General features: G+C 45.6%; 47 protein-coding genes (2 of these 47 running past the window's edge). 31 read left to right on the top strand and 16 right to left on the bottom strand.

Annotation, left to right across the window (positions count from 1 at the left end; translation table 11 throughout):
• Nucleotides 1-2,391: the end of an InlB B-repeat-containing protein gene (locus MKY87_RS15145; protein WP_340965281.1), read on the top strand. The gene continues 4,209 nt to the left of window position 1, outside the view; 2,391 of the gene's 6,600 nt are visible here — the last part of the coding sequence; the start codon falls outside the window, past its left edge; it ends in the stop codon at nt 2,389-2,391.
• A gap of 217 nt (nt 2,392-2,608) precedes the next feature.
• Here MKY87_RS15145 and MKY87_RS15140 read toward each other — a convergent pair whose 3' ends face one another.
• Nucleotides 2,609-2,962, bottom strand: coding sequence for a winged helix-turn-helix transcriptional regulator (locus tag MKY87_RS15140; RefSeq protein WP_339787705.1), 354 nt, complete (start codon nt 2,960-2,962; stop codon nt 2,609-2,611).
• Between the two features lie 147 nt (nt 2,963-3,109).
• On the opposite strand from MKY87_RS15140, the gene MKY87_RS15135 reads away from it, so the two are divergent.
• On the top strand, nt 3,110-3,724 hold the full coding sequence (locus MKY87_RS15135) for a flavin reductase family protein (protein WP_445669422.1): 615 nt from the start codon (nt 3,110-3,112) through the stop codon (nt 3,722-3,724).
• A 139-nt stretch (nt 3,725-3,863) separates the two neighbouring features.
• Here the strand turns inward: MKY87_RS15135 and MKY87_RS15130 are convergent, their stop codons facing one another.
• Nucleotides 3,864-5,732: an AbfB domain-containing protein gene (locus tag MKY87_RS15130; protein WP_340965279.1), complete on the bottom strand. Its 1,869-nt coding sequence runs from the start codon at nt 5,730-5,732 to the stop codon at nt 3,864-3,866.
• Between the two features lie 245 nt (nt 5,733-5,977).
• On the opposite strand from MKY87_RS15130, the gene MKY87_RS15125 reads away from it, so the two are divergent.
• Both MKY87_RS15125 and MKY87_RS15120 read left to right on the top strand, forming a co-directional pair.
• Nucleotides 5,978-7,390 carry a DKNYY domain-containing protein gene (locus MKY87_RS15125; RefSeq protein WP_340965278.1) on the top strand — a complete coding sequence of 471 codons (1,413 nt, stop codon included), beginning with the start codon at nt 5,978-5,980 and terminating at the stop codon, nt 7,388-7,390.
• A gap of 250 nt (nt 7,391-7,640) precedes the next feature.
• Nucleotides 7,641-7,880: a hypothetical protein gene (locus MKY87_RS15120; RefSeq protein ID WP_062836614.1), complete on the top strand. Its 240-nt coding sequence runs from the start codon at nt 7,641-7,643 to the stop codon at nt 7,878-7,880.
• A 265-nt stretch (nt 7,881-8,145) separates the two neighbouring features.
• Here MKY87_RS15120 and MKY87_RS15115 read toward each other — a convergent pair whose 3' ends face one another.
• Nucleotides 8,146-9,591, bottom strand: a complete 1,446-nt coding sequence (locus tag MKY87_RS15115) for a DEAD/DEAH box helicase (RefSeq protein WP_340965276.1) — start codon at nt 9,589-9,591, stop codon at nt 8,146-8,148.
• A 290-nt stretch (nt 9,592-9,881) separates the two neighbouring features.
• On the opposite strand from MKY87_RS15115, the gene MKY87_RS15110 reads away from it, so the two are divergent.
• Nucleotides 9,882-10,439 (top strand): DUF4352 domain-containing protein, encoded by a 558-nt coding sequence (locus MKY87_RS15110; protein WP_340965275.1) that lies wholly within the window; start codon nt 9,882-9,884, stop codon nt 10,437-10,439.
• Between the two features lie 91 nt (nt 10,440-10,530).
• On the opposite strand, the gene MKY87_RS15105 is transcribed toward MKY87_RS15110, so the two are convergent.
• Nucleotides 10,531-12,828: a 5'-nucleotidase C-terminal domain-containing protein gene (locus MKY87_RS15105; protein WP_340965274.1), complete on the bottom strand. Its 2,298-nt coding sequence runs from the start codon at nt 12,826-12,828 to the stop codon at nt 10,531-10,533.
• A gap of 484 nt (nt 12,829-13,312) precedes the next feature.
• Between MKY87_RS15105 and MKY87_RS15100 the strand changes: the two genes are divergently transcribed.
• Complete coding sequence (locus MKY87_RS15100) at nt 13,313-14,275, top strand: endo-1,4-beta-xylanase (RefSeq protein WP_339787726.1); 963 nt, start codon at nt 13,313-13,315, stop codon at nt 14,273-14,275.
• Between the two features lie 137 nt (nt 14,276-14,412).
• On the opposite strand, the gene MKY87_RS15095 is transcribed toward MKY87_RS15100, so the two are convergent.
• The 3 genes from MKY87_RS15095 to MKY87_RS15085 all read right to left on the bottom strand — a co-directional run bounded on the left by MKY87_RS15095 (nt 14,413) and on the right by MKY87_RS15085 (nt 19,053).
• Nucleotides 14,413-15,573, bottom strand: a complete 1,161-nt coding sequence (locus MKY87_RS15095) for an MFS transporter (RefSeq protein ID WP_340965273.1) — start codon at nt 15,571-15,573, stop codon at nt 14,413-14,415.
• A 310-nt stretch (nt 15,574-15,883) separates the two neighbouring features.
• Nucleotides 15,884-17,224 (bottom strand): glycoside hydrolase family 30 protein, encoded by a 1,341-nt coding sequence (locus MKY87_RS15090; RefSeq protein WP_340965272.1) that lies wholly within the window; start codon nt 17,222-17,224, stop codon nt 15,884-15,886.
• 311 nt (nt 17,225-17,535) lie between these two features.
• A complete protein-coding gene (locus tag MKY87_RS15085) occupies nt 17,536-19,053 on the bottom strand; it encodes a leucine-rich repeat domain-containing protein (protein WP_340965271.1) in 1,518 nt (505 codons plus the stop codon).
• 500 nt (nt 19,054-19,553) lie between these two features.
• On the opposite strand from MKY87_RS15085, the gene MKY87_RS15080 reads away from it, so the two are divergent.
• The 7 genes from MKY87_RS15080 to MKY87_RS15050 all read left to right on the top strand — a co-directional run bounded on the left by MKY87_RS15080 (nt 19,554) and on the right by MKY87_RS15050 (nt 25,639).
• A complete protein-coding gene (locus MKY87_RS15080) occupies nt 19,554-20,444 on the top strand; it encodes a diacylglycerol/lipid kinase family protein (protein WP_340033072.1) in 891 nt (296 codons plus the stop codon).
• Between the two features lie 147 nt (nt 20,445-20,591).
• A complete protein-coding gene (locus MKY87_RS15075; RefSeq protein ID WP_017691548.1) occupies nt 20,592-21,509 on the top strand; it encodes an aldo/keto reductase in 918 nt (305 codons plus the stop codon).
• A gap of 272 nt (nt 21,510-21,781) precedes the next feature.
• Nucleotides 21,782-23,164 carry a transcriptional regulator gene (locus MKY87_RS15070; RefSeq protein WP_091035485.1) on the top strand — a complete coding sequence of 461 codons (1,383 nt, stop codon included), beginning with the start codon at nt 21,782-21,784 and terminating at the stop codon, nt 23,162-23,164.
• Between the two features lie 257 nt (nt 23,165-23,421).
• On the top strand, nt 23,422-23,592 hold the full coding sequence (locus MKY87_RS15065) for an aspartyl-phosphate phosphatase Spo0E family protein (protein WP_091035488.1): 171 nt from the start codon (nt 23,422-23,424) through the stop codon (nt 23,590-23,592).
• Between the two features lie 99 nt (nt 23,593-23,691).
• Complete coding sequence (locus MKY87_RS15060; protein ID WP_036611682.1) at nt 23,692-24,072, top strand: GntR family transcriptional regulator; 381 nt, start codon at nt 23,692-23,694, stop codon at nt 24,070-24,072.
• Nucleotides 24,069-24,944: an ABC transporter ATP-binding protein gene (locus MKY87_RS15055; protein WP_340965269.1), complete on the top strand. Its 876-nt coding sequence runs from the start codon at nt 24,069-24,071 to the stop codon at nt 24,942-24,944. The genes MKY87_RS15060 and MKY87_RS15055 overlap by 4 nt, the downstream gene beginning before the upstream one ends.
• Nucleotides 24,941-25,639 carry a hypothetical protein gene (locus MKY87_RS15050; RefSeq protein WP_091035496.1) on the top strand — a complete coding sequence of 233 codons (699 nt, stop codon included), beginning with the start codon at nt 24,941-24,943 and terminating at the stop codon, nt 25,637-25,639. Before MKY87_RS15055 ends, MKY87_RS15050 begins: the two co-directional genes overlap by 4 nt.
• A 163-nt stretch (nt 25,640-25,802) precedes the next feature.
• On the opposite strand, the gene MKY87_RS15045 is transcribed toward MKY87_RS15050, so the two are convergent.
• The 3 genes from MKY87_RS15045 to MKY87_RS15035 all read right to left on the bottom strand — a co-directional run bounded on the left by MKY87_RS15045 (nt 25,803) and on the right by MKY87_RS15035 (nt 28,276).
• Complete coding sequence (locus tag MKY87_RS15045; protein WP_339787741.1) at nt 25,803-26,321, bottom strand: hypothetical protein; 519 nt, start codon at nt 26,319-26,321, stop codon at nt 25,803-25,805.
• Between the two features lie 50 nt (nt 26,322-26,371).
• Nucleotides 26,372-27,145, bottom strand: a complete 774-nt coding sequence (locus MKY87_RS15040) for an isocitrate lyase/PEP mutase family protein (protein ID WP_338589412.1) — start codon at nt 27,143-27,145, stop codon at nt 26,372-26,374.
• Between the two features lie 78 nt (nt 27,146-27,223).
• Nucleotides 27,224-28,276, bottom strand: a complete 1,053-nt coding sequence (locus MKY87_RS15035; protein WP_074092792.1) for a bifunctional transcriptional activator/DNA repair enzyme AdaA — start codon at nt 28,274-28,276, stop codon at nt 27,224-27,226.
• A gap of 306 nt (nt 28,277-28,582) precedes the next feature.
• On the opposite strand from MKY87_RS15035, the gene MKY87_RS15030 reads away from it, so the two are divergent.
• A complete protein-coding gene (locus MKY87_RS15030) occupies nt 28,583-28,960 on the top strand; it encodes a LysM peptidoglycan-binding domain-containing protein (RefSeq protein WP_339787748.1) in 378 nt (125 codons plus the stop codon).
• A 177-nt stretch (nt 28,961-29,137) separates the two neighbouring features.
• The gene (locus MKY87_RS15025) at nt 29,138-29,716 is read left to right on the top strand and encodes a hypothetical protein (RefSeq protein ID WP_338589406.1); all 579 of its coding nucleotides are present in this window, start codon (nt 29,138-29,140) and stop codon (nt 29,714-29,716) included.
• A gap of 352 nt (nt 29,717-30,068) precedes the next feature.
• Here the strand turns inward: MKY87_RS15025 and MKY87_RS15020 are convergent, their stop codons facing one another.
• On the bottom strand, nt 30,069-30,986 hold the full coding sequence (locus tag MKY87_RS15020; RefSeq protein WP_076213755.1) for a phosphatidate cytidylyltransferase: 918 nt from the start codon (nt 30,984-30,986) through the stop codon (nt 30,069-30,071).
• A 96-nt stretch (nt 30,987-31,082) separates the two neighbouring features.
• On the opposite strand from MKY87_RS15020, the gene MKY87_RS15015 reads away from it, so the two are divergent.
• Nucleotides 31,083-31,637 carry a hypothetical protein gene (locus tag MKY87_RS15015; protein ID WP_340965268.1) on the top strand — a complete coding sequence of 185 codons (555 nt, stop codon included), beginning with the start codon at nt 31,083-31,085 and terminating at the stop codon, nt 31,635-31,637.
• Between the two features lie 90 nt (nt 31,638-31,727).
• On the opposite strand, the gene MKY87_RS15010 is transcribed toward MKY87_RS15015, so the two are convergent.
• Nucleotides 31,728-32,189 (bottom strand): VOC family protein, encoded by a 462-nt coding sequence (locus MKY87_RS15010; protein WP_340965266.1) that lies wholly within the window; start codon nt 32,187-32,189, stop codon nt 31,728-31,730.
• Nucleotides 32,190-32,350: 161 nt separating this feature from the next.
• On the opposite strand from MKY87_RS15010, the gene MKY87_RS15005 reads away from it, so the two are divergent.
• The 3 genes from MKY87_RS15005 (at nt 32,351) to MKY87_RS14995 (ending at nt 35,791) form a co-directional block, all read left to right on the top strand.
• Nucleotides 32,351-32,785 carry an Lrp/AsnC family transcriptional regulator gene (locus MKY87_RS15005; protein WP_340965265.1) on the top strand — a complete coding sequence of 145 codons (435 nt, stop codon included), beginning with the start codon at nt 32,351-32,353 and terminating at the stop codon, nt 32,783-32,785.
• A 521-nt stretch (nt 32,786-33,306) separates the two neighbouring features.
• Complete coding sequence (locus tag MKY87_RS15000) at nt 33,307-34,602, top strand: GntP family permease (RefSeq protein WP_340965264.1); 1,296 nt, start codon at nt 33,307-33,309, stop codon at nt 34,600-34,602.
• A gap of 22 nt (nt 34,603-34,624) precedes the next feature.
• Nucleotides 34,625-35,791: a glycerate kinase gene (locus MKY87_RS14995; protein WP_340965262.1), complete on the top strand. Its 1,167-nt coding sequence runs from the start codon at nt 34,625-34,627 to the stop codon at nt 35,789-35,791.
• Nucleotides 35,792-35,927: 136 nt separating this feature from the next.
• Here the strand turns inward: MKY87_RS14995 and MKY87_RS14990 are convergent, their stop codons facing one another.
• On the bottom strand, nt 35,928-36,974 hold the full coding sequence (locus MKY87_RS14990; RefSeq protein WP_340965261.1) for a CdaR family transcriptional regulator: 1,047 nt from the start codon (nt 36,972-36,974) through the stop codon (nt 35,928-35,930).
• Nucleotides 36,975-37,118: 144 nt separating this feature from the next.
• Nucleotides 37,119-37,472: a winged helix-turn-helix transcriptional regulator gene (locus MKY87_RS14985; RefSeq protein WP_133386322.1), complete on the bottom strand. Its 354-nt coding sequence runs from the start codon at nt 37,470-37,472 to the stop codon at nt 37,119-37,121.
• Nucleotides 37,473-37,712: 240 nt separating this feature from the next.
• Between MKY87_RS14985 and MKY87_RS14980 the strand changes: the two genes are divergently transcribed.
• The 3 genes from MKY87_RS14980 to MKY87_RS14970 all read left to right on the top strand — a co-directional run bounded on the left by MKY87_RS14980 (nt 37,713) and on the right by MKY87_RS14970 (nt 46,410).
• Nucleotides 37,713-38,456 carry an SDR family oxidoreductase gene (locus MKY87_RS14980; protein WP_340965259.1) on the top strand — a complete coding sequence of 248 codons (744 nt, stop codon included), beginning with the start codon at nt 37,713-37,715 and terminating at the stop codon, nt 38,454-38,456.
• A gap of 227 nt (nt 38,457-38,683) precedes the next feature.
• The gene (locus MKY87_RS14975) at nt 38,684-42,718 is read left to right on the top strand and encodes an S-layer homology domain-containing protein (protein ID WP_340965257.1); all 4,035 of its coding nucleotides are present in this window, start codon (nt 38,684-38,686) and stop codon (nt 42,716-42,718) included.
• A 377-nt stretch (nt 42,719-43,095) separates the two neighbouring features.
• Entirely contained in the window at nt 43,096-46,410 is a 3,315-nt protein-coding gene (locus MKY87_RS14970) for an S-layer homology domain-containing protein (protein WP_340965255.1), read from the top strand.
• Nucleotides 46,411-46,653: 243 nt separating this feature from the next.
• On the opposite strand, the gene MKY87_RS14965 is transcribed toward MKY87_RS14970, so the two are convergent.
• Nucleotides 46,654-47,226, bottom strand: coding sequence for a GbsR/MarR family transcriptional regulator (locus tag MKY87_RS14965; protein ID WP_340965254.1), 573 nt, complete (start codon nt 47,224-47,226; stop codon nt 46,654-46,656).
• A 198-nt stretch (nt 47,227-47,424) separates the two neighbouring features.
• Between MKY87_RS14965 and MKY87_RS14960 the strand changes: the two genes are divergently transcribed.
• The 7 genes from MKY87_RS14960 (at nt 47,425) to MKY87_RS14930 (ending at nt 54,918) form a co-directional block, all read left to right on the top strand.
• Nucleotides 47,425-48,300 carry a carbohydrate ABC transporter permease gene (locus tag MKY87_RS14960; RefSeq protein WP_036671737.1) on the top strand — a complete coding sequence of 292 codons (876 nt, stop codon included), beginning with the start codon at nt 47,425-47,427 and terminating at the stop codon, nt 48,298-48,300.
• Nucleotides 48,301-48,359: 59 nt separating this feature from the next.
• Complete coding sequence (locus MKY87_RS14955; protein WP_223199815.1) at nt 48,360-49,205, top strand: carbohydrate ABC transporter permease; 846 nt, start codon at nt 48,360-48,362, stop codon at nt 49,203-49,205.
• Nucleotides 49,206-49,446: 241 nt separating this feature from the next.
• Nucleotides 49,447-50,820, top strand: coding sequence for an ABC transporter substrate-binding protein (locus MKY87_RS14950; RefSeq protein ID WP_340965253.1), 1,374 nt, complete (start codon nt 49,447-49,449; stop codon nt 50,818-50,820).
• Between the two features lie 160 nt (nt 50,821-50,980).
• Nucleotides 50,981-51,751: an HAD family hydrolase gene (locus tag MKY87_RS14945; protein WP_340965251.1), complete on the top strand. Its 771-nt coding sequence runs from the start codon at nt 50,981-50,983 to the stop codon at nt 51,749-51,751.
• Nucleotides 51,748-52,086: a DMT family transporter gene (locus MKY87_RS14940; protein WP_051447260.1), complete on the top strand. Its 339-nt coding sequence runs from the start codon at nt 51,748-51,750 to the stop codon at nt 52,084-52,086. Before MKY87_RS14945 ends, MKY87_RS14940 begins: the two co-directional genes overlap by 4 nt.
• The gene (locus MKY87_RS14935; protein ID WP_340965250.1) at nt 52,086-53,180 is read left to right on the top strand and encodes a metallophosphoesterase family protein; all 1,095 of its coding nucleotides are present in this window, start codon (nt 52,086-52,088) and stop codon (nt 53,178-53,180) included. Before MKY87_RS14940 ends, MKY87_RS14935 begins: the two co-directional genes overlap by 1 nt.
• Nucleotides 53,181-53,460: 280 nt before the next feature.
• A complete protein-coding gene (locus tag MKY87_RS14930) occupies nt 53,461-54,918 on the top strand; it encodes a carboxylesterase/lipase family protein (protein WP_340965248.1) in 1,458 nt (485 codons plus the stop codon).
• Between the two features lie 172 nt (nt 54,919-55,090).
• On the opposite strand, the gene MKY87_RS14925 is transcribed toward MKY87_RS14930, so the two are convergent.
• Entirely contained in the window at nt 55,091-56,242 is a 1,152-nt protein-coding gene (locus tag MKY87_RS14925) for a VanZ family protein (RefSeq protein ID WP_340965247.1), read from the bottom strand.
• 235 nt (nt 56,243-56,477) lie between these two features.
• Between MKY87_RS14925 and MKY87_RS14920 the strand changes: the two genes are divergently transcribed.
• Together MKY87_RS14920 and MKY87_RS14915 are read left to right on the top strand one after the other, a co-directional pair.
• Nucleotides 56,478-56,819 (top strand): zinc ribbon domain-containing protein YjdM, encoded by a 342-nt coding sequence (locus tag MKY87_RS14920; protein ID WP_017691576.1) that lies wholly within the window; start codon nt 56,478-56,480, stop codon nt 56,817-56,819.
• 154 nt (nt 56,820-56,973) lie between these two features.
• Nucleotides 56,974-57,671 carry the 5' portion of a class I SAM-dependent methyltransferase gene (locus tag MKY87_RS14915; protein ID WP_339787789.1) on the top strand. The gene runs 115 nt beyond the window's last position, so the window shows 698 of its 813 coding nt (coding positions 1-698); its start codon is at nt 56,974-56,976; the stop codon falls past the right edge of the window.

The raw sequence follows: 57,671 nt of genomic DNA, 5'->3' as shown, positions 1-57,671 counted from the left end.
TATACGTTTGCCGGTTGGTCACCGAATGTCCCAAGTACGATGCCAACGGATAACGCGACTTATACCGCAAACTGGACAGTCAGGGATGATACGCCTTACAAAGTCGTATACTTGCAGCAAAATATAGGGCATCCAACCTACACGGTTGCAGATGTAGAAACGCATCGGGGTATAACCAATACGAGGGTAACTCTGCCTAAAGAATCACTCAGGTCTTACGAAGGATTCACTGTAGATACAGCTCTTCCGGGAACGGTGTTAGATGCCGATATTGCCAGCGACGGTACAACGGTTCTACGGGTGTACTATACGCGTAATACGTATAAGTTGACCATAGATTACAATGACTTGAATACACCTGCAAAGGAGATCGATGTACAATACGGATCAACGACTTCATTACATTTCGGTGATCCAACTTGGGCAGGTCATGAATTCAAGGGGTGGTCAGCTGTCCCAGCGGTAACCATGCCTGCACAAGATATCGAGTATATCGCTCAGTGGGACATAGACCAGCATACTGTCAAATTTAACAGTAATGGTGGAGTGGAAGAAGTTCCTGATCAAACGTTAGCTTATGGAAAAACTGTCATCGCACCAGTCACACCAACGAAGAAAGATCATGCGTTCGGAGGTTGGTACAGCGACAGTGATCTTACGCAACCTTACAATTTCGCAATGTCGGTGACGAGTAATATTACGTTGTATGCGAAGTGGATGCGTGGGTATACGATGAGCATCAACAGTAATGGTGGGACAGAGATATCCGATCAGGCGGTCTACGAAGGAACAAAACCTGCGGCACCTCAACCACCAACGCGGGAGGGATATGTGTTCGGAGGTTGGTTTAGCGACAAAGATTTGACAAAGGCATATAATTTCACAACCGAAATCGTGAATGGTGATATCACCTTGTATGTGAAATGGGTAGTTGCTCAAAAAATACAGTATAGAGTTCGCTTCTATGATGAACAAAAGACTGAGCCAATCGATCAGCTGGTAACTGAAGGTGGTGTGGCAGTGGCACCTGAGCCACTACCGAAACCAAATCATACGTTCTTGTACTGGAGAGATAAAGAGAAGCGGAACCAAGCATTTGACTTCACAACACCAATAATGAGGAATTATGAGATACACACGGCATGGATACTGAATAGCTATGAGGTAAGCTTCATAAGCGACGGCAAGAAGTTGAGTAGTCAGTCCGTGTACCATCAACAATCTGCTAAGGAGCCTTCAAGTCCAACGCGCGAAGGTTATGTGTTTAAAGGCTGGTATAGTGACAGCGATCTGACGATACTCTACGATTTCAGGGCTCAGGTGACGAGTGAAATTTCGTTGTATGCGAAGTGGGCGCCTAAGTTCACCGTGAGATTTGATAGTAAAGGCGGCTCAGCAGTAAATGCCGGGACAGTGGAGTATAATGCTAAAATTGCGGCGCCTGCATCTCCGATGCGAACCGGTTATGAATTCGGCAATTGGTATAGTGATGAAGATTTGACCAGTGTCTATAATTTTGAGACACCGGTAACGACAAATCTCACGTTGTATGCGAAATGGACACCCGTCTTTACAATAATCTTCGACCATAAGGATGGTTCAGCGGTGACAGATCAGCAGCCGGTGCTGGAAGGGGAAGTGGTTTCTGAACCTGCCGCACCACATCGAGAAGGTTATACCTTCATCGGTTGGTATAGCGATGAAGATTTGACCAATGCTTATCATTTTGAGACACCGGTGACGACGAACATCACATTGTATGCAAAATGGAAGGTCTTATATACGGTAACTTTACGTATAGCAACTGAAGTGGTTAAAAAGTCAGTGGCAGAGGGCGATGTGGTTACTAGACCTGACGCCGTTCCTCCAGATAAAAATGGATGGGTACTCTACTGGTGGTACGTAAAGGGTAAGCCTTGGGCAGATGCTTACAATTTCGAGACGCCAGTGACAGGAAACTTTGAGTTAGACGCATATTTTGGACGTCCCTATACGGTGAACTTCGAGTCTAATGGTGGTTCAGCGGTTGCTTCTCAGACCCTCCTTGGAGGTATGGATAAAGTCCAAGTACCTGAACCTCCAGTGAAACCAGGATTTGTGTTCGAAGGTTGGTATAGAGATACACGTCATACCAGTGCCTATGATTTTGAGACAAATATGTCAAATTTAGGAATTGTTTCTTATACTTACACGTTGTATGGAAAGTGGCTGCCTCTCGACAATAATGAGATCAACAATAGTGACGGGAATTTCCTAACAGATGATAAGACGGTGGCGGAAGACAGTGTTGTTTCGCTAGCTTTTAAATCAGTAATGGATTCCTATATATATGATGGTTGGTATGCAGACCAAAAGAGAACGATTCCCATTAACTTTATGACACACCAGTGATGTCAAAGCGCACGATATATGAGTTTTGGTAGCACAGAACGTGAAACAAGACTGTCTTATATGGCACTAAAAAAGCAGGTGAAAAAAACAATTTGTTTTTCTTCACCTGCTTTTTTTATTAATAACTCAACCTTCGGTTGCGAAGTTTAGTAGGTGGAAATCCTGCTTGGGAAGCATTGTTCTGGATGAAGCCCTTCGCACTTATCAACCCAATTCACTATAATTCATGCAACGGTTGTGTATCAGGTACGTTATGCACACCCCATTTGCAGATTTCCTCCAGAATGGGCATTAGACTCTTGCCTCGGGGGGTTAAGGAATACTCCACTTTGGGCGGAGTCTGATCATACTCCACTCGTTTTATCACACCTTCATGTTCCAAATCGTTCAGTTGAGAGGTTAATACCTTGTACGTGATCCCGGGGACACGCCGTTTGAGTTCGCCGTAGCGTGTGACCCCATGGAAGGCAAGTTGATACATGATTTTCATCTTCCACTTTCCGCCGATAATGGATAGGGTGTAGTCGAATGGGGTGAGTGTTTCCGCTGGTTTTTTACTCGGATTATCCATCACGAATAAGCTCCTTTATGCAGGTACGCACTTCAAAGTGCGTACTTTTTTTGTGGTGAACAAGTGTATATTCTTATACCAACTATATGTTTCCCATGGGGCTTTGTAAACCGAAGGAGCTTCTGTTGGAATGGGGAAAAGGAGCGAGTGTCATTGGAAAAAAACAATGTATTTGAGTTTGCAACAGGTGATATCACCATCGATGAAATGTATAAATTGATGATTGGGTCCGTGGTACCACGGCCTATTGCCTGGGTTTCTACGCGAAGTATGGAGGGTGTGCTTAACCTCGCTCCATTTAGTTTTTTTACCGTTGCTTCACGCAATCCGGCTACGCTGCTCCTATCCATTGGGCCTGGTGTAGGTGAGAGAGAAGGAACAGTGAAGGATACACTCGTCAATATGCGAGAGACGGGAGAGTTTGTGATCAATGTAGTTCCCGCTGTACTTGCAGCGTCCATGCAGCGTTCGTCAGCAGATGTAGCATCGCGCGAAAATGAATTTCAACTGGCGGGGGTTACACCCAAGGCAGGCATACGTGTAGATGTACCTTCCGTGCTCGAATCTCCGATTGCTTTTGAACTTACACTGGATCGTATTATCGAGGTGGGTACAGATCATGTGGTTCTTGGAAAAGTAGAGCACGTGCGGGTGAATGCAGAGGCATATGCCGGTCATTATAAAATAGCGATAGAGAGCTGGCAGCCACTAGCCAGTCTGGCTGGTGATTACGCTCTAATTAAACCTGCTTTTTCAGTCTGAGATGAGGTTTCGTAATCTATATCTGAAATGGTGAAGCAGAGAAAGAACCGCTTTTCAGTTTTGAATCCTGAAAAAACGGTTCTTCCCCAAGATATGAATGTAGATGTAGGCGGTTAATCCTCATCTCCAATTCATTTGTTTAGAAATTGGTTCGCCCAAACGTGGCATCACTCTTCACCGTTGAGCTGCTGGATGCGTTGATGGCATCGAGTTGTAATACGTAATCATAATGCCGGATGTAATATCCGGGCTGACTGTACGATTGAAGGGATACTTTGGTGCTATCAGCCCAACCAGGACCGCTTAGGAACGTAGCATCTCCTTTGTAGGCAGCGGTGTCGGCATAAGCTTCAAGTACAATTTTGTTGCTGGCATTACGCTTCAGAAAGTAACCCGGGAAGTTGATGGACTCCAGTGATATTCCCGTGGAGCTGGCAAGACCCGGTACGACGCGGAATTGTGAGTCCTGGGCAGGAGAGACGTTGGCATCCACGCGAGCCGTGTAATTGGCATGACGGATGTATCGATCCGGATAGTTGTGCGAACTGAACCGGCTGTAACCTGTGGCTTCAGGTGTTGAAGGACCCAACATTTTGACCTCGTGCAGAGTTGGGGTGTACCAGTTCCCCGGATTATTCCACAAGACGGCGTTCACCATATTGATCCGTACATAACGGGCGGTGAAATGCACGGCATCCGTGGTGAAACCATAGGTCAGATTGTTGGTGCGATCCAAGGTGGAGTAATTAACACCATCGTTGCTAATCTCAATTTTGTATTTGTAGTACCCTTCAGAACCTTTATACATAAACCAGGAGGTGTCGATCTCGGTGATCGTCTTTGGTGTGCCGAAGTCCACCTGCCACCATGCAGGCCAGCTATTGGAGGAAGCCACCCATGAAGTCTGGTAGTTGCCATCATTAACGTTGGATGCAGACGATCCGGAGGCTGTGGAGATAGCGGTAGCTGTTTTGCCTTGGGCATGGTTGACGAGAGCAGGCGGTGTTACCGCACCCGTTACTGCATCGATATTCCATGTTGTAAACCACTCCAGTGATGCTGTTCCGTTCGAATCATTCAAGGTTAGCGGCAACCAGATATGTTTGTGCTCTCCGAGGTTCATCGGATTCCAGCGATCCCCCATGTAGATGTAAGATGTGGTGTTGCTGCCTGTAATCGTGGCAATATCATGTATCTGCGAACCGAAGGCAGATGGATTGCCATATGGCGTAAGCGCAGTCCATGGGCCCGTCATGGAAGTTGCTGTAGCATAAGCACCCTGATTCGGATACCAGCCAGCGGCTTGGGAGGTGAAGAGGTAGTAGCGGTTTCCTTTTTTCACAACAGCAGGTGCTTCACGGTAGGCGTTCTCGAACAGCCAGCCCTCGAAGGATTGTATTCCGGTATAACTTGCATTCATTTTAAAAATAGCCATCGTATCATTGGCACCGCCATTTTTGCGTGAAGCAGTAACCAGATAACCTGTGCCATCTGTATCAACAAAGACAGTCATGTCACGGGATTCATAATTCAGCGGGCGGAAGCTGCCTTCATACGTGAATTTGCCATTAGGGGTATTGCTTGTTGCGACCGCGACACGCCCGAGGTTGTAGTCCGTACCGTTCTCATAGTGTGCCCAGAGCACATACTGGTTAGTGGAGGCGTTATAGATGACTTTGGGGCGTTCAATTTTGCTGGAGGCCAGCTCGGTTGCAGAATCTTTCGTCAGGATGGCGTTGCTGAAAGTCCAGTTCTTCAGATCAGTGGAGGTGTAGACGTTCACGCTGTCGAACCTGCCGCCCACCGCATGTTCACCGTACAGATAATACGTCGAGCCTACCTGAAGAATGTTGCCACTGTTCGTATGGATGGGGTTGCCTGCGGTGTCGAGCCAATCGGTGCCATTGGTTATCGTGACACTTGCTGCGCTTGTTCGTTCAGGATGAAGTCCAAATAGGGTGAACGTGAGTGCAAAGACCAGAAACCAGACCGCTTTCCTGTTACCCATTACATACACCTCCCGAAAGATATCAACTAAAATATAACGCTTTCATTTATATTTTAATTCGACCAGACTCTTTTTCAAGTGAACAATCCATCCATTGCTGAACAAACCTTCATTTCATCGTGGCTGAGCGGTGAGAGCGGAGGAAATGTTCCTAAATATCAAGTGCGATGATGTAGAGAGGATCAGGAACACACGTTAAAATAAGGATAGACTGAATTCACATCATGGTTGGAGGGTGAACTGTCATGAACAAGTTTATTGTAGATGAAGACCTTCAAGTAAAATTGCATAATGACGAGGATGGAACGAACACTCCGATTAAGGGAGGCATTATCGCTCAGGATTTTGAAGTCATCTCTACGTATACAAAGGGATGGTTGACCTTCGCTTATCTGCGTGATCGTCAGGGAATATGGTGGTTCAATGCCCGCAAGAATAAGGCGAGTTTGTTCAGTCGGGATACGGAAGCTTTTCGTGTGATCGATGAAGATTACTGCTGCGACTCTCAGTACGTCTATCTGGAAGATCAGGCCGTGCCTGACTCCGATCCGAACAGCTTCCGGCTATTGCCGGATACGCCCTACTTTGCTCAGGACCAACGTTATTTATATGTAAAGAGCAGTACGCATTTTCATCTATTTGAGGATATCGATACGAATGCTGTGATTGCTCATCACGACTATTGCACCGACAAGGACCATTTGTTCCATATGTCCAGTTCTCTTCGCTATGCGAATGGGGAAAAGGATGAGGTGAGGGCGTGGCTGCAAGAACATCATCCCGACGTACCTGGCTGGTGGCATGCGCATTATGCTTACAGTGCAGAGGAAGCTACGCAGTTAACAGGCAATTGGTACGAGACTCAGTCGTCCATTTTTTATAGAACAGAATGGGGTGGTACCCCTCATCGAGAAGCGAAAGGTGTATTTAACCTTGTCCGTGGAGTGGACAGGTCTACCTTTGAACCGCTGGATGAGCAGTTTGCACGGGACGGGGAACGGGTTTATTTTCAGTGGCGTACTGTAAAGGGAGCAGACCCGGATACTTTTCAGCCATTAGGTGGACCTTTTGGACGTGACCGCAATCATGTGTATTACAACGGATATCGTGTGGACGAGGCAGATGCCCGGGAGTTTGAAGTGTTTGCCGGGACAGAGCATCTCGGACTTTCCAAGGATCAGCATCATGTGTATCGTGCCGAGGTTGTTCGGACAAGTCAGCCCTTCGGTCATCCTGACGATGTGCTTCAGATGATCAAGGGGGCGGATGCAGCAACGTTTGAGTTAATAACACCTTCCCGGAGCTGGGCAGTGGATGCTGATCGTGTGTATCTGTGGGGTAAACCGAATAAACATATCGATCGTGCCAGCTTTACACATCTCTTCGATGCCGATCCCCAGAGTTGGGCAATGGATCAGAATGGTCTGTATAATGCCAATGGCAAACGCACAGTAAAGGGTGTTAACGGTAGTACATTTGTCATGCTGAATCCATATTGGGGCAAAGATGAGCATGTGGTGTTCAGTTTTTTGACGGGGAGTGTATATAAGTCGGGAGATGCATCGACGTTTCAGGTTACGGATGATATCGGGGGCGCGGAAGATGCGTTATTTCGGTATACGGTGGAAGGCGGCACAGTGCGGAAAAAGAAGAGGTGAAAACCCCAGTCTTTATAGAAAATATTTATTTGATTTATCTTGTTGATAAACCGGCACGTTATAATAATCCCAAAATCGCATCACGTCAAGAGATAATGTGAGAATGAACGATTTAGCGAGTGTTCCCCCCTCATGCTTGCTAAATAGGAATGTATATACCGGTATACAGGGTGAAATCGCTTTTTCCAATTTATCTGGTGTTACGTAAAATATTCTTAACATTAATAAGAAATAAGGAAAGGAGATCTGCATGAACAGCGTGGATAAAATCAGATTTTTACTCTTAAACGGCGAAGCACCAGAGGCAACTTGTTACGGGTATATGGAGCTGAATCGGGATGGACATATGATCGCACTCTACAATAATTGCGGCGAGGAAATCGACATGTTTGGTGGACATGAATTTATTAGGGTACGGGCGCTTGGCAAATTCGATGATGAAGACCGCGATAATTTTTACTCCTTGTTAGAAAGTGATGGTGTAGGATAACCCTCATAGCAGACAGGTGGAGATTTGGTGTTAAGACCTACGTGGAACGCAATGGATATTCTCTGGAGGTAGAAGATGAACAAACGGGTTCGAGAGGAAGGTGGAATGAAGAGAGGGGCGATGTTGGCATGCCTAACAAGCAGACCTGTCATAACATCATGTTATCAGGTCTGCTTGTCTTTTTTTTAAAGCTATAGGCGGCCATAGCGATAGATATAGGAAATTAAATCGAATCTACCCCTATGATTCTACGCTAGTTCTCAATCTATTTGTGACCTTTGCGAACCTTGAGTTGCATCTTTTTGATCGTTGTATTCTGCATGAGCTCCAGTACGAGTGGGCCTTTGCCATTCAGAATCTCTACATCCGTCACATTATCCAGAATCGTAATGATCCCGATGTCGTCTGCGGTTACCCCTTCAAGCTTGGCGATGGTACCTACAAAGTCAACGGCACGAAGTTTCTTCTTCTTGCCTCCGTTAAAGTTCAGCTTCATGATCTGTTGGTTCAACTGTTCGCGCTTGTCCTTTTTGCGTTCAGGTACAATCTTCAATCGCTTCTCAAAATCTTCTCTGCGGCGATCTACAGCATCTTCGGAAGGTGCCTTCACGACAGGGATTTCGAATCCAATATAGGATTCAATCTCGGCGAGACGTCTGCCATCTTTCGGTGTAATCAACGTAATGGCTTTACCTGTTTTGCCTGCGCGCCCCGTACGGCCTGTACGGTGAACATATCCCTCTTTTTCCAAAGGAATATCGTAGTTGATGACATGAGTAATATTTGTGATATCAATACCACGTGCGGCTACATCCGTCGCGATCAGATAACGGAATTGTCCCCGTCTGAATGCGTTCATCACTTCGATCCGCTCATCCTGCTCCATACCACCATGGATACGATCTGCTGGGTAGTCAAGGTCAGCCATAACCCGAAACAGTTTATCCACATTCTCCTGCGTACGGCAGAACACAATGCAGCTATCGGGATTTTCCACAATGAACAAGTCCTGAAGCAGCGCGGTTTTGTTCACTTCTGGCACGTGAATCACAGCATGTTCAATCGTGGCTGTTGTGAGACCGCTCGCTTTGATCTCGATCTCGACCGGTTTGTTCATGTATTTGCGTGACAGCTTAGCTACATCTTCAGGGAATGTAGCGGAGAACAACATCGTTACTCGCTCCTGCGGCAGTTTCTGAATAATCGCTTGTACTGTCTCAATAAAGCCCATATTCAGCATCTCATCCGCCTCGTCAATAACGAGATAGGCGATCCGTTCGAGTGGCAGCGTGCCGCGTTCGATATGATCCAGCACCCGACCTGGTGTACCTACAGCGACATGTGTTCTTTGTTTTAACTCGGCTTTTTGGATGTGAAAAGGGGACTGTCCGTATAGTGCGGTTGCTTTAATACGCTTAAAGCGGCCGATATTCGTAATATCTTCGTTAACCTGCAAAGCCAGTTCCCGGGTTGGTGTAAGAATCAAAGCCTGTGGCTTATTCTCATTCCAATCCACCAGCTCGCAGAGCGGAATGCCGTAGGCGGCTGTTTTACCACTGCCTGTCTGTGATTTAACCACAAGATCCTGGTTCTCCAGTGCTACAGGAATAACTTTAGTTTGAACCTCGGTTGGTGTCTCATAGCCCAGACTGTCCAGTGCTTTTACGATCTCTTCACCAAGTCCATAATCTTTAAATTGTTGCTCGCTCATCGTTTACCTCTTTTGCGTTAGTTTTGAATACTCTACATACAAGCATTGCACCGTACATTTATCGTATACCTCTTCATTATACTCTATATGCAGGCAGGCTAACGGAGTAAATGCTTCAAGTGTGTAAATTGTTTTCCTGATTGATGTGTGGTGTACACTACTACGGGAGAGGGTCGGCTGTGGAGGGTTATACAAAGAAATTTATTATAGGTATAAATAACCACCAAAATATTCCGATATATGTTAATATAACACTTGGGTCAAATTACCTAAGTATTAGGGGGAGAAATATGAAAAAGTTTTTTAAGATCGGATGTCTAGGTTTTATTGGGTTGATTGTTTTGGGTGTTATTGGAAGTATGCTTTCTTCCAATGATAAAACAGCTGATACTGCAGTGAGTAAACCGGCTTCCACAGCACAGAAAGAAACAAAAGAGAAGGTTAAGCTTGCTGGAATTGGTGACGAATTAAAAGTAGGAGATGTAGTTTTTAAAGTTAACAAGGTATCGACAAAGAATGAAATAAAAGAAGGACAAATCCTATCTTATAAGCCAAGTTCTGATGGAAGTGTTTTTTTAGTTGTGAATGCGACATTAAAGAACGAAGGAAAACAGATGATTACTACCGATTCTTCGTTTTTCCAATTGAAAAAAGGCGAAGTTACATATGCACCGACTACAATGATTTCCGTTTCCAACAAAATTTTTATGTATGATGGCATCAATCCAGGATTATCGCAAACAGGAAATGTTGTTTTTGAAATTCCCGAAGATTTGAATGATTTTGAGCTTAGTGTACAGACTGGATTTTGGGGTACAGAACAAGGTCAAATTAAAATCAATTATTAGTGCAGTTATAAGATTAGAAGGTTGTAATAAAAAGGCCAAGTTCTTTATAGAGCTTGGCCTTTTTCAATAACTATACAGAGATATGGTGTTATTAATTAAGGAGAATACTCACATATTTCCCGTATACAAATGCTACACGTCCATCCAGCTTCACTTTTACCCAGCTATACTTGTCTGTGCTAATCACTTCAAGTACGGTGCCTTTCGGTACGGAAGCAATGACCTTGGCTTTGGATGAAGCGCCAGCGCGTACGTTCAGGTAAGCCGCAGTAACCTTGGCTTGCTTGCCTTTGTTGACGTTACCCGGTTTACCGGTGTTTGGTGTTGAAGGTTTGCCAGGTTTCGACGTGCCTGGAGTTGGAGTTGGTTTTGGTTTTGGTACAGTTGGTGTCGTAGGTTTCTCAGGTGTAGTTTCTTCCTCACCATTACCTACTGTTTTGCGAGTTTTGTTCAGCTGTTGATAGAACGCTCCCTTGGTTTTCACGCCTGCGAATTGCGCTGCACTCACACCTGCTTTGGCAGATAAAACATCAATCTCTTCTTGAGTCACCGCATCCAAAATGTTAATGGAGGCAATGTTGGTGTACTTGCCATCTTCTGTTGTTGGCACAGACATAATGCCATCGTTAATTAACTCGACCACATCTGCACGTTCTGGTGCAGTCAGGTCTACGCCAGTGATTTTCCAGTTGTGCTGAATCTTCGGTTCGTAGACACCTTTCATGACATCTTTCAGATAGGCGATGGACAGGTTGCGAATCGTACCCTGAATCTCACCAAATGCCGAAGCATCCTTGGAGGACCATAGCTGCTTGAACTTACGTCCTTCCATCGCGCCGCCTTTGGCAATCAGGGCTTCCATCCGGTAGGCATTCATACCGAGCTTCAGCGTATCGTCTTCTTTGACAACGGATCCATTGCTGTACTTAAGATTCGTAATCCGACTGCCATATGGCTTGGTCAGGTCAATCTCATACGTTACGCCGCCGAAGAAATCATCGGTGCTGTATTTGGAAGCACGTCGTTTCGGATCAAAGCTGACGGTCACATCACCCGGGCGTGTGGAGTTGAAGTACCCCGCAGACCACTCCATATAATCCATCAGATCGCGTCCGGTCACTTCATATACAGTTACTTCACCGAAGGTGTATTGGTAGTTGAACGCAATATCCTTTTTCTTGATCGGGCCTACATCCAGCTTGGCCTTGTCGTTATCAATCTGGTGCGCGACCACATCGGCATCACTGTAATGCAACATCACTTCGGTGAAAAAGTCAGACAAAGGTGTTTCCTGGATCTGCACCGCAGGGATACCCTTAATCTCATCAGCAGGGACCAGATTCGTTCCTTTCAGTTCAGCCACTTCAATATTGGCATCGGCACGAGCGAACTCGTGGAATGGGTGCAAAGTCTCTTCCAGCGCAGGATCGGAGACTTCATATGTTCCGTCTGCTGCTTTTACAGCGAGTGCTTGAGCTTCCTTGCTTTTCAGCACAACTTTGTCGCCGTCTTTTTCAAATGTCAGATCGATTCGTGAAATATGTGAGCCATATTTATTCGGTTCGGAGATCAATACACCGTTAACCGTTTGGGATTCAATCAAGGTATGCATGTGTCCGGCAAAAATGGCAGCCAGCTCCGGGTTGGCGTTGGCGATATCTGTCACTCCGGTGCCTGGGTTTCCGTTCTCGTTATCCAATCCCATATGCATGAGTCCAACCATCACATCAACTTTGCCTTTCAGCTCAGCAATGGCCTTCTTGGTCTCTTCCACAGGATCTTTGACGATGATGCCGTCCAGGTGATCTGTACCTTTCTCAAACTCGGTAATCATAGGTGTGTTCATTCCGATAACACCCACTTTGATTCCGTCTTTCTCGATAATCGTATAGGCAGGCATGTAACGGTCGCCGTTTTCTTTGAAAATGTTACCCACGAGAGGCTGTCCATTGAATTGGGAAGAGATCTTCTCCAGTACGTCCAGTCCAAAGTTAAACTCATGGTTACCCATGACCCATGCGTCATATTTCATCTCGTTCATTGCAACCATCATGGGAGATTGGGGTTGATCATTGAACAACTCAGCTGAGTTATCCTGAATCATGTCTCCTGCATCGAGCAGGATCGTGTTGGGATTCTCCGCACGGACTTTTTTCACAATGGTGTATAGCTGTGTCATGCTCCCGGTTGGGTTTGGACCGTCCAGAGCGTAGTCCCACGGCATAAACCGACCATGTATATCCGATGTACCCAGCAACGTGATCTTGGTCTCCTTGTCTGCCTCAGCAGCCTGAACCGGAGTGGAAGTAAAAGGGGTGAACAAAATGGAGGCACATAAGAGGAAAGATAAAGGCCATCCGGCGAAACGTTTTGTTGAAATTTTGCGCATGTTGTAATCTCCCTTGTTATCTAGTGTGTGTAAAGATATGTATCATTTCATACTAGATAAACATGTGGTGAATGTAAACTCCAATGTAAGAGGTTGTTCAAAAAGTCCGCTTTTGATTACGAATCATGCCTAGCGGCATCATCAGCATCGAAGTTGAAATTCAGCCGAAATAAGCGGGAGGCTTACGAAGTATGTTTCCGAAGGAAACATTTTGGTTGCTCACGTAGTTTTCCCTACGCTCCGCTACTCCATTTCTAACTTCATTCCATCTTCTCGGTACTGAAAACCAAACTTTTTGAACTCGCACTGTAAGAGTTATGTTGGATTTAAGAGAGTGAATCTATAAATAGCTTCAGAAAAATAACTTAATTCTACTTTTTTACAATAAAATACTATAATTTGACAGGTGTTAAAAACCAAAATTATCCAGTAAAATGATGTTTGTAAGCGCTTAACAAAAAATGAATACTAAGGAGGAAAATCATTGATTAAGTCTAAGTGGTTTAAAACAGTCGGCTCACTGGCGTTGGTAGGTATTCTCGCTGCTTCAGTTGCGGTGGGCAGTGTTAGTGCTGGTTTGGCAAAAGGCAGCAAATTTTTGGGGAATATTATAGCTAGTCAGGTTCCTTCGAATTTTAGCCCGTATTGGAATCAGGTGACCCCGGAGAACTCAACCAAGTGGGATGCTGTTGAAGGCACGCGCAACGTAATGAATTGGGGCCAGGCGGATATGGCATACAATTATGCTAACAACAACGGATTTCCGTTCAAATTCCATACGCTCGTATGGGGAAATCAACAGCCAAATTGGATTAACAGTCTCTCAGCCGCAGATCAGAAAGCTGAAGTGACACAATGGATTAAAGCCGCAGGACAGCGGTATTCGAAGTCTGCCTTCGTTGATGTGGTGAATGAACCTCTGCATGCCAAACCATCCTATCGCAACGCGATTGGTGGAGATGGAGCTACAGGCTGGGATTGGGTAATCTGGTCATTCGAGCAGGCAAGACAAGCTTTCCCTAACTCCAAATTGTTAATTAATGAATATGGTATTATCGGTGATCCTGCTAAAGCGGACCAATATATCCAGATTATCAACCTTTTGAAAAACAGAGGTCTAGTTGATGGTATTGGAATCCAAGCGCATTACTTCAATATGGACAACGTTTCTGTGAGCACGATGAACACGGTATTGAACAAGCTTGCAGCGACAGGGTTGCCAATCTATGTATCCGAGCTGGATATGACAGGTGACGATAATACACAATTGCAGCGTTACCAACAAAAGTTCCCTGTGCTTTGGAAGCATTCTGCCGTTAAAGGTGTAACACTGTGGGGTTACAACCAGAACCAAACATGGGTGAACGGTTCACATCTGGTTAATAGCAACGGTACAGAACGTCCGGCTATGCAATGGCTGAGAAATTACCTGGCAAACAATCCATAAGTTTGCGTATTGATGAGTCTGAGCATCTCTTGCAAATCCGGTAATCATATAACACCAAATAGCGCCTGTTCCACATGTTAAACATGGGAATATGGTGCTATTTGTGTTAATACTTTGTATCAACAGTGTTCGGCAATTCATGGTGCAGGGAAGCATTTAATTTTAATCCAAACCAATACAAAAGCGATCAGTGCAAAGATCATTCCGCTCCAGATCAGTTGATGTATCCCCAGGTTCGCGATGAACCAGCCTCCGATGGCAGTACCCAAGGTAATACCAAGGTTGGAAAAGGATACATACAAACTGTTGCCGAATTCAGGCGCATCCTGCGCTTCAGCTGTTAACCAGGTTTGGCTTACAATTAATCCTCCTGAATGCACCGATGCCCAAATAAAGACTACAATAATCATCCACATGAAGTGGGGACCGGCCCAATAGACGAGTGCGTAAGCTGCTATGTAGAGCAGGGGGAACATGATAACAGTATGGACCACGCTCTTACGCAGAAACTGTCCAAACCCCAAATTTCCGATGATCATGACGACACCGAAGACGGTCAGCATGACACTGATCCATGATCCGCTCATGTGAGTGACCTGTCCAAGATACTCGGCGAAATAGCTGTATACGGAGAACATGGCGGCGAATATAAAAATGACTGCGGCAACATTCAGCCATAATCCAGGTTTGCGCAGAATACCGAGTTGCTTGCCATAGGACATCTTTTCCTTCACGGGCATCGAGGGTAACCAGATCCATATGCCGATCAAAGCGACTACACTGACCATCGCTCCAAACATGAAGGCGATTTCGAGGGATAGGCGTTCAGCAAGATACGATGTCAGTGGTACGCCAAAGGCAAAGCCCGCGGTAACTCCGGTAAATACTTTGGCGACGGCCTGACTGCTTTTCTCTGCCGGAACGAGTTGGGCACTGGTGACCAGGGCTACGGAAAAGAAGACGGGATGGAATAACGCGGGAATGATACGGAAGATCAGCATGGTATCAAAGGTTGTGGCGTAGGCATAGACGACATTCGAGATGGCAAACATCAGCACAGCGGCTAACAGGATGATTTTGCGATTAATTCCAGACGCCAGCAAGGTGAGAAAAGGGCCCGCAACGGCTACGACCAGCGCAAATATACTGACCAGCCAACCTGCCTGTGCAGCCGTAATGTTGAATTTATTCGCAACCTGAGGCAGTACCCCCACGATTCCCATTTCTGTTGTAATAATCCCGAATACCCCGAGTGCCAGCATCAGGATAAGGAGTGGGTTGACCTGTTGTGATTTCATGTAAAGCGTACCTCCAATGAATTTAAATATACAGAAAAATAGATATATCATGCTGAAATGAGCCTGCCTTGCCTCCTATAATATGATGGACATGAGAGTAAGTTCTCTGGATTACATTATATCTAGATTTATAGATTTGTAAATATAAAAGGTAAAACGTCATATCTTTAAGTTGTCTTCGGCTTGTGTTCTACAGGAGTAATCATGGTGACAATAAGCATGGTTTGGCCCATGAAAAATAGCGCCGGCTCAAGGGATTCCTGAGCCCAACGCTATTGATGTCCGCGTTTTTAACGATGTGTTGGATCAATTATTTCGGTTGGATAACCATGCTGTTGAACGAATCTGCCTCCAGCTTCATGTGTAGGGTATGTCCTTCTTCAAGGGTTAGATACAGGTCACGACGGTCCTGGAATGGATTGTTGATGACAATGACTAGACTGTTATTCGGGTTGCGGAAAGCAACGGATTTCCCGCTCCACGCGCCTGACAGGCCGACTCTTCGAGCACCAGGAACAATATGATGAGCGAAGTGTTTCATCACATAATACTCGGGGTTCCGAGTAACCTCCTTATTGTCCGGATCTACGGTGATCATGGAGTTTTGCTCCCAGCCCCATGTGCTACGGCCTTTGGGTTCCAGAACCATGTTCCAGTAGATGTACGCGTTCACTCCGTTGCTGAAGTAGTGCTGGTAGAGGTTATATACATATTTAGCGTAGTTCCATGAGTTGTTGCCATCACCGCATTCGTTCTCGGTTTGCATATAACGCAGCTCCGGATAACTCGCCGAGGTACGTTGAATGGCATTTTTGCCTGCCCATTGATACCCAACACCTTTGATATAGGAATAGGCCTTTGGATCACTCAGGACAAGCCCGGCGTACTCGTCGAAGTCGTTTGTTTTTTTCTTAATCAATTCCTCCCATGGATCAGGGGCGTTGATTGTTCCCAGCCAGATTTCCGTATCCAGACCGTGTTGGTCAAAAGCCGGGCCCAGATAATCGGCGATAAACTCACGAAGCTGCTCGCCTGTCCACATGCAAGAAGGGAATTTCTGATCTGCAATCACTTCGTTCTGCACATGCACCTGATGGATGGTAATGCCTGCTTCACGGTAGGCATGTACAAATTTTACGAAGTACAGGGCGTAGGCCTCCAGAATATCTTTCTCCCAACGAAGCGTGCCATAGTTATAGGCTTTTGGCGATTTCATCCACGTTGGTGGACTCCATGGGGAGGCGAAGAATTGCAGGTTCGGGTTATAAGTCAGAGCTTCCTTAATGTAAGGAATCAGATATTTGAAATCACGTTCGATTGAAAAATGTTCCATGGCCACATCTCCGTCCACCTCGTTGTGGCTATACCACTGCTCTGCATAATCACTTGCGCCGATCGGCAGGCGACAGATGTTAAACTTGTGCTCACCCTCCGGATGGAAGAGGGAATGAAATACCTCATGGCGCTGCTCCTCATTTAAGTGGGACAGAGCCATATAACCAAGCTCGTTGAAACAGCCACCAAACCCTTCCACAAGCTGGTGATCTTCACCCGTGAGTTTTAAGTTAGCGCTTTCATTTGTCGATACATAAGATAACTCTTTCCATGGGCTACCTTGGGTTGTTGAATAACCAGTGAATGTGAATGTCATATGAATTTCCCCCTCGCTTGAACTTCAGCTGTCCTATATATTAAGTTCAGTATACCAACTCCCGCGGCAAAAGAAGATAGGCTAAACCGTGTAAAATTTGTCCTAATCCAAGATAGAGTGTCACAAGTTCATGTCCGCACAGACAGATGGTATGCTGTATTTGCTTGAGATTGGCGATGTCCATATACCATTATCCAATGTCATAGCAAAACTGTCATGGCACAACAAAAATCCCCGCTGATTGTTCAGACGGGGACTTGCGCTATGTTTCTCATATTCTCTTATGGCTGAAAATGAACGTGAGACACAACTTAAGGCTGTACACTCTCACCAAGCTGTTTATTTTCAAAAATCAGAATCGTTTTGCTGCTTCCGATGTAACCAACAGAGGTATTGAATTGCTCTGAAATGAAGCGAACTGGAACAAATGCTTTGCCATTTTTCATCAATAGAGGAGCATCATTGATCGCAAGTGAATCATTCACGACAACTTGTTTGTTGCCCACGCTCCAGCGGATGGTCTTGTCATTCTGTGTGATCACGGCTTCGCGTGTACCGCTGTTCCAGTTCACGCTGGCGTTTAACTGCTCCGAGACAAAACGCAGAGGCACATAGGTCCGCCCTTCATCGATAAAAGGTGCAGCATCCAGTGCATAAGCGCGATCTCCTACATAAGCAGTGGTAGACCCTTCAATCAGACGCTGGAAGCTGCCCTGCGGCGTTCGTTTCTGCTCCCGCACATTCATTCGGTTCAGAAGCTGCATCGTCTGACTGCCACTTGTGACATCTAGATAGTTGTTCTGCACCGTAAGCCCCGCAGGCTCAACCTCTGAGACAGAGGTCTGAATACCAGAGGATAACGAGGTGGACGCTGAGATATCCTGTATGGCATTCGTCGCTGACTGATCACGGGTAAACGTAAAACCTGCGATCGGTGTCAGATCCCACACCCGGTTATTGGATAATTTTAATACGTCCAGGCTGGATAGTTGCCGAAGAGGTTCCAGATCATAGATCTGATTGGATTCTGTATTCAGCTCCTTCAGCCCAGTCAGTCCCTCAAGCCCCTTGAGGTGTTGTACTTGGTTACCGGAGATATCAAGTGTCCGCAGCCGTGTCATGTGCTCCAGTGGTGTCAGATCAGTGATTTGATTGCCTGCCACATTCAGATTCCGTAGTGTATTTGGCAGTTCAGCCAGTACTTCCAGCGACTGAATCTGGTTGTTTGCTACATTGAGTTGTTGAAGCCGGGTTTTATCCATGATCGGTGTCAGATCGCTAATTGTATTGTTCGAGATCTCAAGCCACTTCAGTGCATCCGCATCCGAGAGGGCCGCAAGACTAGTGATCTGGTTACCGCTGGCGTGGAACGTATGTAATCGGTTGAACCCACGTACAACCTCTATGGATGAAATGGAATTGTTGCTGATATACAGCCTTCCCAAGTCTTTCAATTCAGCAAGTGCGTCTATGGATGTAATGTAATTGTTGCGAACATCGATCTCGCGAAGCTGGGTTAGGTGCTCCAGCGGTGTGAGATCCTCAATCTCATTCCCATATAATCGGAGGTGAGTCAGGTTGGTTGCATATTCCAGACCGGACAGGCTTTGAATACCTGCATTGCTCAGATCCACCACCTCAAGCTGCTCCAGATCAGATGAAGTCAGTGGAACATCCAGAGGTTTGTTCAGGATTAGCTTCAGTCCGTCCTCAAGTAGGGGATCTTCAATGATTCCCTCGCCCAAGTCTGAAGTCGTGTAAGCCATGGCTTGCCCCGATGCCCCGAGACTCAGGATGAATACTAGAAATAGTAGCGTCATTCTTCTCATTGCATGCATTCCCTCCGATTTTTAGAATTATAAAATCATCCGAACAGATTGAATTAGATAAGTATATTGAATCAATTGCATAACTCACTAAAATGGATTTTTGTAACTAGATATAGACAAATTAAACCATTTTGATCTATATCTAGCCTTGATTGAAGCAGCTAAAGGTATTATGAAATTGATTCTAGTATCTACACGATAACAGCGACCGGAAGGTTGTTCTGCACACGGAGTGTTCAGTGTAAATGGAACATTTTAACATATGCAGGTTCGGCTCAAAGCATATCTATAGTTATTAACCCGTCAACAGGGAAAAGGAACAAGAAATTTGGTAATGGGTAATTCTCTACTTCTATTCTATATGAAACAAACCCTGCTCTGCACTCTTCAGAGACATGTTTATCAAAAAAAATAGAACATCTCCCGCAGACCCTATTCAACCCACCCTTGAAACGGGTAAAGATGAAGTAAAGATGCCATTTGGAGGGGAAGATGTGAGTATGCGCCAAGCCATGATCATTAGTAATCCATCGTCAGGTAAGGAAGAGGCCGAGCAGTATGTGTCCCAAGTCAGAGAAATTCTGGAGTCACAGCAGTACGAGGTAGTTGTTAATGAGACGGCCGGGGAAGGTGATGCCACCAACTACTGTCTGAGCGCCTGCAAAGACGGCTGTGATCTGGTCATCTCCATCGGGGGCGACGGTACACTACATGAGACGATTAACGGCATGATGGATCAGGATCATCGTCCCCGACTGGGCGTGGTACCGCTAGGTACGGTGAATGATTTTGCGCGTGCGCTGAATATCTCGCTTGACCCGGAGGAGGCCATTAGGCAGTTACGTTCGAATCAGACCCATATCGTGGATCTGGGGAAAATCAATGATCGCCTGTTTGCCAACGTCGTGGCTGCAGGTTCTTTGGCAGAAGCTCTGTTCTCCGTATCCTCGGAAGAGAAGTCGAAGTTGGGATCATTCGCATATCTCAAAGAAGGCTTGAAAGACCTGGTGAATACACCAGCCAATCATCTAACCATCGAATATGACGGACAGATCTGGGAGGGAGAATCTCCCCTTTTTCTGGCGGCGCTGACCAATTCGGTTGGAGGATTCCAGAAGTTGTCCCCGGATGCTGAGGTGGATGATGGTCTGATACATTGTTTTGTTGTTCGTAATATCAGTGTGTTCAACAGCCTCACACTAGGTACTTCCCTGTTTTTTGGTAATCTGAAGGACCATAAGGATGTGGACTATTTTACAGCCAAAGAAGTTCATGTTCGCTCAGAAGAAGCCATTCGCACCAATGTAGATGGGGAAGAAGGTCCTGCCCTGCCGATTCACATCCGTGTCCTGCCAAGGCATATTGAGGTTATCATACCGGAAGAAGTATAACTTATTCTTTGGGATCTATAGGCTGGAATGAAGAACCTATCATTTCTCCATATGAATATAGGATAAATCTATTGAAACCGATTGCAGATATATGTCACAATCAAAGGTAAGATACACGATAATATTCGAATATGGAGGGAAAACATCTTGAGAACCATTAAATTGGGCAGCAGTGCACTAGAAGTACCTGTAGTGGCTGTGGGCTGCATGCGGATTAATTCACTAGACGGTAAGGAAGCCGAACATTTTGTTCGTTCTGCAATGGAGGTTGGGGCAAATTTCTTTGACCATGCCGACATTTATGGTACAGGAACATGTGAGGAGATCTTCGCCGAAGCGGTACAGATGAATCCCCAAGTTCGTGAAAATATGATTCTTCAATCCAAATGCGGGATTCGCAAAGGCATGTTTGATTTCTCCAAAGAGCACATCCTGAATTCAGTCGATGGCATCCTGCAACGTCTGAAAACGGAATATCTTGACGTTCTGTTGCTGCACCGTCCAGATACATTGGTTGAGCCGGAGGAAGTGGCTGAAGCCTTTGATCAACTGGAGCGCGAAGGTAAAGTGCGTCACTTCGGGGTATCCAACCAGAATCCGAACCAGATCGAATTGTTGAAAAAATACGTGAAACAGCCACTGGTAGCCAACCAGTTGCAGATGAGTATTACCAATACGACGATGATTGACAGTGGCATCAACGTGAACATGGAGAACGATGCCGCGGTTAACCGTGACGGTAGCATTCTTGATTACTGTCGTCTTCATGATATCACCATTCAGCCGTGGTCCCCGTTCCAGTACGGATTCTTCGAAGGTGTATTCTTGGGTAGCGACAAGTTCCCGGAATTGAATGCAAAGATTGACGAGATTGCTGCGAAGTATGACGTGAGCAATACAACGATTGCAATCGCATGGTTGCTTCGTCACCCTGCGCAGATGCAACCTGTGACAGGCACGATGAATATTGAACGTCTGCAAGACTGTGTAAAAGCAGGAGATGTTCATCTCACACGTCCAGAGTGGTATGAAATTTACCGTGCGGCAGGCAATATACTGCCTTAAATTCAAGTTATAGTGAGCATGATGACTGCTGAGTCAGTTGAGAGCACGAGCCCGTAGATGGCTCGTGTTTTTTGTCTATTTTGAGGTTTGATGTCAGGCACGTTTCCGATATAAAATAAAGATAGGATTGTCCATTTTATAAAAGGATTAAAATGGTTTTAATACAAATTAGTTGAAATTATTATATTGACCGATACTTTCTAATTACATATAATTACTTTTGCATACCGATAATCCTGTTTATGTTTTTTATTTTGGAGGGTGGTGTTCGTTTGGAGTCGACAACCACGATACGCGATCACTTGGAAAGTTATCTGAAGCGTGAACAGATGTCCATTAGTCATTTTTCGGAAACGTCAGGGATTAATTCGGGTACGCTCAGCAATATTTTGAATAAAAATCGACCTATTGCCATGCAGCAGTTGGATCGCATTACTTCCGCCATGAAACTTGAAGAAGGTTACTTCTATGAGTTATACATAGATGAGTGTTTTGTACACGCGACCCCGGACTGGCGAAGACTGGGACCCTTCCTTCATCGCTGTGCCGAGTTGGACAAGTTGGACTGTATTGAAGAGGTTATTCGTCTGATGATGGATAATCTATCCTATATTCCTTTGTTATTTGATGTGGCTGAAGAGTTCTACCAAGCAGGTAAATTCAAACCAGCCATCCTTCTATATGAAAACATTGCTGAAAGTGAGAAAATGCAACATTCCGAGCGGCTTGCACTCTGTCAGTATCGACTGTTCCGGTTGGGACTGACCAATGATCAGCAGCGGAATCTGATTATCGCAGCCCGGTTCGAATATTATGTGGATCGGCTGGATGAGCGCTATCAATTGGATGCGCTTAACGAACTAATTAATGCATTTGGAGCATTGCATAGATGGAACAAGGTTCAGGAGTTATCTGAAAAATTGAAAGTAAAAGCGTCCATCCATTATGAGATGAACGGCCGAAGGAAACAAGAAGAGACCAAAAGACCAATTGTCTTCTATATTCTTTACTCCGATCTAGCTGCAGGAAGTGCCTGTTATCATTTGAAGGACTACACCGGAGCACTAAAATATGTTTCTTTATATTCGGATAATCGCTGGGTGAGGAACCCGGATAAAGATGAAATCGTCGTTATGAATCAGTTTCAGGAATGGGCTGAAGCTAATCGATATATATATTATTTAATGGGTGGTCATTTTGAGGTGTTACCTGATTATCTGGCGTATATCTCGACGAAGGAAAATGAGATATTCCCAGCGCTGTGTGATATTGTAACAGCGGCTAATCGCTATGATAAGGATATTGATCATGTACTCAAACAGTATGAATCGTACTTCACTTATCAGGAACAGAGTAACCGAATTGGCAAAGTGAGCAGACAGGTTACGGATGATCGATATTTACGACTTTTAGCAGATTTGGGTGCATATTATTTAAAGAAGGACGAGTTTCATTTAGGGATAGAATTTGTTCTGGATAGTTTGAAATTTTCTATTGAAATTAGCAGTGGACGAGGTATGCTTAGAGGTGTCGGACTGTTTGAGCAATACCGGGAATTTGCATCTGAGACGGCGAAACAGCAATACAAAATGATAATTAGTGAGGTGCAGAAACTCAATGAAGAGAAAGTTGGCTTTGCTGATAGCTACCTGTAGTATCGTTGTATTCATCGTAGCTCTTGCTACGGAACCTGTCCCAGGCAAGGAAATCCCGAATCCCGAAATCCCGAACCCCGAAATTATGAGACCCGCTGATCATGGATTTGGAACTTAATAAAAGTAAAGAACGCTTCTGAATTCATTTCAGGAGCGTTCTTTTTTTGTGTATCAAAGTGGAAGAATAAGTATGTCGTATCTCACATGCGCTTATGATTGGCATAATACACTAAAATATGACAAAAAGGAGGTATACTATGGATCGCCTGGATTTGATATCACGGATCGAAGATGCCAGACAGTTGTTATATCGCATGCATATGGAATACGGCAGTCTGCTTCATCCGGAAGTGATCCAGCAATCCGTAGTCCTGGACGGTCTTATTAATCAATACAACAGAGCCAAGGTAGGAAAGGCAATGAGTTAAGTTCGCCTATTTACATTTGCGTCTTTGTATACTATAGTTAGTTACATGAGTAACTAACCGACTAACTGACTAATGAATACGTATGAAAGTTGGAAGCACATGAAATCGACTTTGGATGAATCTCAGCCTATTTTTCATCAGATTGCCACGATGATTATGGACGATATTGTGGAGGGGAGACTGAAGGTGGAAGAACAGGTTCCCTCAACCAATGAACTGTCACGCTTCTACAATATCAATCCGGCTACAGCCCGCAAAGGACTGCAGGAACTCGTGGACAAGGGGATTATATACAAACAGCGAGGTGTTGGAATGTTTGTTGCAAAGGGAGCAAGAGAAGCATTGCTCGTTGAACGGAAGCAAGATTTTTATGAAGAATACATCAAGCCTTTACTTGAAGAAGCCAGACGGATACACATGAATGAGGACATGATCATTGATCTGATTCGCGGCAAGAAGGATAAGGAGAGTGAGTTATGATTCATATGGAGCAGGTCAACTATAGCTACCAGAAGACGCCCGTTCTGAATCAGGTTACGCTACATGAGAGTGAGCCAATCATTAGTGCAATCTGGGGAAGAAATGGAGCGGGTAAAACAACCATGATGAGTTTACTGGCAGGTCATAACCGCCCCGACAGTGGAGCCGTTCAGATCATGGGTCAAGACCCCTATAATAATCTGACTGCCCAAGAGCATCTGTGCTACATCCAGGAGAATCATCCCCTGGGGAAAAACTGGACGGTTAGTGACATGGTTCAAATGGGGCAATATTTTCATCCGCATTGGAATCAGGATTTGGCAGAACGTTTAATCAATGTGTTCGAACTACCGGAGAAGAAGAAGATCATTAAATTTTCGAAAGGCATGAAGACTGCCACCCAGATTATATTGGGTCTTGCCAGTAATGCAAAGATAACCATTCTGGATGAACCCACCAATGGGCTCGATGCTGAGAAGCGTAAATTCTTCTACAATGCGTTACTGGAAAGTTATGAAGATAACCCGCGTCTGATTCTGATATCCAGCCACCATATTGAGGAGATTCAGCCCTTATGTGAGTCCCTTATCGTTTTGCAAGCCGGAGAGGTTTTGTTAAATCAACCAATGGAAGAGATACGCGAAAAAGGAGTTCTTCTAACAGGGGGAATTGACGATATCAACCGAGTTACAGCAGGTGTTAAAGTTATAGAGTCTTCCCAGATGGGATCGACTGTAAAAGTGATGATTGATGAGCCCTACTCGAAAATGTGGAAGGATATCGCTCATTCGCAGGGTCTTTCCATTGAGAAAGCGACATTACAAGATTATTTGGTTAACAGGACCCGTAATCAAGAGGGGGTTAAACCATGAACGCAGTAAAAGGTACGAACCGACTGATTCGCGATGATATGCGTTTGTATCTGGGCATATTTTCATCCATCGCTCTAATGCTCGCCGTTGTATATTTGGCCATTGGCTTCATATTTGATGTCTCGTATGCTACGCAACTGTTTGGTCCCATGTACGGAGGGATATGTACGTTTGCAATCGGGGGAATTATTACACTGTTTCCGGTTGCGATTGGAATGGGCAGTACACGAATTCAATTCATGAAATCCTTCTATATGAATTCGGTATGGATGGTTGCGGGCACCATGATCATTCTGCATGTGGCGTACTTCCTCATACACCTGCTTCAGGAAAAAGGAATTGTTGACGTAACCCTTTATCAACCGGGCATGTTGTATTCAAGCAAATATCATTTCTTATCTTACCTTTGGATCGATTTGATGTGTGGCTTTCTCGTACTGGGAATCTCTGTCTTCCCAACGGTTTGTTGGATGCGATTGGGGTTGCGTAACTTCTTCATTATGTTCTTTGGGGTAGGCTTGGTCATTACGCTGATCATTACATTGGGCGATCTTGGTGAGTTTACGTTGTGGATTGCTAGGATCAATCGCATGACATTGTTCACCGTTCTGGGATGTATTGGTGGTGCGCTACTTCTGTCTACGTACCCGATGATGAAGAATGCGCCGCTTACCATGAAATCCAAAAAAGACTGACAGGAAACAGTTATAAAGGAACTGGGCAAGGAATCTAAGGGAAACTTCCTGTAACCAGAAAAACACGAGTGCGAACACGCCTCGTGTTTTTTGTATCATCCTAAATCTCTGAATATACCTATTCGGCAATCTTTGTGCGCAATTCAAAATGAAGGTGTATCCCTTAAGCCTGAGCCTGCGGTTTGAATCCTTCGTCTTTGAGGTACTCGCCGGCTTCGCTACGCGTTTCAAAAGCCATATCCAGATTAACACCGGAATACACATACCACATGTCATCTTCGTATTTTAAAGTCAGCGTATGTCCATCTTCATCGACCCATGTTCCGCCACCCGTAGAGGTTGTAGACAAGGCAGGAGCAACAGCTTTTACTTGTTCTGGCTCTTCGAATTCAACTGCGTTGGGATTGTGAGACATCGCTTGGATCGTTTCATCTAACAAGGTGCGCAGATCTGCTTCGGAGTAATCACGAATATTGACGAATCCTTTAGCATCGGTCTCATAGTTGGGCAGTAACCCTGCATAGATATAACCGTTACCGTTAGGGTGAATATGGAGAGCAACAATTTTTTTATCATACGCACTATCCTCGTAGTGGAAATTAACACGACCGAGAGAAACATCTTTGCGTTGCAGTTGGGGATACGATTGTAGCACTTCAAGCTTTTGTTCCACGTTAAGCATAATTGCCTCCTGTAAATGTTCAATAGAGGTGATTATAACATGCCCTCCAGTTAATTTCCCGATAAAATACTTCTCCCCAGTTCTTTCAGATGTTCCATAGCTTGCAGATAAGGATATGGTCCATAGCTTACGCGAGCTACACCGAGTGCAGCAAGTTGTTTTGGTGAAGGTTCAGGAGACGTAACCATGACGTTAATTGGCAGCGGTGAACGCTCACACAATTCCTGAATCAGTTGGTGATCCTGCAAACCGGGTACAAACAGACCACTGGCTCCTGCATCTGCATAATGGCTCGAACGTATAAGTACTTCCTCCAGGAGGGAGTGGTTATGGTGTTCAGGTGCATGTTGCAGAAAAATATCTGTGCGGGCGTTAATGAACAACGGTATGCCTGCCTGCTCCGCAGCTTCCCGGGCGGCGGACAGTCTCGGGCATTGCTCCTCCACAGAGTACAATCCCAAGCCAGTGGGAAGTTGATCTTCCATGTTGATTCCTACAGCACCATGATCGATGACTTGCAGGATATTTTGCTTCACTTCTGACACAGACCTCCCATACCCTCCCTCTATATCGATCGTTACAGGCAGATCCACGCTCGCTGTAATCCGTGCGAGATTGGCAAGCACCAGATGGAATGGCATGGCTTCCCCATCTTGCTCACCATGGGCCGCAGCAACGGACCAGCTTCCGGTTGCGATGGCCGTTGCTCCAGCTGATTGAATGGCTTGCGCACTTCCGGCATCCCACACATTGACCAGAACAAGTGGTTTTCCTTTCACATGGTATTGTTGGAACAACGTTGCTTTTTCTTCTAAGGTACTCATATTATGTTGACTCTCCTTTGTTATATACATGCATTCCTCTGGACATTTGATGCGTACTTCATTACTTCATTCTGTTTTTCAGCTACCCTGTTTTTGTTTCTCGTGAGTCAAAAGCCAGTTTTTGCGAGTTAATCCCCCGCCGTATCCGCCCAGCTCCCCACTGGCATTGATTACACGGTGACATGGAATCACAATTGCAAGCTGATTGGCCCCATTTGCCTGTGCCACAGCTCGGCAAGCAGTCGGTTTTCCCAGTGCATTTGCAATCTCTTGATATGACCTCGTTTCACCAGCCGGAATGGCCAGCAACTCGTCCCACACACGCTTTTGGAATGGTGTTCCTAAACAGAACAACGGTGTGTCGAATGCTGTCCGAATACCTTGAAAGTACTCGTTTAGTTCACGCTCAATGGACTGGATGGGAGCTGTAGTGCCGGGTACAATCGCTGATTTGGTTCGTTTGCGCAGACGCTCAACTTCGCGCTCCAGACCTCTGCGGTCCACAAATTCCAGTAAATATAGCGACTCCTCATCTGCAATGGCCATCATCGGGCCAAGGCGGGTGTCAATCCAGGACGCTTTTAGGATATGTCCTTCATCGACTTGCGTAGGGGCGGCACCCATGATCCGTGAAAAGGCATCGCGGAAGCCGCTGCTTGATTCATATCCGGTAGATAATTGGCTATCAATCACGGTGCGGCCGGAGCGAATATTTTTCAGGGCAAGTCCCATGCGGCGAGCGCGAGCATATTCGACAAAGGTCATGCCGAACCGCTTCTTGAACTGTCGGCGCGCCGTGGATTCATCGATGGAGAGTTCCTTGAAATCCTGTCCTTTCCAGCGTTTCTCCGGATTGTTCTCCACAGCTTCCACTAATATGCGAACGACATCGGATACTTGGTTGGGGTGAGAAAGCGGGCGACAGCGCTGGCAAGGGCGATAAGAGGCCAGAAGTGCCTGCTGAGCCGTCTCATAGAATTCACAGTTTTCGAATTTTGGCTTTCGCGCAGGGCATGTGGGACGACAGAACACACCTGTGGTTCGGACTCCAACATAGAATAAACCCTCGTATTCCGAATCTTTGGCCACAAGCGCCTCGTAATATTGTTCCTTCAGATCAGCAGAAATCATGGGGGCACGTCCTTACTCATTAGAATCTTTATCTATAACCTATTATAGAAAAACGTTGCAGCAAGCATCGCCGAAAATCAGGCATGAATATTGGATAGATTAAATTGGCTATCACATTGAAATTCGGTTGTTCAGAATTTGTTTAGAGTGAACTGGTAGTATAGACCTATCAGCGTAGGGTGACTTAGGCAAAGATACCTATATAGTGAAAAAAAGTAATTATTGATCATTCATTGTTATAGGAAAAATACATAGGTAAACATGAAATTAAAGATTAGCGGAACGAAAGTTTGGAGGTCGACTAGAATGAAATATTCCACGTACAAAAGTATTTATGAATCCGCTTATACCAAAACGTCCGAGTCCCGCACCATGAATGTTAAAGATCAATTCATGCAGCGTGTGAAGACGCCAACCTGGCTAGTGAAGATCGTCACCATAACTCTAATTATAATCATAGGGTGTAGTGCTGTATTCACTGCATTTGCCGGGAATGAGCAATTGTTGTCGGGGGACCAGATCGTTGTATCTCAGGGAGATACACTGTGGGGCATTTCATTGGCACATAAACCTCAGCAGATGGACACTCGTGTGTATGTAGAAGCAATCAAGAAAGTGAACAAAATCGAGCATAACGCCATTCAGATTGGACAAGTGTTGGTCTTGCCTGGGTTTGATCGATAAAATAAACGGTGCATGACGTCATGAACAGAGTTCTTTTTTTATTCATCGAGGTGCAGTTACATACTGAATTTATTAATCATTTACATATAATGGAGCTTCATGTGGGACGATATGGTGTAGTGATTAGTAAGTGGTGTGTTGGATATACGTGCTGAAGATGAATGAAGGGAGAAGTAGATGATGAAAATAAATATAAAGAAATCTGCACTTTGCATGTCTGTGCTCTGTATTTCGCTATTAGTTAGTGCCTGTGGCGCCAAGAATAATAATGAATCGGTTCAGGAGCACGCCTATCCGCAATCGAAGCAACCCGTAGAGGAAGCTGGAGAAAACTCTGTTCCGAATGCGGATGCGAAGAATAACAATGACAAAGGCAGTGCCAGTGGTGATGAGGGCAAGCCTACGGCTCAATCGGAATCCACTGAACCGTCTGAGCAGATTGATATCGTCATTGACCAGTCGGAGAAACCGAGCGAGGGTAACAGCTTTGATTTTGGAATTAAACAGGTTCCGAAGGGGTATACACTAACGGAGATGCGATGGACGTCTAACACGGTGACGATTGTGAATTCGCTACAGGAAGCCATTGAACATGGTGGAAATGGAGAAGATGGCTTTTACTTTAGCGGCAATGGACAGTTCTCAGGCTTTATCTATTCGGATGAGATGAAGGGCGAGCGGGGCAAAGCGACATTTGTCTTCACCAATGATGAGGGGAACGAAATCATGTCCGAGAAAGAAATTACGTTGAAGTAGCAGGCATATCATGAAGGCTCCGTCAGGAGTCTGTTGAACAGAAAAAGCAGCCACTGGGGCTGCTTTTTTTGACATACATAATTACAAGCTCGCCGATCTATCTGTTGCTACATCTATATAGATTGAACTGAAGATTTACACGAGAACGTAGAGGACAGAAATAACCAGAAGAAGCGGAGCTAAAAGCTTTCTAAAGGAAAGCTGCTTCGGAAGCATAAACTTCGCCTTTATACCCTGATTTTCATCTTTATAAAATTAATTAAAAAATCGGGGGATAACAGCGATCTGAAGGTTGTTCTGTCATCGGAGTGGCAAGTGTAAAAATTACTGTTTAGTTCAATTTATATAGTTGCTACATAAAGTCAAAGAAATAGCGGACTACGTGGAACATAACCGGCGAGGTATAGGTCAGGCTGTCGACCCGGCTCAGGTAGCTTTTTTTGAGTGAATCGAACTTGTTGTCATCTCCAATTAACAGATCGCGCTTCAGTACAGACACCGTCAGACTGCCGAAGAATCCGGCCAAACTGATCAACACCCCGATGAACAGCGAGAATTTCCAATCAAATGGCGTCAGGTAGGGATGGATGAAATAAGACGTAGCTGTCGTTACAATAAACGCACACGCAAACCCTTCCCAGGTGACAAATGGATTGGCGGTAGGCACCACTTTTCGTTTGCCCAGATAGAGAGAGACCAGATAATGCACCACATCGTTCAGTTGTGTTAACACGACCAGGAACAACACGAGCTTGGACCCATACTCCGGTGTGGCGAACGGGAAATAGGCCAGGTGGCTCAGCCCAAAGACCATCAGCATCAGTCCCCATTGTGTAGAGCTGACACTGCGCAGGAACCCGACCGTACCTTTGTTAATCAGGCGAGGCAAGGGAAGCACCAGGAACACATATAGTGGAATAAACACGATAAACATGCCATACCATCCAATGTAGATCCAGTAGAACTGAACCGGAATCGCCAGATACGCCCATAGGAACAGCCTGCGGTCGGCTTTGCGTGTACTGCGAATCATGGAGAAGTATTCTTTGAGTGAGAAGAATGCAAGCACCATAAGGGAGATGAGGGACACGATGGGGTTAAAAAGGGTGGCGAGGCAGAAGATCACAAACATACCCCACCAGGTTTTGATTTTTTGGCCGATGCCTGAATAGTCTTTGCTTGGCTGAAGCTTTGCAATAATTTTGTACACGATATGTATCACAAGTAAAGCTGTGAAGATTAACGTTAGTGTAAAGAGTGAACTGCTCACGTACCGATCACCTGCTTATTCAAAGTAAGATTCCATTATAGGGTACCTATGTTATTATGAAGGAATAGTGCCAACTTGATAAGGGGAAATTTTGCTATGACAGATGAACGCTCCATCTATATCTTGCTTACGAATACAGGAACGTTGTTTACCAAGGTTATTCAGAGCTATACCCGAGCGCCATATAATCACGCATCGATCTCATTTGACCGGGAGTTAACCGAGCTGTACAGCTTCGGCCGCAAGCATCCGAGCAATCCACTGAATGGCGGGTTTGTGAAGGAAGATATTCAGACAGGTACATACAGCAAGTATCCTAATACGACATGTGTCATATACGAGCTTCAGGTGACGGATCGTGAAGTGGAAAAGATGAAACGTGTGCTGCACATCTTCATCCGCAGCCGTCAGAAATATATGTACAATCTGCTCGGCGTGCTTGGCATTACGCTCAAGGAACCGGTGGAGTTCAGCAACTCCTACTTCTGCTCCCAATTTGTAGCCGAGATTCTACAGCGTTCGGGAATCAAATTGTGGAATAAGCTGCCGGCGCTGGTGACACCGGATGATTTTCGCCAGAGTGAACGATTGCAACTGGTTTATGAAGGAAAGCTACGCGAGTATACGCTGGGGAATGCAGAGCAAGAGTAGGGTAGTGCGTATGCTGATGCTTGCCAAGCAAATCCAATCATGAAATAGCCTGCTGCCACGGATGACGAGGCAACAGGCTGTTTGTGTACTTCATATGGATGATGGTAAGGATCGGTCGAAATTAACCTCTTCGAGGAATTCGATCACTTCACCATTGGGGCTGTGGACGAGCGCATTTTTAACCCGAAGTGCAGGTTCGCCAAGCGATATCCAATCCGGTTCAACGTAGGCCTTGGCTCCATGGGCGAGCGCTCGCTCATAGATATCTTCTACATCATGCACGTAAAAGGCGAAATGTAACAGTGCGCCGTGCCGGACATCTTCAGGCGAGGTGGCAGGTTCACCCTCGGCGGGAATGACGGCTTTTGGGTCAAATACCTCAATACAGGTGCGCTGATCCGGAGAGATCAGCATACATGCCTCGGTAATGTGGAAGGAAGGCAAACTCCAGGAGTGACCGACCTTGAATCCCAATACTTTTGTATAAAACGCCAGAGTATCTTTATAATTTCGGGCCTGAATTGCCACATGTGCAAGTCCAATAACACTCACATTACATCGCTCCTTCTTCAGATTGTAGTTTAAATTATAGGGCTGATATCGCATTGGAACCATACAATATCAAAGGATATAATGAGATGAAATCTAACTATTTTTAGCTAATTTATCAGGATAACCTTATTAAATAAGGTCATGACTCGGAGGTCTTACAAATGGAACACATGATAGATGAGATCGATCAGCAGATTATGCGTTTGCTGCAACATCATGCACGTATCCCCGTTGCACAGATAAGCAAAGAAATTAACATGTCCCAACCTTCGGTTAAGGAAAGAATCCTGAAACTGGAGGAAAGAGGTGTGATAACGGGATATTCAACCATCTATAATCTGGCCCGGTTAAACCGTGGAACCACAACGTTTATTTTGCTCAAAACAGAGCATTGCGACGAGTTGGTCCAGTTCTGTGAACAGGCCATCGAAGTCACGGATGTCTATCGGATTAGCGGTGAATATAACTATCTGATCAAGGCACAGACGGCGTCCATTGAAGAACTTGCCGAGTTCCAGGATTCACTGGTGAAGCTGGGACCCTCCAAATCCCATATCAGCATGAAAAATATTATGGAAAACCGTGTTCTCCTCTAGGTTGTATCTTCAAGGTCAGGCAAGCTATACAAGTGTGGATGTTAGTATCCCAAAAGTCTTGAACCCAAGCCGAGCTGATCCCGCGAATGAGTGAACGATTTTCTAAGGAACACAGGACGTCTTATTTGGCCTCTTGGCCCTCTTTTGAAAATGTAAGGAACATTAGACACGTTATTTCCCGCAATCCCTTGATAAAAACGCTGCAAACGGCTATTTATTCAGGTATAACGTGTCTCAGGTTCTTTAGACTTCTGAGGACGCTTCTAACCGCATAATAAGACGTCTCAGATTCTTTAGCGCTCGGTTTCACCCTTTGCTCCAATAGTGAGTGAGAGGAAGGATTTGAATCCCGTTCGCTTGGGTTTCAGCTTTGAAAACGTACTCTAGGGTGTTAATGAGAACAATCCGTCCTTCGTGTTGTGCAAATGCACAATGAATTTCGTCCTTTCATCAATATTTATTCTCCCCTCCAGCAACTATAATGAAAGCGTGTTCAACGAGTGCATGGGGGGAAATTGACAATGGAACCATTAACAATTAGCTGGATCGGCGCGCTGGCAGGACTGGCTATTGCCATCATTTTGATTTTGAGAAAGCTGAATCCGGTCTATTCTTTATTTCTGGGTGCAATTGTAGGCGCTTTAATTGGCGGCGCTAACCTGGAAGAGACCGTAAATATACTGGTAGACGGCACACAAAGTGTCATGGGAACCGTACTTCGTGTGCTGGCTGCCGGGGTGCTTGCGGGTGTGATGATGGAATCGGGAGCAGCAGAGACGATAGCGCAGGCGATTGTACGGAAATTTGGCGGAAGTAAAGCCATTCTGGCGCTAGCACTGGCCACGATGATCATCACCGCCGTTGGGGTGTTTATCCCCGTAGCCGTGTTGATCGTTGCACCGATTGCATTGTCTGTAGGTAATAAAATGGGCATATCCAAATTGGCATTGCTGCTGGCCTTATCCGGTGGAGGCAAGGCGGGAAACATTATCTCCCCGAATCCCAATACCATTGCAGCAGCGCGAGGGTTCGATCTGGATCTGAGCAATGTCATGCTGGCAGGCGTAATTCCAGCGATCTGCGGCTTGATTGTAACTGTAATTGTAGCTTCAATGCTTAAGAACAAAGGGGTTATGGTTTCTGATCAGGAAGCCGAACAGGGCAATGTAGATACATCGAAGTATCCACCACTTGGCAAAGCCATTGTTGCCCCGTTGGTTGCGATCATTTTGTTGATGATCAATCCAATTGGCTCTATTGCGGGCATTGAAGCATTGTCTACTTTTAAAGTGGATGCGATGTACATTCTGCCGATTGCAGGCATCATCGGTATGCTGGCGATGGGGCAAGGCAGAAATATCGTAAAATACTCCACCGCAGGATTAAACAAAATGACCGCAACTGTGCTCATTCTGGTAGGTGCAGGCGGAATAGCAGGGCTCATCTCTGCTTCAGATCTGTCAGGTCAGGTGGTGGGTCTGATTGAAGCCTCTGGAATATCCGGTACCTTCCTAGCACCAATCGCGGGTATTTTGATGGCGGCAGCAACGGCTTCAACATCGACAGGGGTTATCTTGGCAACAGGTTCCTTTGGTGATGCCATTCTGAACATGGGTACGGCACCGCTTGCAGCGGCAGTTATGGTGCACACGGGTGCGACTGTTATTGATTCCCTGCCACAGGGCAATTACTTCCACGTGTCGGCTGACAGCATGAAGATGACGATTCGTCAGCGGATGGGCGTGATTCCATATGAGGCAATTGTGGGTGGCACGATGGCTATCGTAGCGACGTTACTGTACGGATTTATCCTTTAATCTAACGGATGGAGTGAGAGAGATGAGAGAAACTGTAGGGACTAGAGAGAAGACATTTGTTCTGGCACCGGATTCGTTTAAAGAAAGCATGACAGCGAAAGAAGTATGTATCGCGATGGAAAAAGGTTTGCGTAAAATATATCCAACGGCAGGTTATATTCATGTACCCATGGCGGATGGTGGGGAAGGCACGGTACAGTCCCTTGTGGATGCTTCGGGCGGTTCCCTTCACCAGCAAGAGGTGAGCGGACCATTAGGTCAGACAGTGACTGCCCAGTATGGCATTTTGGGTGACGGAACAACGGCGGCCATCGAGATGGCATCGGCCAGTGGCATACATCTGGTAACCAAAGAAACCCGAGATCCGCTACGGACGACAACCTATGGAACAGGAGAGTTGATTCGAGCGTGTCTGGACCTCGGCATACGCAAAATCATCATCGGCATTGGTGGCAGTGCGACTAATGATGGTGGTGCAGGCATGGCTGAAGCACTTGGTGTGAAGTTTATGGATGCAGAGGGTCAGCCGCTTGCGCGTGGTGGTGGGGCTTTGGATCAACTGGCCCAGATTGATGTATCCGGTCTGGATGAGCGTTTGCAGGAAGTGGAGTTCATTGTCGCCTGTGATGTGACCAATCCGCTCTGTGGGGGGCATGGTGCATCAAGGGTGTTTGGTCCACAAAAAGGGGCCACCCCAGAGATAGTTGAGCAGCTGGATGCGAACCTGTCCCATTATGCAGATGTCGTAAAGCAGCAGCTGCACAAAGACATCCGTGATATACCCGGTGCCGGAGCGGCTGGCGGACTGGGTGCGGGACTCTTGATTTTTACACAGGCGGTACTGCGTAAAGGAATTGAAATCGTCATTGAATATACAGGATTGCGTGAAAAGTTACATGCTGCGGATGTGGTATTTACGGGGGAGGGCGGAATTGACTTCCAAACGAAATTTGGCAAGACTCCCTATGGCGTTGCTCAGGCAGCCAAGGAAGCGGGTAAACCTGTAATTGCCATTGCAGGCTATATAGGCGAAGGAGTCGACACCCTGTACGCGGAAGGCATTGATGCCATATTTGGCATTGTGCCTGGGGCAGCAGATCTGGAGCGACTATTGCGAGAAGGCCCGGAAAATGTGGAGCGTACAACCGAGAATATTGCCAGGGTGCTGAGACTGGGTCTATTAACTTAGGCTAGTGAAGATCGGGATCTTACGTGGAGTTACGTGGTCGTATTGCAATGCGATGTGAAAAAGATGGGATACGGATATGCCTGATTCCAGGTAGTCTGTTTCTCGTCTTTTGTTTTTTTCGAAGAAAGCTCTGACGCTATTGGTAGAACGCGAGTAGTCCATGTGTAAGTTCAATGAGTTCCAGCAAATTACGGGGATCTTTGCCCGTAAGGGTCTGTATGCGTTTGAGCCGATATTGAAGGGTATTGCGGTGAATATTGAGATGGTCTGCTGTCGTGGTCATACTGCCGTTATGTTGGATAAAACTGCGGAGTGTATCCAGCAGGTCAATTGTATCCTCAAGTTTGCTGATGATATTGGCATGAGGTGTTAGATCAGCCGCGCTGAATCGTACCAGAAAGGGTACATCCTCATACCGAATGATCGGCGAGTCTGGTTGAAGTGCCACCATAATGTTCATCACGGACCGGGCCTGTTCGTAACTGGTGGCGATATTCGCTTCTTTTTGGCTGACGGCGATGAATGCTGTGGGTGTGATCTGTCTCAAACGCTGGATTATCCGATCAACGTCTGCTTCATTCTGGATCAGAATAATCTGATCATCACCATCACCTTCAATAGAGAATGAAGGGACTTGGAGCAATATGCGGTTAACCTCCGTCTCAGCGGCCAAGGAGTTTTTGGGGAGACGGACATATAGAAGAATGGTTGGCAATTGCAGATCAATACGGTATTGCAGGGCTTCCTTTTTGACCTTTTGTGAGTATGAACCCGGCTGATTGAGCAGTCGTTCGATAAAGGCTTTTTTACGTGAAGCTTCATGAGCCATACTTTCCATTTGATTACGCTGTTCGATTAAGAGAGATACGGTAGTACGCACGATGTTGCAGAAAGGCCGAACTTCATCCGGATGACCGGATATGCCAATGACTCCGACATGCTGCTGATTGATTAGAATCGGTTCGTTGGTGCCCATCTTCTCAAGTATGCCATCCTGCCAAACCTCGATCATGCTTCCTGTTGTTAATGCGCGGACAGCGCCCTGATGAACTGTGCCCACACGTTCCTTCTGACCACTTCCAATAATAATGCCATGCTCATTCATGATGTTGATGTTGTATGGAATGTCTTGCATCATTTTATCTACGATATCCTGTGCCTGTTTTTCCGAAAGCTGCAACAACGAAGCTCCTCCCCTTCCATCTCATCGTGCTAAATGCGCATCTTCTCTGATGATGATTCCGCCCGATACCATATTGTGCATCTGAACGAAATTATAGAGGAATGGTAAGGCTTACACAAGCACGACAGTTCGAATTGAAGGTGTTCATGTATCCATAGTGGTACCTTGTGTACTGTTCAAATAGTTCAGATGTGCTTTGCCCCAACCACACATGCCGTCCAATAACGCACCAATGGTCTGACCGTGTTCGGACAGGCTGTATTCCACCTTCGGTGGAACATCCCCATAGAGCGTACGCACAATAATTCGATCCTGCTCCAGCTCGCGTAGTTGTTTCGTTAACGTGCCTTGGGCTACATCAGGAATCATGCGTCGTAGTTCACCAAATCGTTTCGTACCTTCCTTTAATAAAATAAACAAGATAAGGGGTTTCCACTTCCCATTAATGGTCTCCAGCGTTGTTAATACTCCCTGTAACCTGGGTTCTTGTAAATCCATAGTAATCACCTCGTTTTATACGACAATATGTATCTCCATCATATCGGATTTTCACGATCTCTGCTTGATTGACTCTGTGAAAAGAGGGGGGGAACCGTCGTAATCCCGTCCCAATAGTACGAATATTCATACTAGGTACGATGTAAATGCGTACTATTCAACGTTCTTCATTTCATGAATAATGAACACAACGTGAGCGCACATGCACTTATATAACCGGAGATGAGAGGATGATCATAGATGAATCAGTATACATTGGCGAATAAACGGGTCGTTATTATCGGGGGAAGCTCGGGCATCGGACTGGCTACGGCAATTCAGGCAGCTGCCGCAGGTGCGCATGTGATAATTGCGGGAAGATCGGCGTCCAAACTGGAGGAAGCAAAGGAAGAGATTACGAAGGCTGTGGGCAAAGGGGTGGCTGGAGAAACGGTGGTGGAAGTTCATGTATTGGACAATCAGGATGAGCAACAGCTCGAAGCATTTTTTGCCCGAATCGGCAGGTTCGATCATCTCTTCACGCCAGGAGCAGCCTACACTAGAGGTCCACTGACTTCGGATCGGGAAACGGCAGAGAGTTGTTTTAAAGGAAAATTCTGGCCTCAATACTTTGCGGCTAAATACGCTGCACCGTCTCTTTCGACTTCCGGCTCGATCACGTTAATGTCTGGTGGATTCAGCCAGCGACCACTGGATGGGGGTGCTTCCTACGCTGCATGTAACGGCGCAATTGAGAGTCTGGGTAAGGCACTTGCAGTGGAATTGGCACCGGTTCGTGTGAATGTTGTATCCCCTGGAACCATCTGGCGGGAGGGTCAAGAAGGGACGCCGCGTGGTGATCATTTTAAAGATTACGAGAAGCTGTCTCTGCTCAAGCGGGTTGGCTACAATGAAGAAATTGCACATACCGTTACGTATCTGATGACCAATACGTTTACGACCGGCAGCACATTGTATGTGGATGGCGGGTATACCTTGATTTAAGAGCTGGAGTTATATAGGTCCAAAAGAATATTTTTTAAAATAAAATGATGAAATATGACGAAAAAAGTTGAGATTTATCCTATTTTTGTACTACAGGGTGGATCTTTTTACATTTACTTACTCTTTTTGTTTAGATTCTGTTTATTGCATTGCAATACAATAGGCCTTACGTATCAGAGGGAATGAATTTATATGTAAAAAATCATGAGACAGGGAGGATCAAGTACATGAATTACAGAAAGCTGATAAGCTGCCTTTTAATTGCGGTTTTGTTATTACAGGTGGTTAGCGTGGGTGGGGTTGCAAGTGCTGACCCGGTTACTCCGTTGGATCAACTTAATATGGAGAGAGACATGTATGTTGAGTCGGATGAGGGTACGACGATGAGCAATGTTCAAAATTTACTTGAACAACAAGATTTAATCACACTACCTGAAGATTATGAAGCATTGAACGATAATCAAAAATATGAAATTGCCAGAGGCATGGTCTTGTTGCTTCCGCTGGAGTTTCCATATGAGAACAACAATCAGGCCAATTACGTATTTAATTTGGTTTACCATCTTATCACACTTCCTAAGCAGACTGAGTCGAGCGTATTGCAGTACAACATCACTATGGTTTATAGCCTGCTGGCAGAATGGTCCACTTATTTCCCGAATGTTGGAAAATCTGATTGGACACAAGCTGGCAATGATTATATGAGTTTAATGGGTGCAGACTTATCAATGTTTACGAGTAATCTTATGTTCTTTAATATTATTTTCATGAATTCTAGCGATCCTACGCATTTTAATAGTCAGTTGGAATTTATGGTTACTAAGATATCCGAATCCGAATATAAAGAACTGAATGGAGCACTTGACCTTTCCAGCATGGAAGCATCATTGGATATTCTTTATGGTATGTATGACTTCATTCAAATGAATGTCATTTTTAATCCAAACCCTAACATCCAGCCTTTTGTTTTTGATATGGAGAAGATGTCGACCATCCAGAACGATACAACCAAAAAATCCGAACTGGCTCAATGGATGATTGATCATAAGCCGCAAAACGGTTATGAAACAGTATCCCAGGTTCAAACTGCGTTTGATGCTTTTTTCAATGGGGAAACACCGCTGACCAAATATAACGAACTGTTGAAAGAAGCGGATCGGGGTAACAGCAACGATTTTATTCAAGATATGATTGCATTACTGCGCGATGAACAATTCATCACTGAGCCTGATTTCAAGATGCTTTCTGTCAAAGATCAGGAGGAAATCGCAATATACTTATTGGATATAGATCCACCAACAAATGCTGGATATGAGAAAAAAGAAGATGTTGAATTTTTGGTGCAAGTAGCCTTGAAGGCACTTGAAGTCACACGCGAAATTGATGGACCAAACGCAATAGCTGCACTTGATGAGTTTTATAACAAGCAAGCAGAACGAGTAAATCATTTCAAAGAGCCCGATCCAGAAGGGGAATACTACCGACTTATTAATACTTACCTCACATCCTCCGAAATGGACAAATGGATGACTAAGTATCGATATGCAATTAGGCTAAAAGGGAAAGAGTCCATCTCCCGAGTTATCAAATTCACGGACACTGCTGTTGAAAGAACACCTTATCTTAACCAGGCATTAACGGAAGCAGAAGCGTTGGTGTCTTTGAAGCATCTTCGATCTATTCAGAAAGATGTTGAGGAATATAACTCCGTCTACACAGAAACTCCACTTGGAAGTTTCCCTTTGGATGTTAGCAAATTGGATAATCTCACTTCCGAAGAGCAAGAACAATTGGCAGACCATATGCTTAGTGAAAGACCACTTGGTGGATATGCAAGTTTTGAAGCAATTCAGACTGCATTTAATAAATTTTTCCCTGATGATAACGAAAGCGATCCATTGACTGTCTTAAATACTGCAAAGAGCAACAGTAATATCGAAGCAATGCGAATGACTATGGAAGATCCAGAGCTGGGTATCACTCTTCCTAACGGATACGGTGCCTTGTCTTTGCAGGTTAGAGATTTCATTGCGGGATTCTTGATTGAATATGTAAATAAAGATTACAAAAATAAAGAACAGGTCCAATATATGATTGAACTTGGTGTATTGGCACAATCTGTTTGGGAGCAGAGGGAACTCAATGTTCTTAGGAATAAGCTGGATCTGCTCGCTCAGCAACTAGTAAATGGACCTAATCACTTTAATGACCAACAGACCTATGTGCTACGCAGCCTTGGACAACAACATTTGGAACGTAGCAAAGTAGATAAAGGTGTACTGGCATTCAATTACTTGCATCAAGTAGCCTTTGAAAGGTTAGAAGGAGAGTCTAAAGGGGATATTGTTAATCCTGATATTGTGCTGGACCTCTTATCTATGCCTATCGATTCATTTGAGCAAGCTACCTCTATACCGCGAATGGATCAATGGCTTGATAAAGCAATGAAAGATCAGATTAAAGGTGAAGCGTTCTTCAGCAAATACAAATTTAATCTTAGAGGTGCTCTTGATTTAACCAAAAGGGCAGAACTGAGTCCTGAAGGCCAGAAGGAATTGGCTGAATGGGTCCTAAATGAACAAGACAGCTACGAAGATGTCGAAAATCTACAATATGTATTTAACCGATTCTTTACGGCTCCTAATGTGAAGGGGAATGACATCAATAACACCCTAACGGGTTTGGACAACACGATGGAGATTTCCTTCGACAATAAGTTGCACTGGATTGATGTTGCCTTCATTCAAAAAATGGACCTTAGCGGCAACAAAACGGTATGGGTTCGTTACAAAGCAATCAGCGATGAATTGCCAGGCCGCGCCGTGAAGTTTGTCTTTACACAGAATGGTGATAGCAGCACAGATAATGGCAATACTCCAATGCCTAACCCGGGTGGTAGCACAGGTGGAGGTTCGTCCACAACTACACCAGTAACCTCTACACCTGCTCCAACAACGAAACAAGAGCAGATCGTGGTTGACGTTAATGGAACAAACGGTACCAACCTGACCAAAACGCCAATCACACGTACAACCGAAACCAACGGCATGATCAAAGATTTGGTGAAAATGACCCAAGCGATTGCCAAGGAATCGGTGGAAAAAGCGAAACAATTAAACATGAACACCGCACGTATTGTCATTCCAGATACCAAAGATGCCGTGTCCGAGACACGTATCGAACTGCCTAAGGCAGCAGTGAAAGAACTGAATGATGGTTCACTCAAGCTGGAGATTTCCACTGAAAATGTAGTGATTTCCGTTCCGACGAATTCCATCGCCGGATTCGATCAAGACTTGTACTTCCGTGTGGTTCCACTGAAAAAGGAATCCGAGCGTAAGGAAGTCGAAGAACGTGCGAAGAAAGAGCAGTTGATTCAACAGATTGCTCCGAATGCGAATGTACGCGTACTGGCTCGTCCAGTAGAGATCGAGACAAATATGCAGAGCCGCGAAGTGACGTTGACATTGCCACTGCGTGATAGTCTGCCCACCGATCCCGCTGCTCGTCAGCAAGCATTGGACAACCTGGCGATCTACATCGAACACAGTGACGGCACAAAAGAATTAATTCAAGGCAAACTTGTGCAACTCGCGGATAACAGCGAAGGCATCGAATTTACCGTAACCAAATTCAGTACGTTCACCCTCGTTGTTGTGGATGGACTGAAAGCTTCGCAAGGTACACACCAACCGTATATCCAAGGTTTTGGTGCAGATTTCCGTCCAGATGCATTCGTAACACGTGCACAGATGGCAGCTATGCTGGCTCGCAATCTTCCAACTGAAGCGGCAGCAGGTTCCACGAATAGCGTGAGTTACAAGGATGTATCTGCGACACATTGGGCAACAAATGAAATTCAAAAAGCTCAATCCGCTGGCATTATGAACGGCATGAGCAACACTCAATTTGCACCGGAAGGTTCGATTACCCGTGCACAGATGGCAACGATTGCTCATCGCTGGATGCAGCAACAAGCGAGTGCAACAACCGTAAATGGTCCAGCAGTTTCCTTCACAGACGTATCCGCAGACCAATGGGCAGCAGAAGCCATTGCATACGTGCAATCCGCTGGCCTGATGGTTGGTTACAACGATGGTGCATTCAAACCAGACAGCAAGCTGACACGTGCTGAAGCGGTGAAAGTGTTGAACGTGCTGTTCAACCGCACACCACTAACTGGCGAAGTTACGCCAACGTTCAGTGATGTACCAGCAACACACTGGGCATATGCAGATATCGAAGCTGCTGCGCAGAAATAATATCTATGCAAGGTTAAGAGGCTAAAAGCTCGTAGTTTTTAGTTCCGAGCAAGCTAATATGGTAGAACAAAGAAGGCCACCACAAAATAGGTGGTCTTCTTTTGTTCTACTGAAATTCAGAGAAGTATATGCTAATGTTGTTTGAATCTCGCGTTATGCATTTATAGGTCTAAAATAGTATATCTCAAAATAAAATGTTGAATAATGACGAAAAAAATGAAATTTCCCACAAATTTTATATCTATAAGTGGTACTAATACCTTTTATTTGCTCCATTGTTCAGAATCCGTTCAGAGTTATGTACTACAATATGCCTATGTTATCAATGATGAATATACACAATCTATTCATGTTCAACACATCTGAGGAGGATAAAAATGGGCAAGATCCGCAAATCATTTAGTTTGTTAATCGTTTCACTCATGTTGACGCAAGGAGCAGTAGCGAGTTATGTAAGTGCTGGACCAGATCCTAATAATACGAATTCATCCAGCAACACATCATCCAATTCCAATGATTCAAGCAACAATAGCAATACAAATAATAATAACTCATCAACTTCAACAACAGAGCAGACACCACTGGAACAGTTGAATGGGGCCATTTCTACTAGAAATCCAGAGGGGGTATTGTCTGTATTAAACGACACGGATTTGCTTACACGATCGGAGCAGTTTAGAGATCTTACAGGTCGCGACCAAATGACAGTCGTTGCTACATTGATTCAGGTGAATCCTCCATCCGAACAGTACAATGAGGTTCAGGTTCAATTCATTGTGGATGCCAGTATTAAGGCAATAGAGGCATATAGAGAAGTTGATGTACGGGACATGATGCCTAAGTTGGAATTGTTCTATAACCAAATTGTTCAAGGCAATGGTCTATTCTCACAAGAGTATTTTGAAAAATTTAAGCTTTCCGCCCAGGGTTACTTGATTGCTTCCGATATGGATCAGTATCTGATGGCTTATGCAGCTAAGCTAAGCACGGCACTTGCAGGCGATGAAGTTGGAGTGGGTTATCTTCTTACGGTTCCCGCAATGTTTCCTTCACTGAATAAGGCAGAGACTGCTAATGATATGGAGCAGATCCTTGATATGTTTTATTCTGTTCAGAAACAATCGCAGCAATACAATGCAAGTGAACCAACAATAGCAGTCGAGAAATTCCCCCTTCAACTGGAAAAATTAAGTGATTTGTTAAACGATTCAGAAGAAGAATCATTAGCACAGTGGATGTTGGATCAAAGACCGAATGGGGGATATGCGAGTTTTGTTGCAATCCAAGAAGCATTCGATCGCTTCTTTAATCCCAACATTCTTACGCCGCTTGCTGAGGTAAATGCAGCAAGATTGGGCAAAGATGCGGAGGCAATGCGTCAGGCGATAGAAAACCCTGCTTTGGGGATTCATTTGCCGGATGAATATGCAGCTTTGACCCCTGAGGTTAAAGAGTATGTTGCCGAATTCATGTTCAAAAATATTAAGAAGGATTATGAGGATGAGAAACAAGTTCAGTATATGATTGAACTGGCTATACAGATTCAGTCGATCTGGGAAGAGAAGGATTTAAGTTTTCTTCAGTTTAAGCTGGACGCTTTCGCCGTAAAACTGGTGGATGGACCACGTTACTTTGAAGACCAAGAGACAGGCCTACTCCGCTTTATCGGTCAACAACATTTGGAACGTAGTAAAGTAAATAAACCTGTATTTGCGCTAAAATATATGCATCTACTGGCAGCTGGAAAGAGCTCGGGTGAGTTTGCAGGAAACATCGCAACTCCTAATTTTGTACTGGCTCTGTTAAATACGCCGTTCAAGCCTTTGGAAGATGCTAAAACGATAGAGCAGATGGACCAGTGGCTTAATGAGACCATGCTGGATCAATTCAATAGCAAAAATTTCTTGAGTCAATATGAGTATAACCTATTAGGTGCTCTTGATTTATCCAAAAGAGAAGAGCTTAGTTCAGAGGGGAAAAAGGAACTTGCAGAATGGTTGCTTAATGAAGAGGATCAATACGAGAATGTTCATCAACTTCAATACGTATTCAACCGATTCTTTACGGCTCCTAATGTGAAGGGTAACGATATTACCAACGCAATAACGGGCTTGGATGCCACGATGGAGATTTCCTTCAATGGTGGAGAGAACTGGCTAGATGTTGCACTCATTCAGCGTCTTGACTTTAGTGGAAATAAAACAGTTCTGGTTCGTCATAAAGCGATTAGTGATGAACTGCCAGGACGCGCAGTAAAGATTGTCTTTACACAGAACGGTGACAGCAACACTGATAACGGTAATGGCTCAACACCTAACCCGGGTGGAAACACAGGTGGTGGATCGTCCACGACTACACCAGTAACGTCTACACCTGCACCAACAACGAAACAAGAGCAGATCGTGGTTGACGTTAATGGAGCGAACGGCACGAACCTAACCAAGACACCGATTACCCGTACCACGGAAACGAATGGCATCATTAAAGATTTGGTGAAAATGACCGAAGCAATTGCCAAGGAATCGGTGGAAAAAGCGAAGCTATTGAACATGAACACTGCACGCATTGTTATTCCAGACACCAAAGATTCTGTGTCCGAGACACGTATTGAACTGCCTAAGGCAGCCGTGAAAGAATTGAATGATGGTTCGCTGAAACTCGAAATTTCCACTGAAAATGCAGTGATTTCCGTTCCGACGAATTCCATCGCCGGATTCGATCAAGACTTGTACTTCCGCGTTGTACCTTTGAAAAAGGAATCCGAACGCAAAGAAGTGGAAGAACGTGCGAAGAAAGAGCAATTGATTCAACAAGTTGCTCCGAATACGAATGTTCGCGTATTGGCTCGTCCGGTAGAGATTGACACGAATATGCAGAGCCGTGAAGTGACGTTGACTTTGCCACTGCGTGACAGTCTGCCAACTGATCCGGCTGCTCGTCAGCAGGTATTGGACAACTTGGCAATTTATATCGAACACAGTGACGGCACAAAAGAATTGATTCAAGGCAAATTGGTGAAACTCGCGGATAACAGCGAAGGTATCGAATTTACCGTAACCAAATTCAGTACGTTCACCCTCGTTGTTGTGGATGGACTGAAAGCTTCGCAAGGTACACACCAACCGTATATCCAAGGTTTTGGTGCAGATTTCCGACCAGATGCGTTCGTAACACGTGCTCAAATGGCGGCAATGCTGGCTCGCAATCTTCCAACTGAAGCGTCAGCAGGTTCCACGAATAGCGTCAGTTACAAGGATGTATCTGCGACACACTGGGCAACAAGTGAGATTCAAAAAGCACAATCCGCTGGTATCATGAACGGCATGAGCAACACTCAATTTGCACCGGAAGGTTCGATCACCCGTGCACAGATGGCGACGATTGCTCATCGCTGGATGCAGCAACAAGCGAGTGCAACAACCGTAAATGGTCCAGCAGTTTCCTTCACAGACGTATCCGCAGACCAATGGGCAGCAGAAGCCATTGCATACGTGCAATCCGCTGGCCTGATGGTTGGTTACAACGATGGTACATTCAAACCAGACAGCAAGCTGACACGTGCTGAAGCGGTGAAAGTGTTGAATGTATTGTTCAACCGGACACCACTCACTGGCGCAGCTACGCCAACGTTCAGTGATGTAACAGCATCACACTGGGCATATGCAGATATCGAAGCTGCAGCGCAAAAGTAATATTTATAAAAGAAAAAAGGGGTCATTAACGCAGTAGCATATGGAAAAGAGAACCCCTAATGACGGATAGGATATGACAATACAATAGATAGAATAAAAAAAAGAGCTGTTCCAAAAAGCCATACATTGGCTAGGAACAGCTCCTTTTTGCGCTTTAGTGTGACTCAACAATGGTACGTCAGATCGTCTAGGTTCGTTAGCGCCCCTGGGTCACCTACTAGTTATTCTGTTTACGCAGTTGTACTACTCTTTGTTGAGTGCGTGTGCAGCATTCTTGTAAAATTTCCCGTCTCGCAATTGATTCACGAACCCTTGTAACCAGACGTAATATTGCTCTGCGTGTTGGAGTTTGTGCAGATCACGGAGTGCATCATCTCGATCTTCAGAAGAGGTATGCTCCGAAAGAATCATTGCCGACAAGTCAGGAATGACCTCACGAATGCCTTCTAACATGACATCTACTTCCCGTTGGAGCTTGGCCCCAAAGAAATTCTGGAATGTACGATAGAAGTCGGTCTCTGCCAGATACTGATCCTGGCGGTCCTTCTTCTCCTCCAGTTTGTAGATCATCTGTGACTCTGTAAGTGAACGAACCGCATAGCTCATGTTGCTTTTGCTCATATTCATCGAGGTCTTCATCTCTTCAAGTGTCATCGGTCGATCTTCAAAATACATGATGCCGTATAATTTGCCAAATGTATGATTCACCCCATACAGATCCATCGTATTGGCGATGGCCTCAATGACTCTCTCCCTCAGCGCATGCCGATCAGGTAACGAAGAATGATTCGGGTTCCTGGCGGTTTCTTTTCCCACGTTGTCACCTCTGGTTTATGATAGCGTTCCCACTAGCTGCCTCATATTTTACATGACTTGCTCCAATTTTAACATAAGCCGGAATTAGAATTTTCAATACGAGTGTACAATCAATTTTGTACAGAAGAAATATAAAGTCGATTATACTCAAAAATTCCCAATAATTAAAGAAAAATTGGACAGTAAGGAGTGGGGGATTTGCGTTTAAAACTATGGAGGGAGTCTGAGGCGGTCCTATTCACGCTGCCAGCTCTAATCCCATTGCTGATCTTCTGGCTGGGACCTCTGGGATATATCGTTTATCTCAGTTTCACCGACTGGGACTTTATGAGCCCGGACAAGTTGTTCGTTGGGTTGGACAATTACAGTTATCTGCTGACAAACTCTGAATTCTATCGATCACTGAAAGTCACCTTGTTATTCGGACTTGGAAGTGTAATCCCAACCATTGTGGGCGGATTGGCGCTTGCGATGCTCATGAATAGCAAAATCAAATCATCCGGCATCTTCCGGACATTACTCTTCTCACCTTGGGTCACCCCGACAGTTGCGGTGTCCATCGCGTGGTCCTGGATCTTCGAGCCCGAAGTGGGACTCGCTAATCTGATGCTGGGCTGGGTTGGCGTATCTCCGATCGGCTGGTTGCGTGACGCGGACTGGGCGTTGGTTGCCGTTCTGATCGTCACGCTCTGGAAGTCGATAGGATGGGCGATGGTATTTTATCTCGTTGCGCTACGAAATCTGCCTTCCGATCTGCTCGAAGCAGCTTCAATCGATGGAGCAAACGGTTGGGACAAGTTCAGAAGTATTACATTGCCACTGATCTCACCAACGACATTTTTTCTCTCGATTATTCTTACCATCCAGTCCTTGCAAGCCTATGACCAGATCAATGTCATGACGCAGGGTGGACCGGCGGGATCAACGAGAACGTTGCTGTACATGTATTACCAGTCTGCATTCGAATCCTTTAACGTAGGTGAAGCTTCGTCCATCGCCGTTGTGATTATTCTGATCTGCGTGTTGCTGTCGGGAGTATCCTTCCTGCTTGGCAGACGTCTGGTGCACTACTAATGACAATGACATTGCCCAACAAAAAGTCTAAACGGATGAAGCGCAAGGAGTTGCAGAACGTGTCACAACCGAATTTTAAAATAAGTAAATTGATCCGCTACCTCCTGTTAGCCATTATCGCGCTGGGTACAGCCTTTCCCTTCTATTGGATGGTCATTAGCGGGTTCAAAACCAATGATGAGATCTGGCAGTTCCCGCCGACCTTCTGGCCGGAGACGTTCCTGTGGAGCAACTATGTGGATGCCTGGAATGCGGCACCATTTGCCCGTTACATCCTGAACAGTACCGGGGTGGCCTTAGCCATCTGTCTATTTCAGATCGTCAACTCCAGTATGATGGCGTACGCCCTGACACATATGAAGTTCCGTCTCAAAGGTGTGCTGACCTCCCTGATTCTGGTGGGTTATATGATACCGAGTACAGCCGTATATCTGCCTAGTTACCTGGTGCTTAGCGAACTTAATCTGCTTGATTCCTACACAGGCTTGATTGTATCCAATTGTGTCAGCGTGTTCTCGATCTTCCTGATCCGGCAGGCGTTCATGCAGGTATCGCATGAATTGGTGGAAGCCGGACAGCTGGACGGTGCATCCCACTTCCGGATTCTCTGGACGATTATCACGCCGCTTGTTCGCTCAAGCTTCGCCGTGATGGTTCTGATTACGTTTATTGAACAGTACAACAACTATTTCTGGCCTATGCTCATCACCAAAGACCCTGATTTACAGCTGGTATCGGCGGGTCTGCGCAGCTTCTTTGTAGAAGGCGGGGCATATGGACTGGCTTGGCCACAGATTATGGCTGCGAGTGCCTTCACCATCGCACCCTTACTTATTCTCTTCCTGTTCACCCAGAAGACGATCATGCAGAGCGTCAATATCACGGCCGGTGTGAACAAGAACTGATGTTAACTACCCTACTATATAAATTGAAATAAACATTTACACAAAACGGAGAGGACAGAAATAATCTGAAGAAGCGAAGCGCTCGCCTTTATCCCCGGATTTTACCTTTACAAAAAGGAATCAAAAAAATCTGGGGATAACAGCGATCGGAAGGTTGTTCTGTCATTGGAGTGGCTAGTGTAAATATTTCTTAGTTCAATTTATGCAAACTAACATTTCACCTAAAACGGGAGGAACGACAATGAACTGGAGTCAAGCAAGCATGACATGGAAAAAGAGATTGAGGTTGAACTGGAAGGGTGGCATGTCGCTGGTACTCGCGACCAGCTTTGCTCTATTGACCGCTTGTGGAACACAAGCACCCGCAGAATCAGGCACGACAGCTGCTGCCAGTGGAACCGAAGTTCAGGCAAAAGATCCGGTGGAGATTGAGTTCTGGTATGGTCTGGGTGGTAATCTGGGCGATAACATGAAAAAGACGATTGATGCGTTCAACGCCTCCCAGAACGAAGTCGTTGTGAAGGGGATTGTACAAGCAGATTACACGGAAACGGAACAGAAGCTGCAAGCAGCAATTGCTTCCAAGAAGGTTCCAGCCGCTGTACTCAGCTCCAATATAGACTGGGCACGCAAAGGATATTATGCACCTATGGATGAGATGATTGCCGCTGATCCGAATTTTAAGAAAGACGATTTCATTCAGACATTCCTGAACCAGGGACAGGTGGATGGAAAGCAATACTTTTTGCCAATGTACGGTACAACTCAGATCATGTACTACCGTATGGATACGTTCAAGGAGAACGGAATCGACCCAGCAACTCTGACGACATGGGAGAAGCTGGCTGAGGCGGCTGCGAAGATGAGCAAACAAGAAAATGGCAAGACTACCTTCTACGGTTGGGAACCGATGTGGGGTAGAGACAATATGATTGATGCCGTGCTGGGTAAGGGCGGACAGATTCTTAGCGACGATGGCAAAACCGTTATGATCGACTCTCCGGAATGGATCGAGACATGGGACTTGTTCCGTAAATGGATTAACGAAGACAAGATTATGGGCATTCATTACGGAGGTCAGGGCTGGGAGTACTGGTACAAAACGATTGATGATGTGATGAAAAATAAAGCAGCAGGTTACACCGGATCTAGTGGTGACCAAGGTGACTTGGACTTTAGCGTAGTCGCTGCAATGCAACAACCAGGCTGGGAAGGTATTGGTGAAGGAAAACCGGTAGCGAGTGCCATATCGGCAGGTATTCCGTCAGCGGCAAGTCCAGAGCAACAGCAGGCAGCATACAAATGGCTTACGTATTTCTCTGAAACTTCGAACACAGCTTCATGGTCCATGAACACCGGATATATTGCAGTACGTCAGTCGGCTCAACAAGATCCAGAGTTCATGAAGTTCAGTGAGGAAAATCCACAGATCACGGTACCATTGCAACAAGCAGCTCACGCCTCGGCTCCATTCCAGGATCCAACGGGTGGCAAGATCAATGATGCATTGAAAGATGCAGCTGATCAGGTGCAGATCAATAATATGCCAGCGGAACAAGCGCTGAAGGAAGCAAAAGAGAAAGCGCAGAAGGAACTGGATCGGGTAACGAAGTAACGATATCGACAAGAACTGTTTCCAAGAGACTCGGTCGTGAGCCTGACCAGATTGTAAACATAACGTATCACTAATCACTATAAGTAACTCACGCGGAAAGGGCGGTACATGCTGTACCGTCCTTTCCGTTCATAAAGATTGCAGACAAGGAGTTTGACCAATGCAAGATGAAACGTATGTAGACGGATTACCAAATCCGATTGAAGCCGTTTTGTTCGACAAGGACGGCACATTACTTGATTTTACGGGCATGTGGGGGTTCTGGACCGATTGTGTGTTGAACGATTTCAGAGACCAGTTGGCGACCAGGGGACTTCGTATCAATACAGATGAACTTCCACAGATCTGGGGTACATTCCAGGATGACCAAGGCCGAATGAATGGGTATGACGTGCGGGGGCCACTTGCGATGGGAACTATGGATGAAGTGTATGCCGTGCTGACGTGGCATGGATATCGTGCGGGTCTCAGCTGGGCGGAAGCCAAGATCATGGTTCGGGAGTGTTTGGCGCGAGCGGAGGAAGAGATGGAACAGCATCGTCCGGCACGTCCGTTACCGGGAGTTCAAAGATTCCTTGAACAGTGCCGTAGCGAAGGCGTGGTTATGGGTGTTGTGACGGCAGATGATACACCAAGTGCAATTAAACATTTACAGTGGATGGGACTGGATTCCTTTTTTGACGTGGTGATTGGTACAGATCTGGTGGAACGGGGGAAACCTTTTCCCGATATGCTTCTGCTTGCCTGTGAGCGGTTGGGAGTATCTGTACAGCATACTGTGGTTATTGGAGATACGGACGGAGACATGGAGATGGCACGAACCGCTGGTGCGGGGTACAGGATTGGCATTGGAGAACCGGGAAAAATCCGCTTGGCGGACAGAACGATTCAATCCTTCCATGAATTGCTGAATGGTGGGCTGAATCGATGACGAACAGTCACGCCTACTTGGGCTGGGTACTGTTGGCATTGGCCATCGGGCTGGAGCTGAGCGCTACCATTTTGCTAAAAGTATCGGATGGGTTCTCACGGTTATGGCCTTCGGTGTTGATGTTTGTCTGTTATGGCGCAAGTTTTACCTTTCTTAATTTTGCAGTGAAGTATATGCCGCTGGCTGTAGCTTATGCGATCTGGTCTGGGGTGGGCATTACGCTCATTGGCGTTGTGGGCCATTATTATTTCGGTGAACGTCTGCGGCTCACGTCGATGGTCTGGATCGGTTTTATTCTGATTGGCATTATTGGACTGAAATGGAGTGATTCTTGATGAAAAATGAACATACACCGGAGCAACCTATTGTCAGCTTCCAGGTTATTACGGACACACATGTGCGAGATGAGGCAGACCATATTCATAACTGGCATCTGGACCAAGCATTAGCCGACATAGCTACATTTAGTCAGGGGAGCAGCGGGATTATGCATGTGGGCGATGTGACGGATCGAGGTCTGCCGAGCGAATATCGTGAGTTGCAACGCATATGGAAGAAGCATGCGGAGAGTTTGCCGGACATCCGGTACACGGTAGGTAACCATGATATTGGAGCCGTGGTATGGCAAGATCCGCCGATCGTTTTGCTTGAGATGAAAGAGGATGAAGTAGCCGAGTTGTTGGAGCAGGAAGCAGATATGGAACTGGTCACAAAACAAACCGCTGCTGAATCAGCTGCACTAATTGAGCAACTATCCGGCGGGACCTATACGTTGTCTGCTGTAACTTCGGAGCAGGAGGGCCAAGACGGGGGACCGATCTCTTCAGGAGTAGACCCCATTACAGTCGCAGGGTTATGGCAACGTCGATTAAGTGATTTTGAAGGGACAACAGGCATGAAGGGCGCATACCACGACCATTGGATTGATGGGTATCATTATATTTTCCTGGGCACCGAGCAACCTCACCCGAAGGATTGTGATATGTCGGCTGAACAATTGGAGTGGCTGGATGCCAAATTGTCTGAACATGCAACACCGAATCAACCGATCTTTCTCTTCTTACACCAGCCGCTTATGGATACGGTAGCAGGATCGATGAAGGAACAAGGCTGGTATGGTGTGAATCAGGATGCGGAACTCAAGGCCGTTCTAGCCAAATACCCGCAAGCGATCCTTTTCTCGGGACATACCCATTGGCAACTGGAGGCACAGCATACGATGTACGATGGTGCAGGCAAGATGCCAACGATGTTCAATGCGTCGTCTGTAGGTTATCTATGGACGGATCAGGATGAACATCTGGAAGGCAGCGAAGGGCTTCATGTGGAGATTTATAAGGGTCGGGTGGTTGTGAAGGGACGTGACTTTGTCGCGGGCGAATGGATCGAAGGTGTTGAGTTTACGGTGCGATATCCTACAGTAGGGTAGTTATTTGGATAATCAACGGTAAAGGGTCATGCTAAGGGTCAATGTCATTAAGACAAGTTAAACTTGATGACAGTGATCAAAGGGTGGCCTTTTTGGTATCCATCTTAAGGATATGTATCAGATCATCCACCCCATAAAGTTCCACGTGAAACGTAGCAGGAGAGGCTGGGGTTGGGTAAAGTTGTAAATAGGTATGACAACAAACTATACTCAAATAAGTACACATGATATGCACGTACTCGTTAATTTAACCTATTTACGGAGAGGAAGTAGAAGCGGCATGAGAGAACTTCAGGTTCAAACGACATATGGTACCGTTCAAGGCGAGCTTTTGCACGATGCAAGCGTATGGAAAGGCATTCCCTATGCGAAACCCCCGGTAGGTGAGTTGCGTTTCAAGGCTCCGGTACAGCCCGAGTCATGGGATGGAATCAGACAGGCTACACAATTTGGGCCTGAGAATATACAACCTCGAAATCATCAACCAGAAGGCCAGACAGAAATTCCGAATGAGTCAGAAGATAGTTTATATCTGAACATCTGGGCACCTAAGGAAAAAGGAGCAACACCACTGCCGGTCATGGTATGGATTCACGGCGGCTCCTTTGTAACAGGTTCAGGTAGCCAGCCGATGTATGATGGTACACAGTTAGCGGTTCGGGGGGAGGTCATTGTTGTGACGATCAACTACCGATTAGGACCTTTGGGTTTCCTGCATATGGCTCCATTAGGTGATTCATATGTATCCAATGCAGGTCTGCTGGATCAGGTTGCGGCATTACAGTGGGTGAAGGATAATATCTCTGCTTTTGGTGGTAACCCGGATCAAGTTACGGTGTTCGGCGAATCAGCAGGCAGCATGAGTATTGCAGCACTGATGGCGATGCCAGCGGCCAAAGGACTGTTCCAACGTGCCATTATGGAGAGTGGTGCATCCCAGTTCATGCCGGCAGAGCAAGCTTCAGCGTTGCGGGAAGGGATGTTAAAGATCCTTGGGGTGGATCGGGACAACCTGCAGAAGTTAAATACAATTCCTGTAGAGCAGATTATTGCAGCCGGTGAAACGGTCAAACAGCAGAGCGGGGCAGGTATGGCGTTATTGTTCCAACCTGTATTGGACGGGCATACACTACCTCAGGTGCCACTTCAGGCGGTGAGCGAAGGTTCAGCGCAGGACATTCCGGTGCTGATTGGTACGACACTGCACGAGGGTGCACTGTTCATCCAGCCACATGTGCCTTATTCAAAAGAGATCGATATGGTTCAGGGCGTAGACTTTATGACGCCAGATCTGGAGAATCGGGTAGCCATCGCGGATAGTTATCCAAAAACGGCAGATGGACAAGCCCAAGTCATGACGGATATGTACTTCTGGCGGTCAGCGCTGCAATATGCTGCGGCACAACAGAAACATGCCCCAGTGTGGATGTATCGATTTGATTGGGTGATGCCGGAACATCCCTTGTTAAAAAGAGCGATTCACAGTATCGAAATGTTCTTTGTGTTTAATACACTGCATGTCCTCAAATTCATGAATGCGGAGCCGGATGAAGCTGCTGCGGCACTTGCCCTCAAGGTACAGGATGCCTGGATTTCCTTTGCCAAGAATGGCCAACCTGAAGTTGCAGGTGTGAACTGGCCTGAATATGAGCAGGATCGAGCGACACTAATCTTCAACCATGAGATTGAGGTCGTACATGATCCGGATGCAGCCAAGCGAGAGCTGTTAGGGTTATAATCCAAGCCGATTATTTGAAATGGATACTCTGAATAACTGCTATACGCTTAATCAAAAGAGGAGGTTCATTCTCAGAATGAACCTCCTCTTTTTGTAATCCGGCTGGAGAGTAGCAGAACGTAAGCACCAATTAGGGGGATACATTATGCATTGCATTGTTATACTCCAAACATTATTTACGAGAGGCACGCGTGCGTGACACCTCATCGAAGTAGAAGGAACGTTTTCCACGGGAGAAGAGTACGATCAAGACATGAACAAAGAGCACGGCGTAGACTAACATATAGATGCCGAATGTTCCCAAGGAGATCCACATTTGATAAGGCTGAAGCATCACATCCTGATGTCCTGAAAAAGCATAATCGTTGACCAGGCGAATGATCGTAACGAGCAGCCATGGAACATAGAGTGCGGCAAATCTTTTGAATAACGATTCACTGGTGGGTGTGCCGGTCTGACGATCCACATAGCGGAATCGCAAGATGGCCGAGCCTGGAGTTACCCCATTTCGCACCCAAGGTATGAAGAACAGCACAATGACCATAGCAATGGATGTACTTAGCGCATCACTGATCACATCAGACGCTGTGAAGATGGATATCAGATTCGAAAGGAAGACAACAACGACTCCATCGATAATTAACGCGAGCAATTGAGGCATAGCATACACTCGGTTTTGCTCCACGATCTGTTCGCTCTTCGCCTGAATGCTTGCACGTGATGGGAATAAAGCAAGCAGGATGGGCGCTGTGAAGAATCCAATGACCGCTCCCGAAGTATTCAACAACAGGTCATCCACATCGAAGAGACGGTAAGGACAATTATAATACCCGTAGAATCCGGTGATCTGGGTAATCTCGAAGAATAAGGAAAGCCCGAATCCGCCTAGCAGGGTGTACTTCCAGAATGATCTCTTTTGAAAAAAATAACGGATATATACACCCAGCGGCATAAGGAGCAGGACGTTAAATAGAACTTGTAAGAAGGCTCTGCCCTGAATCATTCCGATATAGCTGGAAGGCTGAGACCATACAACAGGTGTTTCCTTCATGATGTCTTTGACAAAAGTGAATGGAACCAGATTGTAGTAGATCGTGTCAGCGGCTTGCTGCGCACAGGTATCTCGCGTAGTCGGAAACGGGAGAATGACGAGGCAATAGGCAGCCAGAATATAAAAGATAAACGAAAAGCTGATGCCAAACCGTGACCAGCTGAAGAAACCGTCTTTACGATAACCATAGATCAACCAAGGCACCAGCAGGAACATTGCCGCAACAACAAAGATCAAAAAAGCCGTTTGCACAGGGAAAACATATGAGGACATGAGTAGGAACTCCTTTGGTATTAAATATAATAACATTCATAGAAACATTAAAATTCATGTATGTGTAGTGCGTATCTATTAGTTACATCATAAGTAGTTACCCTTAAAGTGAGGGAGGCATGAACCTTAAATTTGGTTTAAATCCATCCATGCAGTGACCAAGCGTATGGAATATACCGTCGAAATCCCGTATACTTGCGGGAATGCCAATCGTAGAATGGAGAGTTTAATACATATGTCTAATTTGCCTAACTGCCCCAAATGTAATTCAGAGTACACGTATGAGGATGGTAACCTGCTGGTTTGCCCGGAGTGTGCGCATGAATGGTCTTTGGAAGCAGACAATGATAACGCAGAGGATGCAAAAGTAATCCGCGATGCCAACGGAAATGTGCTAAGTGATGGTGATACCGTTACCGTCATTAAAGATCTGAAGGTTAAGGGTAGCTCACTCGTGGTCAAACAGGGCACGAAGGTGAAGAATATCCGCCTGATTGATGGAGATCATGATATTGATTGCAAGATCGACAGCTTGGGTGCGATGAAGTTGAAGTCTGAGTTTGTGAAAAAGATATAAGATAAGATCGAGAAACGTTCCGTTCCGCATTCAATGGGAATTGAACGTTTTTTTGTTTGACAGGAAATATTTAGTAGATATATACTGATTGGAATTTAATTTTTTTGAACATGGATGAGTAGTCTACATATTAGAAAAGGTAGGTGTCAGAGCGATGAAGAGAGATCACATTATTGAATATTATTCCGGGTTTGATGAGTGGGGCAGACTGGAGCGGGAACCAATTGAATTCATCATTAACATGCATTACATTAGGGAACATCTCCCCGCTACTGGTTGTATTCTGGATAATGGCGCAGGACCAGGAAAGTATGCCATGGAGCTGGCGAAGCTGGGGTATCAGGTCACTTTATCGGATCTGACACCTTCCTCCGTGGATACTGCGAGGCAAAAGGCTCAGGAGTTTGGTTTGACACAGCAATTCGATGGGTTCCATGTTCTCGATGCCACTTCGCTCTCCGGTATGGCTGACGAGACGTACGATGCGTCCCTCATGCTGGGGCCGTTATATCATCTACAGACAGACGAAGAGCGGATGGCTGCTGTACGGGAGTTGTACCGTGTGACCAAGCGAGAAGGCGTGGTGTTTGTAGCGATGCAAAGCCGAATGCGCATGAGTATCAATTCGCTGCAATCTCCGCAGCACTGGAAACCGAATGATAACATGGCAGCAATCCATTCTTTTGTGGAAAAGGGTATATTCGATCATCAGGATCAAGGACGATTTACGGGAGCATACTATTTTAATATTCAGGACGTTACACCCTTCATGGAGCAACATGGATTTGAAACCGTAGATTTGATTGGTTCATCCAGTCTTAGAGCCATGCTCACGGATGAGCAGCAGCAATA

This window comes from Paenibacillus sp. FSL R7-0198 (assembly GCF_038000415.1).
In the GTDB taxonomy this organism is placed as follows: domain Bacteria; phylum Bacillota; class Bacilli; order Paenibacillales; family Paenibacillaceae; genus Paenibacillus.
Note: the sequence above shows the minus strand (reverse complement) of the source record. Positions and strands in the feature narration are given on the sequence as shown.

Excerpts from the sequence above, each read along its gene's own strand:
- MKY87_RS15030 (WP_339787748.1), top strand. The coding sequence starts at position 28,583 with ATGAAATATTCCACGTACAAAAGTATTTATGAATCCGCTTATACCAAA.
- MKY87_RS15110 (WP_340965275.1), top strand. The coding sequence starts at position 9,882 with ATGAAAAAGTTTTTTAAGATCGGATGTCTAGGTTTTATTGGGTTGATT.
- MKY87_RS15035 (WP_074092792.1), bottom strand. The coding sequence starts at position 28,276 with ATGATTTCTGCTGATCTGAAGGAACAATATTACGAGGCGCTTGTGGCC.
- MKY87_RS14925 (WP_340965247.1), bottom strand. The coding sequence starts at position 56,242 with ATGTCCTCATATGTTTTCCCTGTGCAAACGGCTTTTTTGATCTTTGTT.
- MKY87_RS14940 (WP_051447260.1), top strand. The coding sequence starts at position 51,748 with ATGACGAACAGTCACGCCTACTTGGGCTGGGTACTGTTGGCATTGGCC.
- MKY87_RS14995 (WP_340965262.1), top strand. The coding sequence starts at position 34,625 with ATGAGAGAAACTGTAGGGACTAGAGAGAAGACATTTGTTCTGGCACCG.
- MKY87_RS14920 (WP_017691576.1), top strand. The coding sequence starts at position 56,478 with ATGTCTAATTTGCCTAACTGCCCCAAATGTAATTCAGAGTACACGTAT.
- MKY87_RS15025 (WP_338589406.1), top strand. The coding sequence starts at position 29,138 with ATGATGAAAATAAATATAAAGAAATCTGCACTTTGCATGTCTGTGCTC.
- MKY87_RS14985 (WP_133386322.1), bottom strand. The coding sequence starts at position 37,472 with ATGGATTTACAAGAACCCAGGTTACAGGGAGTATTAACAACGCTGGAG.
- MKY87_RS14935 (WP_340965250.1), top strand. The coding sequence starts at position 52,086 with ATGAAAAATGAACATACACCGGAGCAACCTATTGTCAGCTTCCAGGTT.
- MKY87_RS14980 (WP_340965259.1), top strand. The coding sequence starts at position 37,713 with ATGAATCAGTATACATTGGCGAATAAACGGGTCGTTATTATCGGGGGA.
- MKY87_RS15080 (WP_340033072.1), top strand. The coding sequence starts at position 19,554 with ATGCGCCAAGCCATGATCATTAGTAATCCATCGTCAGGTAAGGAAGAG.
- MKY87_RS15115 (WP_340965276.1), bottom strand. The coding sequence starts at position 9,591 with ATGAGCGAGCAACAATTTAAAGATTATGGACTTGGTGAAGAGATCGTA.
- MKY87_RS15085 (WP_340965271.1), bottom strand. The coding sequence starts at position 19,053 with ATGAGAAGAATGACGCTACTATTTCTAGTATTCATCCTGAGTCTCGGG.
- MKY87_RS14930 (WP_340965248.1), top strand. The coding sequence starts at position 53,461 with ATGAGAGAACTTCAGGTTCAAACGACATATGGTACCGTTCAAGGCGAG.
- MKY87_RS15105 (WP_340965274.1), bottom strand. The coding sequence starts at position 12,828 with ATGCGCAAAATTTCAACAAAACGTTTCGCCGGATGGCCTTTATCTTTC.
- MKY87_RS15000 (WP_340965264.1), top strand. The coding sequence starts at position 33,307 with ATGGAACCATTAACAATTAGCTGGATCGGCGCGCTGGCAGGACTGGCT.
- MKY87_RS14975 (WP_340965257.1), top strand. The coding sequence starts at position 38,684 with ATGAATTACAGAAAGCTGATAAGCTGCCTTTTAATTGCGGTTTTGTTA.
- MKY87_RS15120 (WP_062836614.1), top strand. The coding sequence starts at position 7,641 with ATGAACAGCGTGGATAAAATCAGATTTTTACTCTTAAACGGCGAAGCA.
- MKY87_RS15130 (WP_340965279.1), bottom strand. The coding sequence starts at position 5,732 with ATGGGTAACAGGAAAGCGGTCTGGTTTCTGGTCTTTGCACTCACGTTC.
- MKY87_RS15005 (WP_340965265.1), top strand. The coding sequence starts at position 32,351 with ATGGAACACATGATAGATGAGATCGATCAGCAGATTATGCGTTTGCTG.
- MKY87_RS15065 (WP_091035488.1), top strand. The coding sequence starts at position 23,422 with ATGGATCGCCTGGATTTGATATCACGGATCGAAGATGCCAGACAGTTG.
- MKY87_RS15140 (WP_339787705.1), bottom strand. The coding sequence starts at position 2,962 with ATGGATAATCCGAGTAAAAAACCAGCGGAAACACTCACCCCATTCGAC.
- MKY87_RS15090 (WP_340965272.1), bottom strand. The coding sequence starts at position 17,224 with ATGACATTCACATTCACTGGTTATTCAACAACCCAAGGTAGCCCATGG.
- MKY87_RS15055 (WP_340965269.1), top strand. The coding sequence starts at position 24,069 with ATGATTCATATGGAGCAGGTCAACTATAGCTACCAGAAGACGCCCGTT.
- MKY87_RS15060 (WP_036611682.1), top strand. The coding sequence starts at position 23,692 with ATGAAATCGACTTTGGATGAATCTCAGCCTATTTTTCATCAGATTGCC.
- MKY87_RS14945 (WP_340965251.1), top strand. The coding sequence starts at position 50,981 with ATGCAAGATGAAACGTATGTAGACGGATTACCAAATCCGATTGAAGCC.
- MKY87_RS15015 (WP_340965268.1), top strand. The coding sequence starts at position 31,083 with ATGACAGATGAACGCTCCATCTATATCTTGCTTACGAATACAGGAACG.
- MKY87_RS15050 (WP_091035496.1), top strand. The coding sequence starts at position 24,941 with ATGAACGCAGTAAAAGGTACGAACCGACTGATTCGCGATGATATGCGT.
- MKY87_RS14970 (WP_340965255.1), top strand. The coding sequence starts at position 43,096 with ATGGGCAAGATCCGCAAATCATTTAGTTTGTTAATCGTTTCACTCATG.
- MKY87_RS15045 (WP_339787741.1), bottom strand. The coding sequence starts at position 26,321 with ATGCTTAACGTGGAACAAAAGCTTGAAGTGCTACAATCGTATCCCCAA.
- MKY87_RS15125 (WP_340965278.1), top strand. The coding sequence starts at position 5,978 with ATGAACAAGTTTATTGTAGATGAAGACCTTCAAGTAAAATTGCATAAT.
- MKY87_RS15095 (WP_340965273.1), bottom strand. The coding sequence starts at position 15,573 with ATGAAATCACAACAGGTCAACCCACTCCTTATCCTGATGCTGGCACTC.
- MKY87_RS15040 (WP_338589412.1), bottom strand. The coding sequence starts at position 27,145 with ATGAGTACCTTAGAAGAAAAAGCAACGTTGTTCCAACAATACCATGTG.
- MKY87_RS14950 (WP_340965253.1), top strand. The coding sequence starts at position 49,447 with ATGAACTGGAGTCAAGCAAGCATGACATGGAAAAAGAGATTGAGGTTG.